Origin of the sequence: Micromonospora sp. NPDC047074, assembly GCF_040643815.1 — a bacterium.
GTDB lineage: Bacteria > Actinomycetota > Actinomycetes > Mycobacteriales > Micromonosporaceae > Micromonospora.
Map to the genome: position 1 here is coordinate 39,048 of NZ_JBEYVB010000025.1, position 49,915 is coordinate 88,962.

Here is a 49,915-nt window from a genome sequence, read left to right on the forward strand (position 1 = left end):
GCGTCATCGCCGGCCCGTTCTACGTGGCCGTCGCCCTGGCCCAGGCGCTGACCCGCGACGGCTTCGACCTGTGTACGACCCGATGGCGGGTTCGGTGCACACGGTCGCGGTCATCGGGGCCGGGAAGATCGGCGAGCTGATGCTCTCCGGCCTGCTGCGCTCGGGGTGGCCGGTGGACCGGCTGCTCGCCACCGCGCGCCGGCCCGCCCGCGCCGAGGAGTTGACCGCCCGCTACGGGATCCGGGTGGTCGACAACCTGACCGCCGTCGACGAGGCGGAGGTGCTCGCCGTCTCGGTCAAGCCGCAGGACGCGGCGGCGCTGCTGGAGGAGATCGGGCCGAAGGTGCCCGCCGACAAGCTGGTGATCTCCCTCTGTGCCGGCCTGCCGACCGGCTTCTTCAACCGTCGGCTGCCCGAGGGCACCCCCGTGGTGCGGGTCATGACCAACACCCCGGCCCTTGTCGACCAGGCGATGACCGCGATCTCCGCCGGGGCGCACGCCACCGGCACGCACCTGGCGCTGGCCGAGGAGATGTTCTCCCCGCTCGGGTCCACCATCCGGGTGCCCGAGTCGCAGCAGGACGCGGTGACCGCGCTCTCCGGCTCCGGGCCGGCGTACTTCTACCTGCTGGTCGAGGCGATGATCGACGCCGGCATCCTGCTCGGCCTGCCCCGGCAGGTGGCGCACGAGCTGATCGTGCAGACCGCCATCGGGTCGGCGGTGATGCTCCGCGACTCCGGCGAGCACCCGGTGAAGCTCCGCGAGGCGGTCACCTCACCGGCCGGCACCACCATCTCCGCCGTGCGCGAGCTGGAGAAGCACGGCGTACGCGCGGCGCTGCTCGCCGCGCTGGAAGCGGCCCGGGACCGCGCCCGCGAGCTGGCCGCCCAGGCCGACTGATCCCACGACCCGGTCTCACCGGGCCGGTGACCTGCCTTAATTCCGTTGCGGCAGGGGTGTGGGTGGAACAGTCTCGTCCCATGCGCAACGACAGCTCCTCCGCTCATCGCCGTGCCGACGCCTATCCCGATCTCGACCATGTCTACGCCCAGTGCAGCGGGCCTGGTGGGTTGCGGCTGGCCGAGCACATGGCGGACGCGATGGGGCTGCGGGCCGGTGCCACGCTTGTCGACGTCGGCGCCAACCGCGGGCTGCAGACCTGTTTCCTGGCCAAGGAGTACGGGGTCAACGCGCTCGCCCTCGACCCGTGGGACGACCGGGAGGACGGCCGCCCGATGGTCGACCACATCGTCGACAACGCCCGCGCGTGGGGCGTCTCCGACCGCGTGCTGGCCCTTCGGGCGGGTGTCCCCGACACCAGGCTCGCCACCGGCTCCTTCAGCTTCGCCTACTCCACGACCGCCCTGGAGATGATCCGCGCCATGGAGGGCGGGGCGGGCTACCAGGCCGCGCTCGGCGAGATCCACCGGATCCTCCAACCCGGCGGCGTGTTCGGCCTGGGCGAGCCCATGCACCGGGAAGTCGCCATCCCCGACGACCTGCGCCCCTACGTGACCCGGGGGGAGTTCTCCTGGGCCGAGTGCTTCAGCGACCTGACCACCACTGTCGCCCAGGTAACCGCAGCCGGGTTCGAGATCGTCCACGCTGAGTACGCCGCCGAGGCCACCGCGTGGTGGGATGAGTTCGCCCGGCACGACCCGTTCGCCAAGGCCGACCCCGACGGCGACCCCGCCACCCTGCGCGTCGACGCCGGCCGCTGGACCAGTTTCGGCATCGTCATCGCCCGCAAACCCCACGCCTCCCCGGCCTGACCCGCGTGACGGCCATGGATCGTTTCGAGGGCCGCTGCTGGCTGGACTGGTGGGCCAACTCCTCCACGCTTTTCGACAGCGTCGAGGTGGCCGCTGTGATCACTGCCAGCGCCGCCGGCTGGGAAGCCCACGGTCGCCTGGTAAGCGACGTCGATGAGGACCGTGACGGCTTCGCTTTTCTCTGCGACCTCGATCCCGTCTTCACGCTGCGCTTCGAAGACGGCAGCACCATCGACGTCACCGTGCACCCCACCGATGACCATCGCAGGTTCACCCTCACCGAGTGACCGGGCCGGTTCCTCGCGCAGTTCACGTTCAGCTCCCCGGGTGGGGTGGTTGTGCTGGCCGCTCCGCCGCCCAGGAGCTGAGCGGCGGAGCGGCCGGACGTCCCTAGTAGAGCAGGTACGGCTTCCGCTGCCGGTCGAAGGCGGCCAGCTCGTCGGCCCAGGCGCCGATCACGTCGTCGACGTCGGCGCCCGCGTCGATCATCGTGCGCAGTCGCGGCGACCCGGTCAGCTTGTCGATCCAGTACGGCCGCACGGTGTCCCAGGAGTCGCGCCGCCAGGCGAACGCCGGGTACTTGTGCGCCTCCACCAGCATCGCCACCGCCGTGCGGATCGGGTCGTACGCCGACCGGTCGACGACCTTCACCTCGACCCCGGCGCAGAGCTTGTTGAGCAGCGCCGGCTTCTGCCCGGCGGACGTCGGCGTGAAGTAGGCCTCGCGGAACTCGACGCCGGGCAGCTCGCGGGCGTTGAGCCGGTCGGACCAGTGGTAGTCGAAGTCGTCGGCCAGGCCGCCGATCAACTCGAACGGCCGGCAGGTGCCCCGGCCCTCGGTGAGGGAGGCGACGCCCTCGAACAGGCCGGTGCCGGGGTAGACCAGCGCGGTGTCCATGGTGGGCATGTTCGGGCTGGGCATCACCCAGGGCAGGTCGGTGTCGGCGGCGAGCTTGTCGCGCTTCCAGTGCCGGCACTCGATGACGTGCAGGTCGACCGGGCCTCCGGCCGCGGCGGGCAGGAACTCGGCGTTGAAGAAGCGGGCCAGCTCGCCCACGGTCATCCCGTGCTGCTGGACGATCTCCTTCAGGCCGACCCCGGAGGTGTACGCGGCGGTCATCATCGGCCCGTAGGCCCGGCCGCCGACCGGGTTCGGCCGGTCCAGCACCACGAACCGCTTGCCGACGCGGGCGGCAGCGATCATGGCCGTGTACATGGTCCAGATGTACGTGTAGAAGCGGGCGCCGACGTCCTGGATGTCGAACACGACGGTGTCGACCCTGGCCTGGGTGAACATGGTCTCCCACTTGGCCTGCGTGGCGCCGTACGCGTCGTAGACGGTGATCCCGGTGCGGGCGTCGACGCCGGTGCCCTCGCTGCCGCCGGCCTGCGCCGAGCCGCGGAACCCGTGCTCGGGGCCGAAGGCGGCGGCCAGCTGGACCGTGCCGGATGCGTGCATCAGGTCGACCAGGTGCCGGTAGGCCGAGTCCACGCCGGTGGGGTTCGAGATGACGCCCACCCGCTGCCCGGCGAGGTCCGCGAAGCCGGACCGGACGAGCACGTCGAGCCCGGTCTCCACGCGGCGGATGCCGGGGGTGGCGTGACCGGCCCCGCCGGGGACCGTCGCCGCGACCGCGCCCACGGTCGCCGCACCCGCGCCTGCCAGGAACTTTCTACGCTCCATGTCGACCCTCCCGTCGATTTGGTCGAAACTTAGCTACATGCAGATGCCTCGTCAAGGAAGGTTAGCTACAAAGCTTGGACGGGTGCGGGGCCCGTCGCGCGGCCGACGGGGCGTGCCCCGGCCGCCGCGTGCTCCATACTGGCCCGGTGTTCACCCTCGCCCAGGCCCGCCACCTCATCGCCACCCTGCGCCCGCGCGTCGCGGAGCTGATCCGGCTGCGGGCCGACCTGGCCGAGCTGCGCGCCGACCTGGCCGACCGGGGCGCCAGCCCGCTGGGCGGCCTGCCCGAGGTCAAGGGGCTGGAGGCGCGGCTGCACGCCCTCGTCGAGGAGTTGCACTCCCACGACATCCAGGTGAAGGGCATCGCGCCGGTGTTGCTCGACTTCCCCGGTGAGCGGGACGGCCGGCCGGTGCTCTGGTGTTGGCTGGAGGGGGACACCGACGTGCGCTGGTACCACCGCGTCGAGTGTGGTTTCGCCGGCCGCCGTCCGGTCTGACCGGCGGGCCCGGGCGGCGAGGGCGCGGCTGACCGGCGGGCTCAGGCCAGGGACGCGAGGGTTGCGGGGGAGACGTTCCCGCCGCTGAGGACCAGCACCGTCCGGGTGCCCGGCCCGGCGTCGACCAGGCCGGCGCGCAACGCGGCCAGGGTGACGGCGGCGGACGGCTCGACCAGGAGCTTCGTCGCGTCCAGCAGCTCCCACCAGGCGCTGCGGATCTCCTCCTCGGAGACCTCGACCATGCCGTCCACCAGGGCGCGGACGTGCGCCAGGGTGTGCCGCCCGGCGAACGGTGCCGCCAGCCCGTCCGCGATCGACGTCGGCGGTGTCGCGAGAGCCGCGCCGTCGGTGCGCAGGGCGTGGCCGACCGCGTTGGCGGTGACCGGCTCGACCCCGACGACGCGCGCGGTGGGGACGGCCGACCGGACGGCGGCCGCCACGCCGCTGATCAGCCCGCCGCCGCCCACCGGCACGACCACCAGGGCCGGCGGCGGGCCGTCGGCCAGGATCTCCCGGCCGACGGTGGCCTGACCGGCGATGACGTCCGGGTCGTCGAACGGGTGCAGCAGGTGGTAGCCGCGTTCGGCCGCGAGGGCCTGGCAGGTCCCCAGCAGGTCGTCGGTGAGGACGACCTCGCCACCGTACCGGCGGACCGCCTCGATCTTCGTCGGCACCGCGTGCGGCGGCATGCAGACGACCGTGGGCAGGCCGAAGGCGTGACCGGCGAAGGCGACCGCCGCCGCGTGGTTGCCCGCCGAGAAGGCGGTCAGCCCGGCCGGCTTCCCCTCCCGCTCGATGCGGGCGAGCAGCGCGTTGAGCACGCCGCGCACCTTGAAGCTGCCGGTGTGCTGAAGGTTCTCCGCCTTGACCGCGAGATCGAGCCCGAGCGGGTCGCCGAGCCGGGGGCAGGGCAGCAGTGGAGTGCGGACGACCTGCCCCCCGAGGCGCTGCTCCGCCGCGGCGATGTCGTCCATGCTGGTCAGCCGCACCGGCAGAGCCTAGCCCGCCCGGGCGTCAGCCGCCGACCCCCGTACGGCTCAGCGGGTGGCCTCGCCCAGCGCGGCCCGCACCGTGGCGGCGTCGGCCGGCGCCTCCCGTTCCCAGTTGCTCGGGTCGGCCGAGTAGATGCTTCCGTACGCCGGCGTGTCCGGCTGGAACCGCCAGCTCTCGGGGAGTGTCCCGGCGTCCACCGCGTCGTAGCCGATCCCGTCGAGGAAGGCGGTAGCCTCCGCCTTCGCGCCCGCGTCGTCGCCGGCGATCGGCAGCGCGCTGCGGTCGCCGGCGCCGGTGGGCCGGGCCAGTGCGAGCAGGTGCTGGAAGAAGATGTTGTTGAACACCTTGACGACCCGCGACCGCGGCAGGTGCCGCTGGAGCAGCTCGCTGCTCGTGGTGGAGCCCGAGTCCAGCTCGGGGAACTGGCCGTCGCGCTGCGGGTAGTAGTTGTTGGTGTCCAGCACGAGCTTGCCGGCCAGTGGCTCGACCGGCACGTCCCGGTACGCCTTGAGCGGGATGGTGACGACCACCAGGTCGCCGGCCTCCGCCGCCTCCGCGGGGGTGGCCGCCCGGGCGCGCGGGCCCAGCTCGTCGACGAGGTCCTTGAGCGTCTCCGGGCCACGGGAGTTGCTCAGCACCACGTCGTAGCCGGCGGCGACCGCCAACCGGGCGACCGTGCCGCCGATGTGTCCACTGCCGATCAGTCCCACAGTTGTCATGTCGGTTCCCAACTCCGTTCGCGGTGGCCGCATTCCCCACCGGCATGGTCGACAATTCTGGGCGGGTCGGCGGGGCGTCAGGCCGCCGGGGGCAGCGCCTTCTCGATCGCGGCGCGAAGGTCGACCGAGCCGGGTTCGACGGTGGGCGCGAACCGGGCCGCCACCGAGCCGTCCGGAGCGACCAGGAACTTCTCGAAGTTCCACCGCACGTCGCCGGTGTGGCCCTCGGCGTCGCCGGTCTCCACAAGTGTCGCGTAGAGCGGGTGGCGTCCGGGGCCGTTCACCTCGACCTTCTCGGTCAGTGGAAAGGTCACCCCGTAGTTGACCTGGCAGAAGTCGTTGATTTCGGCGGCGGTGCCCGGCTCCTGGCCGGCGAACTGGTTGCAGGGCACGCCGAGCACCACCAGGCCGCGGTCGGCGTACTCGTCGTGCAGCGCCTGGAGGCCGGCGTACTGCGGGGTGAGGCCGCAGCGCGAGGCGACGTTGACCACCAGGAGGGCGCGCCCGCGGTATCGCGCGAGGTCGGCCGGGTCGCCGGCCAGCGTGTTGATCGGGATGTCGAAGACGGTCATGGGCCGAGGTTACGCGCCGGTGCCGGGCCGCCGACCGGAGGCGCCGGGCGCTCCTCGGGTGCCCGGGCCGGGTCGGACGGTGCCCGGGCGCGCTCCCAGCGGAAATCGATACATGGACATCTTGACGAAGCGATGACGGCGTGAGTAGCGTCTCACCATCGATTTGGAAAGTTTCCTAACTGTTTGGGGAGACGCCGCATGAAGAGATCGTTCCGCCGGGCCCTCTGGGTCGGCGCCGTGATGGTGGTGACCGCCGCCACGGTCCCGATGGCCAGTGCGTTCGGCGCCGGCAGCGTGACCGCCGCCTTCGCCAAGGCGCAGGACTGGGGGACCGGTCACGAGGCGCGGGTGACCATCACCAACGGGTCGAGTTCCTCGCTGAGCACCTGGCGCATCGAGTTCGACCTGCCGTCGGGCACCAGCGTCAGCAGCTCCTGGGACGCCGACGTCACGCGCACCGGCGACCACTACGTCGCGGTCAAGAAGAGCTGGGCCGGCCCGATCGGGGCGGGCGCCACGTTCAGCTGGGGCTACAACGGCACCGGCGCGTACAAGGCGCCGCTGAACTGCACGATCAACGGTGCCCCGTGCGGCGGCGGCGCGCCGCCCACCACCACCGCGCCGCCCACCAGCACCCCGCCGACGTCGGCGCCGCCCACCACCCCGCCGCCGACCACCCCGCCGCCCACCACCACCCCGCCGGACCCGAGCGGCAAGAAGGTCGTCGGCTACTTCACGCAGTGGGGCGTCTACGGCCGCAACTACCACGTCAAGAACATCCACACCAGCGGCTCCGCCGCCAAGATGACCCACATCCTGTACGCCTTCGGCAACACCACCGGCGGCCGGTGCACGATCGGGGACAGCTACGCCGACTACGACAAGGCGTACACCGCGGCGGACAGCGTCGACGGCGTCGCCGACACCTGGGACCAGCCGCTGCGTGGCAACTTCAACCAGCTGCGCAAGCTCAAGAAGATGTACCCGAACCTGAAGGTGCTCTGGTCCTTCGGCGGCTGGACCTGGTCCGGCGGCTTCACCCAGGCCGCGCAGAACCCGGCCGCGTTCGCCGAGAGCTGCTACAACCTGGTCGAGGACCCGCGCTGGGCGGACGTCTTCGACGGCATCGACATCGACTGGGAGTACCCGAACGCCTGCGGTCTCACCTGCGACTCCAGCGGCCCGAACGCCTTCAAGAACGTGATCGGCGCGGTGCGTGCCAAGTTCGGCTCGTCCGCACTCGTCACCGCCGCGATCACGGCGGACGGCAGCAACGGCGGCAAGATCGACGCCACCGACTACGCCGGTGCCGCGGCGAACCTGAACTGGATCATGCCGATGACGTACGACTACTTCGGCGCCTTCAACGCGCAGGGCCCCACCGCCCCGCACTCCCCGCTCACCTCCTACACGGGCATCCCGCAGCAGGGCTTCTGGTCCGACGCGGCGATCCAGAAGCTCAAGAGCAAGGGCATCCCGTCCAACAAGCTGCTGCTCGGCATCGGCTTCTACGGCCGGGGCTGGACCGGGGTGACCCAGACCGCGCCGGGCGGCACCGCCACCGGCCCCGCCCCGGGCACCTACGAGCAGGGCATCGACGACTACAAGGTCCTCAAGAACACCTGCCCGGCCACCGGCACGATCGCGGGCACGGCGTACGCCAAGTGCGGCAGCAACTGGTGGAGCTACGACACCCCCTCCACGATCAACGGCAAGATGACGTACGCGAAGAACCAGGGCCTCGGTGGCGCCTTCTTCTGGGAGCTCTCCGGTGACACCGGAAACGGCGAACTGATCGGCGCCATCAAGGGCGGTCTCGGCTGAGCCGAGCGCCGACGCACCACCCACACGGCGGGGAGGGACTGCACCGGTCCCTCCCCGCCGGCCGCGCGCCGGCGGTCCGGGCGCGGCGGCCCCCGGGCACGCGTGTCGATGTGACAGACTCGCCGCTCGACGGGGTTCGGTGGGCACGGCGACGGAGGTGGCGATGCGCGCGACGCGCGGCAGGCTGGCGGCGGGTGCCGTGTTGCTCGGGATCCTGCCCCTCGCACTGCTCGGCTGCGGTATCGGCGGCGAGAAGGCCGACCCGGCGACCGAGCCCGGGCGGGCCCCGGCCGAGGAGGCCGCCGGGAAGTCGCGGGAGCGGGTCCAGGCGTACCTCGACGCGATGACCGCCAAGGACGTCGCGGCCGGGCGCAGCCAGCTCTGCGCCACCCTCCAGGAGGCGTTCGACGCCGCCGCGACGGGCCCCAACGGCGACTTCGCCGACCACTTCACGGTGCCCCAGGCCGAGATCGTCGACGTCCGCCCCGGCCCACGGGGTCAGGAGGTGAGCACGTCGGTCTCGGTCGCCGCCGGCTCCAGGACCATCACCCGGCCGCTGCTGTTCACGGTCACCCGCGACGGTGCCGACTGGTGCATCGCCGCCGAGGCGCCGGGCGGCAACACCCCGGCCCCGTCCGGCGCGGCGTCGCCCCCGGCCGGGTGAGCCGGCTCTCATCTGCCGGAACCCGCCCCCTCGCCGGTCGGCCGCCGCGCCGGTCGCCGTACGCTTTCTGTCATGCGCCATGAGTGGCATCAGCTGAGCCATCCCGCGGTGGGCAGCCCGGGGCTGCAGACCAGCCGTCCGACCGTCGACTCCGCCGAGGACGCGGCCCTCGGCCTCGACCGCTGGCGGGAGCTGCCGCGCACACAGGTCCCGCCGTGGTCGGATCCGGCGGAGGTCGCCGAGGTCTGCAAGGTGCTCGACACGGTGCCCTCGGTGGTGGCGCCCTACGAGGTCGACCAGCTCCGCCAGCGGCTGGCGCTGGTGTGCGAGGGCAAGGCGTTCCTGCTCCAGGGCGGCGACTGCGCGGAGACCTTCGCCGACAACACCGAGAGCCACCTGCTGGCCAACGCCCGCACCCTGCTCCAGATGGCGATCGTGCTCACCTACGGCGCCTCGCTGCCGGTGGTCAAGGTCGCCCGGGTCGCCGGGCAGTACACCAAGCCCCGGTCGTTGCCGACCGACGCGCGCGGCCTGCCCGCCTACCGGGGCGACATGATCAACTCGCTGGAGGCCACGCCGGAGGCGCGGGCCGCCGACCCGCAGCGCATGATCCGGGCGTACGCGAACTCGGCCGCCGCGATGAACATGCTCCGCGCGTACCTCGCCGGCGGGCTCGCCGACCTGCACGCCGTGCACGACTGGAACAAGGGCTTCGTCAAGAACTCGCCGGCCGGCGAGCGCTACGAGGCGATCGCCCGGGAGATCGACCGGGCGCTGGCCTTCATCCGGGCCTGCGGGATGACCGACGACGAGGCGCTGCGCACTGTCACCCTCTACTGCTCGCACGAGGCCCTGGCCCTGGAGTACGACCGGGCGCTGACCCGGGTCTCCGACCGCCGGGCGTACGGCCTGTCCGGGCACTTCCTGTGGATCGGCGAGCGCACCCGGCAGATCGACGGGGCGCACATCGACTTCATCTCCCGCATCGCCAACCCGATCGGCGTGAAGCTCGGCCCGACCACCACGCCGGACGAGGCGATCGAGCTCTGCGAGAAGCTCAACCCGGAGAACGTCCCCGGCCGGCTCACCCTGATCAGCCGGATGGGCAACCACCGGGTCCGCGACGCCCTGCCGCCGATCGTGGCGAAGGTGACCGCCGCCGGCGCCAAGGTGGTCTGGCAGTGCGACCCGATGCACGGCAACACGCACGAGTCGTCCAACGGCTACAAGACCCGGCACTTCGACCGGATCGTCGACGAGGTGCTCGGCTACTTCGAGGTGCACCGGGGCCTGGAGACCCATCCCGGCGGCCTGCACGTCGAGCTGACCGGTGAGGACGTCACCGAGTGCCTCGGCGGCGCCCAGGGCATCGAGGACCTCGACCTGCCGGGCCGCTACGAGACCGCCTGCGACCCCCGGCTCAACACCCAGCAGTCGCTCGAACTGGCCTTCCTCGTGGCGGAGATGCTCCGTGGCTGACGCGAGGAGTGAGCTTGCGAGCCCCGCAGTCGGCGGCCGGAGGAATCGTTGTGGCTGACGCGAGGAGTGAGCTTGCGAGCCCCGCAGTCGGCGGCCGGAGGAATCGTTGTGGCTGACGAACTCGTCGACCTTCGCTCGGACACCGTCACCCGGCCGACCCCGGGGATGCGCGAGGCGATGGCCACCGCCGAGGTCGGCGACGACGTCTACGGCGAGGACCCGACCGTCAACGCGCTGGAGGCCGAGGTCGCCGCGCTGTTCGGGCACGAGGCGGCGCTGTTCGCCCCGAGCGGGTCGATGGCCAACCAGATCGCCCTGCAACTGGTCGTGCCGCCCGGCAACGAGCTGCTCTGCGACGCCGACGCGCACGTGGTGACGTACGAGATCGGGGCCGCTGCCGCGTACGGTGGCATCTCCTCGCGCACCTGGCCGGCGGTCGGCGCGGACGTCGACCCCGACGCGGTCGCCGCCATGATCCGTCCGGACGGCTACTGGGCGGTGCCCACCCGGGCGATCGCCGTCGAGCAGACCCACAACCGGGGCGGCGGTGGGGTGATCCCGCTGGCGACCCTGCGTGAGCTGCGCCGGGTCGCCGGCGACGCGGGGGTCGCCCTGCACTGCGACGGCGCCCGGATCTGGCACGCGCACGTCGCCGACGGCGTGCCGCTGGTTGAGTACGGCGCCCTGTTCGACACCCTGTCGGTCTGCCTCTCCAAGGGGCTCGGCGCGCCGGTCGGCTCGCTGGTCGTCGGCAGCGCCGAGCGGATCGAGCGGGCCCGGTTCGTCCGCAAGCGGATGGGCGGCGGGATGCGGCAGGCGGGCGTCCTGGCCGCCGCCGGCCGGTACGCGCTGGCCCACCACGTCGACCGGCTCGCCGCCGACCACACCAGGGCGGCCCGGCTCGCCGAGGCGATCGCCCCGTTCGGCGTGCTGGCCGCCACGGTCCGGACCAACCTCGTGCCGCTGGACCTGACCAAGGCGTCGATGGACGCGCACGCCCTGGCCGCAGCCGCCCGTGCCGAGGGCGTCCTGGTCTCGGTGCTCGGCCCTCGTACCGCCCGTCTGGTCACCCACCTGGGCGTCGACGACGCCGGTATCGACCGGGCGATCGACGTCCTGACCCGCACCCTGCGGCGCTGACCGCCGTTTCGGCCTGACGCCGTCTGACCGCCGTCGCGGCCTGGGCGTCTCGCCTCTCGGCTTGACCGTCGTTTCGGCCTGACCGTCGTTTCGGCTTGACCGTCGTCCCGGCCGGTCCGCGTCGGGTGTCTCAGGGGTGCAGGCGGCGGAGGGTGGCGATGTCGGCGGCGTGCCCGACGTGCTTCTCGGTCGGGGTCTCCACCACGACCGGGACGCCGGCGGTGGCCGGGTGGGCCATCAGTTCGGCGAACGCCCGCTCACCGATGGTGCCGCTGCCGATGTTCTCGTGCCGGTCCCGGGTGGAGCCGCAGAGATCTTTCGAGTCGTTCGCGTGCACCAGCCGAAGCCGGCCGTCGCCGACCGTCGCCACCAGCGTGTCCAGCGTCGCCGTCATGCCGCCCTCGGCCGCCAGGTCGTGCCCCGCCGCCCAGGCGTGGCAGGTGTCGAAGCAGACCCCGAGCCAGGGGTGGCGGTCCACCGCGTCGAGGTAGGGGCCGAGGTGCTCCACCCGGGAGGCGAGCGAGCGGCCGCCGCCTGCGCTGGGCTCGACCAGCAGGCGCGGGCCGTCCGCCGCGGCCGCCTTGTCGAGCAGCGGGAGCAGCGCCTCGCGTACCTGCCGCATCGCGGCTGTGGCGTGGCTCTCGTCGACCGAGCTGCCGGCGTGGAAGACCACGCCCTCGGCACCGATGGCCCGGCCCCGGTCCAGCGCGTGGGCGAGTGTCGCCGCCGAGCGCTCGACCGTGTTCGCGGTGGGGGAGCCGAGGTTGACCAGCAACGACGCGTGGATGAAGACGGGCAGGCCCCGCTCGACGCAGCCGTCGCGGAACAGCGCGTCCTGGACCGGGTCGCCGGCCGGCAGCGCCCAGCCCCGCGAGTTCGAGACGTAGACCTGCACCACCTGCGAGCCGGCCGCGTCGGCGTACGGCAGGGCAGCCCTCGCCAGTCCGCCCGAGGTGGGCGTGTGCGAGCCGACCGGCCGGCGCGCCGTCATCCCTACATGCATCCGATGGTGACCTGGGTGCCCGGCGCCACCTGGGTGTTCTCCGGCGGGTTCTGGAACCGGACGATGCCGTTCGGGTTGAACTGGATCGCCACCGGGAAGTTCTGGCTCTCCAGCAACTGCTTGGCCTGCTGGCACGGCAGGTCGATGACCCGGGGCACGGCGACCAACGGCGGGCCCTTGCTGACCTCCAGCTTGACCTTCGCACCGCGCTCCACCCCGGAGCCGTCCGCCGGGCTCTGCCCGAGGACCTCGTCGCGGGGCTTGTCGGAGTCCTTGTAGGTGGGTGGCTCCACCAACACCAGACCCAGTTGGGCGAGGAGCGTCCGGGCCTCGCCCAGGTTCTTGCCGACCAGGTTCGGCACCGAGATGGGCGCCTTGCCCTTGCTCAGGATGACGGTGATCTTGTCGCCCGGCTTGACCTCGGTGCCCACCTTCGGGTTGGTGTCCACCACCACGCCCGTGGGCAGGTTGTCGTCGTAGCGGGCGGTACCCTTCACCACCACCAGCTTCGCGTCGAGCAGGTCCGCCTCGGCCAGCTCGAAGTCCTTGCCCACCACGTCGGGCACCGGGAACCGCTCGGGGCCGAGCGAGAGGGTCAGCGTGATCGTGCCGCCCTTGAGGATCCGGCCGGCCGTGCCCGGTTCCTGCGCCAGGACGGCGTCCTTCGGGACCTTCTCGTCGTAGCGTGGATCGGCGTAGGCGAGGGTGAAGCCGCCCCGGGCGGCCTGCGCCTCCGCCTCGGCCTTGCTCAGGCTGACCAGCGGCGGCGCCTCGGTGTAGCGGCCGGAGGTGAACCACCAGCCACCGCCGACGACCATCAGGAGCAGCACCACCGCGGCGGCGATGACGGCCATCCGGCCCCGCGGGTCGCCCATGACCCGGGTGCGCAGCTCCGCCAGCCGCGACCACAGGCTCCCGCTCTCCTCGGGCACGGCCCGGCGACGGCCCGCCCGGGTCCCGCCATCGGCGGGCAGCCGGGCCCACGAGGGCCGCTCGGCCGGCCGGACCGCCGCGACCACCATCGTCGGCTGGGCCACCGCGTCGTCGGTCACCCGGCGCAACACGGCGGTACGCGAGTTGGCGCTGCTCAGGTCGTCCCGGGCGACCTGCACCTCGGCCAGCAGGGCGCCGGCGTCGGTGGGCCGGGCGCCCGGGTCGCGTCGGGTGGCCCTGGCGACCAGGTCGTCGAGCGCCCTGGGCAGCCCGGGCACCAGCGTCGACGGTGCCGGGACGTCCCGGTCGACGTGTTGCCAGGCGATGTCGACCGGGCGGTCCCCGTCGTAGGGCACCCGGCCGGTGAGCATTTCGAACAGCACGATGCCGGCGGAGTAGACGTCGGTGCGCGGATCGGCGTGCCCGTCGGTGACCAGCTCCGGGGCCACGTACGCCACCGTGGCCATCAGCTGGTTGCCGTTCTCGTCGTCGGCGCTCGCCTCGACCGCCCTGGCCAGCCCGAAGTCGGCGACCTTGACCACGCTGTCGACCAGGTTGGCCGCGCCGCCGGTGGGGGCCTCGGCGACCAGGACGTTCTCCGGTTTCACGTCGCGGTGCACCAGCCCCGCCCGGTGCGCGGCGGCGATCGCGGCGAGCATCTGCTCGGTGATGGCCAGCGCCTCGTCGGGATTGAGCCGGCGCCGCTCGGCGAGCACGTCACGCAGCGTGCGGCCGCGGACGTACTCCATCACCAGGTAGGGCAGGCCGGCGTGGTTGCCCTGGTCGTAGACGGCGACGACGTTGGGGTGGGTCAGCCGGGCGATGGTCTTCGCCTCGTCGGTGAACCGCTCCACGAAGCCCGCCGCCCGGGCCCCCGTTTCCGGGGCCTGGGACGGATGAATGATTTTGAGCGCCACGGTGCGCTCGAGGCGCTCGTCGGTGGCGGTGTACACGGTCGCCATGCCGCCACGGGCCACGCGACCGCGGATGCGGTAGCGCCCGTCGATCAGCGAGCCCAGCAACGTGTCGGCGACCTGTGTGTCCATCGGCAGGGAGTCTATGTGTCCAGGGGGTGAAGGTTGAACAGGATGCTACAGCCGGGGTGCGACGGCAGTCTTCCCGCCGCGCTCGTCTCCGCCATCGGCCCTGTTCAGACGGGTCGTCGGGGTGCCGTTGGCCCTGGCCGGACGGGGCATGGCAGGGTGGTCCGGTGACCGACTCCGTACCCGCCGACCGGGCCGTGCCCGGCTCTGTTTCCACCGGCTCCGTTTCCGCCGGGTCCGCCGATGGGCCCGTTTCCGGCGGGCCCGCCGACTGGTTGACCCTGCCGGACGTGGCCGAGCGCCTCGACGTGTCGATCAGCAAGGTCCACCAGATGATCCGGGACCGGGAGTTGATCGCGGTGCGCCGCGACGGCGTCCGCCGGGTCCCGGCCGACCTGGTGGCCAACAAGACGGTACTGAAGCACCTGCCCGGTGTGCTCAATCTGCTGGCCGACGCGGGCTACGACGACGAGGCCACGCTGCGCTGGCTCTTCGAGCCGGATGACACCCTGCCCGGTACGACCCCCGCGAAAGCCCTGGCCAGCGACCAGGCCCGCGAGGTGAAACGCCGAGCCCAAGCCCTAGGCTTCTGACCCCCCACCCCCCGGCCCCTCCCTCCCTCCCTCCCTCCCTCCCTCCCGCCGTGCGCGATCTTGCACTTTGTGCCCGGATATCTCGGGCAAACCGGGCAAATCGTGGGCACAAACTGCAAGATCGCGGGCATGTGGGTGGGTGGGGGTGGGCGCGAGGAGGGAGGGGTGGGTGGGGGTGGGTCAGTCGGTGCGGCGGGTGGCGGCTATGGCGAGGTCGACGAGGGCCTGGCGGGCCTCGGTGTCGAGGTCGACGGTGGCCAGCGCGGCCAGCGCGGTGTCGGTCAGCATGGCGATCCGCCGTTCCGTACGTGCCAGCGCCCCGCTGCCGTCGATCAGCTCGCGTAGCCGGGCAACCCTGCTCTCGTCCAGCCCGGGGTCGCCGAGCCCGCCGAGCAGCAGTTCCCGACCTGCCCCGTCGGTGGCCTCGAGGGCCGCCGCCACCAGGTAGGTCCGCTTGCCCTCACGCAGGTCGTCCCCGGCGGGCTTGCCGGTCTGGGCGGGATCACCGAAGATCCCCAGTACGTCGTCGCGGAGCTGGAACGCCTCACCCAGCGGCAGCCCGTACGCGGAGTATGCCGCCCGCACCTGTTCCGGCGCGTCGGCCAGCGTGGCGCCGAGCAGCAGAGGCCGCTCGACCGTGTACTTCGCCGACTTGTAGCGGGCGACCTTGCTGGCCCGCTCCACCGAGGTGTCTCCGGTGGCCTGGGTCAGCACGTCGAGGTACTGGCCGACGGTCACCTCGGTGCGCATGGCGTCGAAGACCGGCCGGGCCTGGGCCACCGTACGCGGGTCCAGCCCGGCGGAGTGCAGCAGCTCGTCCGACCAGACCAGGCACAGGTCACCCAGCAGGATCGCCGCGGCGTCGCCGAAGCCGTCCGCGTCGCCGCCCCAGCCGGCCGCCCGGTGCCGGGCGGCGAACCGCCGGTGCACGGCCGGTTCGCCGCGCCGGGTGTCGGACCGGTCCATCACGTCGTCGTGGATCAGCGCGCTGGCCTGCACGAACTCCAGCGAGGCCAGGGCGGTGACCACCTGGTCGGTGTCCATCCCGCCGGCACCCCGGAACCCCCAGTACGCGAATGCCGGCCGCAGTCGCTTCCCGCCGCCCAGCACGAACGCCTCGATCGCCTCGGCGACCGGGGCCAGGGCGTCGTCGACCCCGGCCATCCAGGTGCGCTGGCTGGCCAGGAAATCGGTGAGGGCCTTGTCGATCCGTTGACGCAGCCCGGCGCGGTCGACGGGTGAAACGGGAGCAGCATGGGTCACGCCACGACGCTAGCCGGTCGGGATGGGCCCGGTCGCACCACCGGGGGCCCGACGCGCCGCAGGTCTCACCCGATCCCGCCGGCCGGCCGGACGGGGTGGCGGCCCGGAACGGGGCAGGTAGGCGGTGGCCGCCGCGGTGAGCGCCCGGTACCGCCGGACGGCCGGCTCGTCGCCGTACGCGGCCAGCCGTCGGCGTACCTCGGTCAGCTGGCCCAGCGCGCGGGGCGACCCGGCGCGGATCGCGTCGAGCAGCGCCTCGCCGGCCACCGCGCAGGCTCGCTCCACCTCGCCGAGTTGCAGGTAGCCCCGCGCCAGCCAGCCGCCGTAGATCGCGGAGGTGCGGGGGCTCCGCCGCCGGACGGCGTGCAGCGGTGTCTCGGCCGGGCGTGGCCGGCCCAGCGCGACCAACGTGCGCCCGGCCATCGCCGCCAGCTCCGGCCCGTCGAGCCAGTAGAGCCACGGCGGTTCCTGACCCGGCTCCGGGGCGCCAGTCACGCGACGGGCCGCGTCGAGCGCCTGCCGTGCCGCCCCGGCCCGATTGCCCAGCGCCGCGGCCAGCGCGACCCGGTGCAGCAGCAGGGCGCGCAGACCGGGGCTGGCCGCCCGCCGGGCACCGGCGTACGCGGTGCGGGCCAGCAGCAGCGCGCCCTCCGGGTCACCGACGCCGGCGAGCAGGTGGCTGGCCGAGCCGAGCACGTGCCCGGCGAGCGCCGGGTCACCGGCCGACGCGGCCGCACGCAACGCCAGCCGGTAGGCGTCCAGCGCACCGGCGGCGTCCCCGGCGTCGGCGGCGAGCCAGCCGGCGAACTGGGCGGACTCGGCCAGCTCGGGCAGCAGCCGACGGCGTCTGGCCGGGCCGCAGCCGGACAGCGCCCGCACCGCCCGTCCCAGCCGGTACGCCCCGAATCCGGCCAGGTCGGCCCCGCCGACGAGGTCGTCGAGCCGGCGCAGCTCCGCCAGCCGGCCCGGCCCGGCCGGGTGAGGCCCGGACGGCCACGAGTCCGACGGCTCGGGGCCCGACGGCCCCGAGTCCGGTGGCCCGGGCTTCGGCGGCCCGGAGTCTGGCACTCCGGAGGCCGGCAGCGCGGGCCCGGTCGGACTTCGCTGCCCGGGGGGCCGCGATGGGGCCGGCCGCGGCGGGTCTCCGCTCCCAGCCCAGCCCGCGCCCCCGCTTCCGTCCCGGTCGACGGGAGACGCGGGCGCGCCGGGCAGCAGTACGGCGTGCGGGTCGGCCAGCCAGCGCTGGGCCAGGGCGAGCAGCGCCGCCCGGGGGCGGGACCCGCCGAAGGCCGGTGGCGGGCTCAGGCTGCGGGTGCGGGCCGCGGCGGCGGCCAGCAGGTCGACCGGTACCGCGAGGACGACGGCGAGCCAGCCGAGCCAGAAGTCGCCGGGCAGGCGTAGCTGCCGTTCCCACCGGGAGACCTCGTGCCTGCTGAGAGTGGGCACTCCGGAAGCGGCACAGAGCTCGCCGGCGACCCGCAGCTGGCTCCAGCCACGGGCGAGCCGGAGTTGGGCGAGCAGCGGCCCGAGCAGTTGCGGGTCGGGTGGCGGGGACGGCGGCATCGGTCCTCCGGGCGGGTCGGCGCGGTGGTGGCGCAGGCCCCGGCCGGGACCGGTGCGTCACCGGTGGATGCTGACCCCCGCGCGGCCCCCGGTGGTCGACCTCCGGCCGCCCACTCCGCGCAACCACATGATTACTCCAGGGGTGCGACGTTTTCCGGCCGCACCGCCGCGCTGCCCCGCCGGCTGTCGGGCCGTACCGTCAGGTCGCCGGACCGCACGGCCACGCCGCTGGGCTGCCGATCCATGGTCGTGGCCGTGGCGGGCGCGCCGGGCCACGGGCCGTCGCCGGGGCCGGCGGTGTCCGTGCGGCGGAGTGTCCGTCAGTGTGGGAAGATGCCCGATCCGGCGGGTAGGCCCGCTAGAGTCGTGGAGTGGCGCTCGGTCTTCCCTCAGTCTTCCCCAACCCGCAGCCGGCGATCGGGGAGTTGATCCGTGAGCGCCAGCCGACCTTCTCGTTCGAGTTCTTCCCGCCCAAGACCGAGCGGGGCGAGCAACTGCTGTGGCAGGCGATCCGCGAGCTGGAGTCGCTGCGCCCGTCGTTCGTCTCGATCACCTACGGCGCGGGCGGATCGACCCGCGACACCACCGTCGCGGTCACCGAGCGGATCGCCACCGAGACCACCCTGCTGCCGATGGCCCACCTGACCGCGGTCAACCACTCCGTGGCCGAGCTGCGACACGTCATCGGCCGGCTCGCCGGGGTCGGGGTGCGCAACGTGCTCGCCGTGCGGGGCGACCCGCCGGGCGACCCGGGCGGCGACTGGGTCCGGCACCCCGAGGGCGTGCTGTACGCCGAGGACCTGGTCCGCCTGGTGCGCGACGCCGGCGACTTCAGCGTGGGGGTGGCCGCGTTCCCCTACAAGCATCCGCGCTCGCCCGACGTGGCCAACGACACGGAGCACTTCGTCCGCAAGTGCCGGGCCGGTGCGGACTTCGCGATCACCCAGATGTTCTTCGACGCCGACGACTACCTGCGGCTGCGCGACCGGGTCGCCGCCGCCGGCTGCGACACCCCGATCCTGGCCGGCGTGATGCCGGTGACCCAGATCGGCACCATCGAGCGTTCCACGCAGCTCTCGGGGGCGCCCTTCCCGCCGGCCCTGGCCGAGCAGTTCGTGAAGGTCGCCGACGACCCGGAGGCGGTGCGCCGGCTCGGCGTCGAGCAGGCCAGCGAGATGTGCCGGCGGCTGCTCGCCGAGGGCGTGCCGGGGATCCACTTCATCACCCTCAACCGCTCCACCGCCACCCGCGAGGTCTGGCAGAACCTCGAGGCGGGCGCGCGGGTGTGATCCCGGTGCCGCGACACCTGAGCGGTGGTGCGACGGTTGTTCCGTGGTGGGCACACAGCTGAACTGGGACGAGTACGCGACAGCCTGGGCACGACTGCACGGGGGCTTCGACCCCCGGGCGGCGGCCCCGGTGGTCCGCGCCTGGCTGCGGTTCGCCTACCACGTCGGGTTCGTGCTGGGCCGGCTGCGGGTCGGCCCCACCCCGGTCACCGTGGTCGGCGTGCTGCTCTGCGCCTGTGTGCCGCTGTTCGCCGTACGGCCGCAGGACGGTCCCTTCCTCGCGGCGCTGTTCGTGCTGCTCGCCGCGGTGGCGGACAGCGTCGACGGCGCGGTTGCGGTGGCCACGAACCGGACCACCCGGCTCGGCTACGTCTACGACTCGCTGGCCGACCGGCTCGGAGAGATCGCCTGGCTGGTCGCGTTCTGGCTGGTCGGCGCGCCGGGGGCGCTCGTCGTGACCGGCGGTGCGCTCTCCTGGCTGCACGAGTACGTCCGCGCCCGGGCGGTCTCCGCCGGGATGCGGGAGATCGGCGCGGTGACCGTGGGGGAGCGCCCGACGCGGGTCTCGGTGGCCCTGGCCGGGCTGCTGCTGGCGGGGCTGACCGGGCTGATCGAGCCGGACCTGGCGGCCGGCACGATCACCATGGCGACGGCCGTCTGGGTGCTGCTGGCCGGGTTCGGCCTCGGCCAACTCCTCTCCGCGGTCCGCCGCGCCCTGATCGACGCCGGCTGACCGCGCGCCCGGCCGAACGAGGTATGAGCGGGTCTCCGTGAGCTTCGCGGCCCTGCCGGACAGGGGTCCCGGAACGACACTTGTCACCTTTCACCGGTGTCAGCCGACGCCCCGCTGGGTCGGCGAGCGGCGGGCGGAGTCGTCGTCATCGAGGGAGCGATCTTGGCAGGACTGGTGCGGATCGGGTGCCGGGCTGTGCCGGCTCACGCGCTGGCGACCTTCGAGCGGGCCGGGAGGGCGAGGCAGAGGGCGGCGCTGATGACGAGTGCCGTGCTGATGCTTATGGCGCTGATGGTCAGGGCTGGGGCGTAGCCGCTGGTTGCGGCGATGCCGAGGAACATGGAGCTGAGGGAGGCGACGCCGATCGCGGCGCCGAATTGTTGGCTCGTGGTCCATATGCCGGAGGCCGATCCGGCGTAGCGAGGGGGCGTGGTGGATAGGAACAGGGTGGTCAGGGGTGGCATGACGAGGTTGATGCCCATGCCGAGGACGAACAGTCCCGGTGCCAGCAGCCAGGGGTTGACGTCGCTGGTGGCGGTCGTGGCGGCACCGAGGACGGCAGCGGTGCCGAGGGCCCCCAGGAGTGTGCCGGCCACGACGGTGTAGCGGCCGAAGCGGACGGTGAGGTGGCCAACCAGTCCCGCGGTGGCCAGGCCACCGGCGCAGAAGGCGATGGTCACGGTGCCTGCGGCCAGCGCGGTGTAGTCCTGGGCGTCTTGAAGCCAGAGGATGAACACGAGCAGGAAGCCGCTGAATGCGGCGAAGGCGATCATCTGCACGAGGAGGGCGACGGCGCTGGTGCGCTCGCGCAGGATGGCCACGGGCAGGAGGGCTCCGTCGCGGCGTGCGGGGTTGTGGTGCTCACCGAGGGCCACGGCTGCGACCGCGGCGGCCCCGGCGGCCAGGAGGAGCCAGGTCCAGGGTGCCCAGTCGTAGGTGCGTCCTTCCAGGAGAGAGAACACGATGGCGACGAGTCCCAGGGTCAGACCGATGACGGGTAGCCATTGCGGCCGTCCGGCGTCGGGTGCGCGGTTCTCCGGGATCAGCCACGTTCCCAGGCCGATCAGAATCAGGGCGATGGGAACGCTGATCCAGAACACGGTCCGCCATCCCAGGCTGGCGACGTCGGCGGCGATGAGTGCTCCGCCGAGCAGGAGACCGCCGGCCTGCGCGATGCCGGCGATGACCCCGAAGAGGCCGAGCACGGTGGCCCGTTCGCGGCCCCGGAACAGTGTGTAGAGGCTGCTCATCACCTGTGGCGCTAGAAGGCCCGCGGCCAGGCCCTGGGCGGCGCGGGCGGCGATGAGTTCGCCCGGGCCGTGTGCGAGCGCGGACCAGGCGCCGGACAGCGCGAAGGCGCCCAGGCCGATGAGGAACAGGCGCTTGCGTCCCCACAGGTCGCCCAGCCGTGCGGCGGTGATCAGGACGATCGCGAACGCCAGCAGGTAGGCGGTCGCGATCCAGCCGATCTGCGAGGGCGTGCCGCCGAGGTCGTCCTGGATCGCGGGCAGGGCGACGTTGACGATCGTGACGTTGAGCAGGTCGAGCATGAACCCCAGCACGAGCACGACCATCGCCGTCCACCGCCGCGGATATCGGGCGTCGACAGGATCGCTCAGAGAAGTAGCCGACGCCGTCATCGTGGTTCTCCTGTCGCGCCCGAGTACCATCGTCAGGGCGAGATGCTCGTTAGGACGTTTCTGTCGTCCAGCCAAGTATCTCGTCTAAGCGACAGATTATGGGAGGGGGCCGCGCCATGGCAACCGTGCCTGCCGCACAGTCCGAAACCATCGACCAGATCGGGGCCGCTGCGCAGCGGTACGCGGCGGCATCAGCGCGAATCGACCAGATTGCCGCCGACGACGTCGGCCTGACGCTGAGCACGTGTGAGGCGAACTTCATCAACCTGCTGCGCCTGCGCGGCCCGCTTACCCCCGGTCTCCTCGCAGAACTCACCAAGCTCACGTCTTCGGGCACCACGACCGGGGTGGTCGACCGGCTGGAGGCGGCCGGGTGCGTGACCCGGGAGCGTTGCACCAAGGACCGCCGCAAGGTAATCGTCTCGCTCAACGAGGAGCGATTCCGTGACCAGGACGCCGCGCGCGCTCAGCGCCTGAGCGCACTCCTGTCTGGCTACGACGACGCCCAACTCGTCACGATCGCCGGCTTCCTGACCCGCCTCGCCGACACCGAGGCCGCCGTGGCGATACCGTCATGACGCCACGTGAAGGATCATGAGCTGAACGGCGCGCCGCTGCTACCAGGCGGGGCCGATCTCGTCGGCGACGATCTGGGCGGAGAGGGCCACCATCGGCAGGCCGCCGCCCGGGTGGCTGGAGCCACCGACCAGCCACAGCCCGGCGGCCGGGCCCCGGTTGGCCGGGCGCAGCAGGCCACCGGCGGTGCCGTAGATCGACCCGCCGGGCGCGCCGGTCGCGGCGTCCAGGTCGGCCGGCGTACGCACCTCCCGGAACACCACCCGGTCCCGCACGTCGACGCCGCGGTCGGCCAGCACGTCGAGGACCCGGTCGGCGTACGCCTGCGCGAGCCCCGGCCGGCGCCAGTCGACGGCACCGGCGGCGGTGCCGTGCCGGGGGGCGTTGACCAGCACGAACCACGCCTCGTGGCCGGCCGGCCGGATCATCGGGTCGTCGGCGACGGTGACGAAGACGGTGGGATCCGCCGCCGGCCGGGCCCGTACGCCGCGCCCCGGCCGGCCGAAGACCGCGTCGAACTCGGCGTCGTAGTCGTGGGGGAAGAACACGTTGTGGTGCGCCAGCCCCGAATCCCCGGCAACGCCGAGCAGCAGCACGAAACCGGCCAGGCTGCGGTCGGTCAGCCCGGCCAGCCGGCGCGGGTCGGGCAGCAGGTCCCGGTAGAGGGTGAGCGCGTCGACGTTGGCGACCACCACGTCGGCGGGGACCGGCGCGGCGACCCCACGCAGGCGTACGCCGTGCACCCGGCCGCCCGCGGCGTCGATCCGGGTGACCGTGGCGCCGGTCCGCACGACCACGCCGAGGTCCAGGCAGCGGGTCAGCAGCGCGTCGGCGAGCGTGCCCAGCCCGCCGCGCAGGTACCAGCCGCCGAAGGCGAGTTCGGCGTAGGGCACGGCGACCAGCGCGGCCGGCGCCCGGCGCGGGTCCGCGCCGGTGTAGGTGGCGTACCTGTCCAGCAGCATCCGCAGCCGGGGGTCGGACAGGTGCCGCCGGCCCAACCCGCGCAGCGTCCGGCCGGGACCGATGGCGGCCAGGTCGCCCAGCCGCCAGGCCAGCGCGGCCAGGTCCAGCGGGGAGTCGATCGGGCGGCGCAGGATGTCCTGGTGCGACGCCTGCCACACCCGGGCGGCCCGGCGCCACAGCCGCTGCCAGTCCGCGGCGGCCCGGTCGCCGAAGGCCGCGCCGATCCGGGCGGCGAACTCGGCCGGGTCGGCGCACGAGTCGAGGGTCGGGCCGCCGCCGGGGAAGACGTGCCGCACGATCGGGTCCACCGGGGCCAGGTCGAGGTACTCGTCGAGCTTCGCGCCGGTCGCCTCGAACAGGTCGTGGAAGACGTCGGGCAGGGTGAGCAGGCTCGGCCCGGTGTCGAAGTGGAAGGAGCCGGCCGGGGTGTCGTGGACGTACCGGCCGAGCTTGCCGCCGACGGTGTCCGCGCGTTCGACCACGGTGACCTCGTGCCCGGTGGCGGCCAGCCGGGCGGCGGTGGCGAGCCCTCCCACCCCGGCGCCGACGACCACGATCCGCGCCATGCCGCGCCTCCCTAGGTGACGGGGCGACCACGCCAGGACAGGCGGCGTCGCTTCCGCAGATGGTACGACCGCAGGGTCAGCCAACCGAGGACCACGACCGACACGGGGTGTGCCAGCGCGTCGGGCCACCACCGGCCGCCGGTCGCCCGGGCACTGACCACCCGCCCGGTGACGCCCAGCAGGTAGGCGCCCAGGGCCGCGGCGGCCACCGTCGGCGCGCCGACGGCCAGCGCCGTCACCGCCAGCAGCGGGGGCGCGGTGTAGAGCAGGAGCAACGCCGTGACCACCAGGGCCGCCGCGGCCGGATGACCGAAGGTCGCCCAGAGCGACTTCGAGTAGCCGTCGCGCAACTGCGGCCAGTTCTCGTACATGCGGCAGGCGGCCAGCCGCGAGCCGTCGGCGAGGGCGATCCGGCCGCCTGCCCGCTTGACCGCGCGGGCCAGCTCGATGTCCTCCAGGATCCGGTCCGCGACCGCGGCGTGGCCGCCGGCCGCGTCGTAGCCGGCCCGGTCCACGACCAGGAACTGCCCGCCGGCGGCGGCCAGCGACGGCCGCGCCGAGCGTTCCATCGCCCGCAGCGGCAGGAAGGTCAGCCACAGCCACTGCAACAGCGGCTGGACCAGCCGGTCGGCCGCCGTCGCCACCAGGATCCGGGGGTACGGCGACAGCAGCGTCACCCGCGCGGCGCGCAGCTCGGTCACCGCCGCCGCGACCGCGTCCGGGGCGAGCAGCACGTCGGCGTCGACGAAGACCAGCGCGGTCGCGGCGGGGTCGGCCCGGGTGGCCAACTGCCAGCAGGCGTGCGGCTTGCCCAGCCAGCCCGGCGGCGGGGCGACCCCGTCGAGGAGGACGACCCGGGGGTCGTCGCCGGCCACCGCGCGGACCACGTCGGCGGTGCCGTCGGTCGACCCGTCGTCGAGCACCACGATCCGCAGCCCCGGCACGCCCCGCTGGGCGAGCAGCGCGCGCAGGCACGGGGCGACCCGTCCGGCCTCGTCGCGCAGCGGCAGCAGCACCGCCACGGGCTCGGTGACCGGCGCGGGCCGGTCGGGCGGGCGGCGCAGCCAGCGGCCGGCGTTGACCAGGGTGTGCGCGGTCAACGCGGCCACGCCGAGCAGCAGTGCGAGGACGGCGGTCATGCCGTCGCGTCGACGCCGGGGCGCTGCGGCTGGCGGGGCCGGTGCCGCTCGTCGCGACGGGAACGGACCAGCGTGACCGCCAGCGGCACGGCCGCCACCGACATGCCGGCCGCGCCCCACAGCGCCGAGGCGGGCAGGTCGAGGAAGACCGCGTGGGCCAGCACGCTGGAGAAGTACGTCCACAGCCAGAGCGCGAACATCGGGTGGTCCCGCCCGTCGGTGCCGGCCACGGCGGGCCCGGCCAGCGGGCGCAGCGCGCTCATCATCAGCACGGCGAAGAGCAGCCAGCCCAGGTAGTTGCTCACCGGGATGCCGGGCAGGCCGGGCAGCGCGGGGGTGGCGTCCCGCCAGCTCCAGTAGCCCTCGGCCACCATCTGCGGGTCGAGGAAGAGGTCCCAGGCGGCCAGCCCGACGGCGGCCAGCGCGATCCGCCGGACGGCGAACCGCCCGCCCCGACGCCCCGACCGGCCCCCGGCGTCATCCCGGCTCCCCGGCTGGTCTCCGGCGTCGCCACCGGTCAGCCGGGTGGCGGCCAGCCAGGCGGGCCAGGCCATCCAGGTCCAGGCCAGCGGGATGATCAGCGGCACCCCGGCCAGCTTCGGCCCCAGCTCGCCGGAGTAGTCGTAGCTGCCGAACGGGAAGCCGGTGGCCACGCCGAGCGCCTCGATGGCGAACCCGCCGACCGTGGCCACCGCGACCAGCGCCGCGGCCGTACGTGGGCCCCGGCTGAGCAGCGCGTGGCCGACCGAGAGCAGGTAGCCGAGCACGACGGTGGCGACGGTCAGCCGGGCCCGGGTCTGTCCGCCGGTCAGCGGGTAGCAGATCTGCGCCAGCACCAGTACGGCCAGCAGCGCCCAGGCCAGCCGCCGGGTCACGGTGCCGGCCGGCCGGGCGGGGTGGGCGCCGGGGGCTCCAGCGGCAGGTCCCGGCCGAGTACGCCGAACGGGCGCTCGTCGCCGGGGAAGCGGAAGTCGCGCAGGACGTCGACGAAGCCGAAGCGGCGGTACAGCCGCCAGGCCCGGGACCGCTGCTCGTCGGCCTCCGGGGTGGAGAGCAGCGTGGTGCTTCCCTCCGCCAGGCTGAGCAGCGCCCGCAGTTGCCCCGCGCCCAGGCCGTGCCCCTGCGCGGGCGGCCGGACGTGCAGCTCGACCACCTCGAAGCAGTGGGTCAGCCAGTGCTGCCGGGCCGGCGTGTCCAGCGCCCGCCAGACCTGGTCGTGCCACCACTGCCCGGCGGCGCCCAGGTAGCCGTAGCCGAAGCCGGCCAGGTGGCCCTCGCTGGTCAGGCTGGCGACGGCGCGGAAGCCGGGCCGGCGTACGTGGGTGGCGATGTAGCCGCGGCGGGCCTCCAGCAGCTCCGGGCGGTATCCCATCGCCTCGCCGTAGACGGCCACCACGTCGTCCAGCCGTCGGACGAGATCGTCCGGCGTCCACCGCACCAACCTCATGCCCGTGCACCCTCCGCCGCTCCCGGATCGCCGTCCGCGACCCATCCCAGCACCGCCCGGTCACCCACCACGCCGCGCACCTCGAAGCGCGCGAAGAGTTCCTCCGCGTACCACCCCTCGGTGGGGGTCCGCGTGATCGCGGCGCGGTGCTCCGGGTGACGGTACGCGAACGCCACGAGGTCCGCCGGCTCGCGCCACACGCTCACCGTGCCCTGCCAGCCCAGGGGTGCCTCGCCGACGCCGAACCGGGCCAGCAGGCCGGGCGCGGCGTGCAGCGCGGCGGCCACCGGCGGGATCGCCCGCCAGAACGTGGCCGCCCGCCGTGGCCGCAGCCGGGCCCTGGTCAGCGCCAGCACCGGCCCGGCGGTCCGGCCGCCGGAGGGCTCCCCGAACGGCCGGCGGCCGGACCACTCGCCCCGGCTGCTCAACGGGCGCAGGTCGACCCGGACGGCCGCGCGGGCGATCCGCGCCCAGGCGCGACCCACGGGCGAGTCGTCGAAGCCGGCGGCCGCGTCGGGAGAATCCCACACGGTCAGCGCCGCCCACCGGGTCAGGTCCGCGTCGCCGGGGCCGAAGCCGGTGCCGGTCCCGGTGCCGAGCAGCTTGCCGAAACGTACGCCGGCCTGCGCCCGCAGCCGGCGGCGGTCGACCGCCATCCGGGCCAGCGCCCGGGGCAGCGCGGCGCGGGAGGTGCGCCACACGTGCAGGGTGACGAGTGCCGGCTCGCTCACGGTGCTGGCCTTTCGTTCGCGACTGCGGGGCTCGCAAGCTCGCTCCTCGCGCTCACGGTGCTGGCCTTTCGTTCGCGACTGCGGGGCTCGCAAGCTCACTCCTCGCGCTCACGCCACCTCGGCCGGGGCACCGCCGGTGACCCGCAGCAGTTCCGGGTAGGTGGTGGGGAAGACCGCCTGCGGCACGCCGCCGGCCGCCCAGATCTCGTCGTACGACTCCAGGGCGGTGTCGACCAGGGTGCGCAGCGGGCGCGGGTGGCCGACGGGAGCAACCCCGCCGATGACCTGCCCGGTGTGCTCGCGGACGAACTCCGGGGTGGCCCGGCGCAGCCGGGTGACCCCGATGGCCGCGGCCAGGCCGGCGGTGTCCACCCGGTGCGCGCCGGAGGTGAGGACCAGCAGCGGGGCGCCGTCGGCGTCGAAGACGAGCGAGTTGGCGATCTGGCCGATCCCGACGCCGAGCGACTCGGCGGCGGCCGCGGCGGTGTGGACCGCGTCGGGCAGCAGGCGGACGGCGCTCGGCGCGCCGGAGCCGTCCCGGGCGCCGGCGGCGTCGAGCACGTCCTGCACCGCCCGTACGTTCGGATGTGGCTGCATGCCGCCATTCTTCCCGGTGCGCCGGCCGGCGGTTCGGCCGGCCGTGCCGCGCCACGCGGGCCCGGCCGGCGCGGCGGGGCCCGGTCGGCTCAGTGGGGGACGGTGACGGTGTCCGGCGCGGGTGGTGCGGCGGCCCGTGCCGGGGCGACCCGGGCCGATCGAGCCGAGCACCACCGTGAAGAACCCGGCCAGCCCGTACCCGATCAGCAGCGGCAGTTGGCGGGGGTGGCCCGCAGCCGGCGGGGCCCCGGGCGCAGCAGCAGGCACAGGACCAGCAGCCCGGTGGCGGCGCCGGCGGCGCGCAGCAGGGTGAGCTGCGGGGCGTCCAGGCCGGCACGGAGCACCAGCTTGGAGACCGTGCCGTTGACGGCGAAGAGCGCGGCCGAGGCGAGCACCATGGCGACCCCGGACCGGGTCGGCCGGGTCGCCGGGCGACGTCCGCGCGTCACACGTTGCGTTTTCGTCGGGGGGAGGGTGTACTGTCAGCAGCAGTTAGAACGAGTGTTCGATTGCCTCGAACGCCCGTTCCAACAACCCGGAGCGGTGTTTCGCGGCGCCGGCTCCGGGCAGGTGTGGCACCGCGGGCCGCACCCTGGTTCCGGGCAGTCGCGAGTCCGGGCCCGTCAGGCAGGAGCGTCGCCCGCCGCCCACGACCCCCGGGCGGCGGGCGACGAACCCGCCGGTTACGCCGGCCGGGTGTGGTGTGGGGAAGCATCCACACCCGGCCGGCCACCCACACCGGTGCGTCTTCCTCCGCACCACCCGACCCGGCGTCCCCGCCGGCGGCATCGCGCGCCGTTCTCGTTGGCGGCGCCTCGGCCACGTGGAGGAGACAGTCCATGCCGACCAACCCGGCTCAGGCACCGACGGTGCCGGCGCACGTGCTGCCGCACCGCACTCCCGCCCAGCTTCTCGCGGTGGCCCGGCGCGGGCTCGCGGAGGCCGCCCAGACCCGTCCCGACGGCCTTCGCTACGCGGCCGCCCACCTGGCCGCGCTCCGGGCGGCCGCGGCCGTGCTCGCCGCCCGGGCGCGTCCCGCCCCCGCCCGACGCAACCGGGTCACCAGTGTCTGGGTCCTGCTCTCCGGCATCGCCCCCGAGCTGGACGAGTGGGCCCGGTTCTTCGCTCTCGGCGCCGGCAAGCGGGCCGCCGCCGAAGCCGGCATCCCCCGCGTCGTGACCGCTCGGGAGGCCGACGACCTGCTGCGCGCCGCCGAACAGTTCGTCACGGTGGTGGAGGCCGCGCTCGGCGTGGCCCACCAACCGGCGCTCGACGGCCTCGCCGCCTGATCCGTGTTGCCCCGGCCGCCCGGCGGAAGCTCCGGGCGGCCGGGCACCGCCCGCACATCCGATCCGACAGCACGACGGGGGGTAGGTCCGATGGCGGGCCGGATGGTGGTCGGTTCCGCCGCGCTGGCCGGCCTGGTGCGCCCGGCGAGCGCTCCCGATCCGGCGGGCGGTCACCGGGTGCTTCCGGTGGCCCCGGAGCTGACCGGGCTGCTGCCCAACCGGGGGTTGCGGCGGGGCAGCACGATCGCGGTCACCGCCGGCCGCCCCCGGCGCAGCGGCGGCACCTCGCTGGTCCTGGCGTTGCTCGCCGAGGCGTCCCGCGCCGGTTCGTGGTGCGCCGTGGTCGGGGTCCCGACGTTCGGAGCGGGTGCGGCCGCCGAGCTGGGCATCGCCCTGGACCGGCTCGCGCTGGTGCCCTGTCCGGGCCCGGAGTGGGCCACCGTCGTCGCCGCGCTGATCGACGGGGTGGACGTCGTGGTGACCGCCGTGCCGGCGGAGGTTTCCGCCTCGGTCGCCAACCGGCTGGCCGCCCGGGCCCGTCAGCGGGGCAGCGTCCTCGTCCCGTACGGGCGGTGGGACGGCGCGGACGTGACCCTCCAGGTGGTCCGGGGTGCCTGGGAAGGGCTCGGGCCGGGCCGGGGCCGGTTGCGCCGCCGCGAGGTCACCGTCTCCGCGCGCGGTCGCGGGGCCGCCGCCCGCCCCAAGGAGGTCACGGTCTGGCTGCCCGGGGACGGGCTCACCCGGGTCATCCCCCGATCCGCCCCCGCGTCCACGGCCCCCGCCTCCACCCGCTCCGCGTTCACGCCCCCCGCGTCCATCGGCCCCGCGTCCATCGGCCCGTCCCGTCGTGGCCCGCTCACCCTGGTCGGTCCGAGGTGACCGGCTCGCCGGTGCGTACCCTGCTGCTCTGGTGCCCGGACTGGCCGGTGCTCGCCGCGGAGATCGTCGACGGGGTGCCCGCCACCGACCCGGTCGTCGTGCTGCACGCCAACCGGGTGGTCGCCTGTTCCGAGCGGGCCCGTGCCGAGGGGGTGCGCCGCGGGCTGCGCAAACGCGAGGCGCAGGGGCGCTGCGCGCAGCTCGTCGTCGTCGAGCACGACCCTGGGCGCGACGCCCGGGCGTTCGAACCCGTGGTCGCCGCCGTCGAGGAGCTGGTCGCCGGCGTCGAGGTGGTACGCCCCGGCGCGTGCGCGGTGGCGGCCCGGGGGCCGAGCCGCTATCTCGGGGGCGAGGAAGCGGCCGCCGAACGGATCGTCGAGCACGTCGCCCAGGCCTGCGCGGTGGAGAGCCAGGTCGGCATCGCCGACGGGGTCTTCGCCGCCGGCCTGGCCGCCCGGGACGGGCGCGTCGTCCCGCCGGACGGCACACCGGGGTTCCTCGCCGGGCTGCCCGTCGAGGCGCTCGGCCGCACTGCCCTGACCGACCTGCTGCGTCGGCTCGGCGTACGCACCCTGGGCGACTTCGCGGCGCTGCCCGCCGGTGACGTGCTGGCCCGGTTCGGCTTCGACGGCGCGCTGGCCCACCGGCTGGCGGCCGGGCGGGACCATCGTCCGCTGGCGGTCCGGCAACCGCCGGTCGACCTCGCGGTCACCGCCGACCACGACGAGCCGCTCGACCGGGTCGACGCGGCGGCCTTCGCCGCCCGGGCGTTGGCCGAACGGTTGCACGACCGGCTCGCCGCGCACGGGCTGGCGTGCACCCGACTCGGCATCGAGGCGGTCACCGCACACGGCCAGGAACTGCACCGGGTGTGGCGGCACGACGGGCTGCTCACCGCCGCGGCCATCGCCGACCGGGTGCGCTGGCAGCTCGACGGCTGGCTGTCCGGCAGCACCGGCCGGACCGGCGCGCGCCCGACCCGACCGACGGCGGGCATCATCCGGCTGCGGCTGATCCCGGACGGGGTGATCGCCCGGAGCGGCCTGCAACCCGGCCTGTGGGGGGAGACCGGCGAGGAGCGGGAGCGGGCGCACCGGGCGTTGAACCGGGTGCAGGGCATCCTCGGCCCCGAGGCGGTGGTCACCGCGGTGCTCGGCGGGGGCCGCTCCCCGGGCGACCAGGTACGCCTGGTGCCGTGGGGCGACGAACGCCTGCCGGCCCGTCCCGGTCCACCACCGTGGCCGGGCCGGTTGCCGCCGCCCGCGCCGGCCGTGGTGCTGCCCGACCCGCTCGCGGCGACCGTGCACGACGCCGCCGGTGAGCCGGTCGCGGTCAGCGCACGCCTCCAGGTCAGCGCCGCGCCGGCCCGGCTGACCGTGGGCGCCGCCCGGCCGGCCGAGATCGTCGGCTGGGCCGGTCCGTGGCCGGTGGACGAGCGCTGGTGGGCACCGGCGGAGGCCCGCCGCCGGGCCCGGTTCCAGGTCTGCCTGGCCGACGGTACGGCCCTGCTGCTCGCGGTCGAGGCCGGGCAGTGGCTGGTGGAGGCGGTCTATGACTGATCGCCGGATCACGGGTCGGCGTGGGCGGGACGGGGTGTCGTCGCTCGGCCGCCCGCCGGGTGGGCGAGCGGCGGCTGGCCAGGACGCTGTCGGCCGTGGCGGTGTTGGTTGGGGTGGTGCTCGCCGGGGCGGTGTTGGCCGGGGTGGTGCTCGCCGTGGCGGTGTTGGTCGCACGGCGCTGTCGAGCTGCCCCGTCCATAGGACCGCTGGCCGCCAATCTTTGGATCTTGGCGAGTTTCGGCCCCTCCGGGGGCCTGAACTCTCCAAGATCTGTTCGACCATCCGTTCCGAGGAGCGCGGATGAGCTTCCACAACCCGAAACTGCCCTGGTCGGAGCTGGAACGCGTGCTCTCCGGCCGGAGCCGCGGCCCGGCGCGGCCAGCCGGGACACTTCCAGGCGCAGGCGCAGGCGCAGGCGCAGGCGCGGACACGGACACGGACACGGACACGGACACGGACACGGGCGCGGGGCGGTCGGGTACTGGCGAGAAGCGGACCAGCGGGGATCGGGGCGACGCGGGACGGACCGGCGGGGATCGGGGCGACGCGGGACGGACCGGCGGGGAGCGGGCCGACGCGGGACGGAGCAGCGGGGAGCGGTCTGGCGAGAAGCGGAACGGCGGAGACCGGGCCGGTGGGGCTGGCGGGCGGGGGCGCGACGAGCGGCACCTGCATGTGGTGGACCCGCTGGCCGTGGACGCCGACGGTGGTGACTCTCCCGCCTGGAGCCGCAGGCGGGAGCGGTACCGGCCGCCCGAGGTGGCCCGCCCCGACGGCGTGGTGCCGTACGCCGAACTGCACGCGCACACCAACTTCAGCTTCCTCGACGGTGCCAGCCACCCCGAGGAACTGGCCGAGGAGGCGGCCCGCCTGGGCCTCACCGCGCTCGCCGTCACCGACCACGACGGCTTCTACGGGGTGGTGCGTTTCGCCGAGGCGGCCCGTGCGCTGCACCTGCCGACGATCTTCGGCGCCGAGCTCTCCCTGGAGCTGCCCGGGCCGCAGAACGGCGAGCCCGACCCGCTCGGGCGGCACCTGCTGCTGCTCGCCCACGGCCACGAGGGGTACGCCCGGCTCGCCACGACCATCGCCCGCGCCCAGTTGCGCGGCGGGGAGAAGGGCCGCCCGGTCTACGGCGAGCTGGAGGAGATCGCCGCGCAGCTGCGCGACCACGTGCTGGTGCTCACCGGCTGCCGCAAGGGTCACGTGCCGGCGGCACTGCTCACCGAGGGGGTGGACGCGGCGGCCCGCGAGCTGGACCGGCTGACCGCCCTGTTCGGCGCGGAGACGGTGGCGGTGGAGCTGACCGACCACGGGCACCCGGTCGACGCCGACCGCAACGACGCGCTCGCCGAGCTGGCGGCGTCCGCCGGCCTGCCCACGGTGGCGACCAACAACGTGCACTACGCCACCCCGGGCCGGCGCCGGCTGGCCACCACGGTCGCCGCCGTCCGGGCCCGGCGCAGCCTGGACGAGATCGACGGCTGGCTGCCCGCCGCCGGCACCGCCCACCTGCGCAGCGGCGCCGAGATGGCGGCCCGGTTCGCCGCGTACCCGGGTGCGGTGGCCCGGGCCGCCGAGTTCGGGGCCGAGCTGGCCTTCGACCTCCAGCTCGTCGCGCCGCGGCTGCCGGCGTACCCGGTGCCGCCCGGGCACACCGAGATGAGCTGGCTGCGCCAGCTGACCGAGCGGGGGGCGCGGGAACGCTACGGCCCCAGGGAGGCGCACCCGGGGGCGTACGCGCAGCTCGACCACGAGCTGAACATGATCGAGGAGCTGGGCTTCCCCGGCTACTTCCTGGTGGTCTACGACATCGTCACGTTCTGCCGCGAGCAGGACATCTACTGCCAGGGGCGGGGCTCGGCGGCCAACTCGGCGGTCTGCTACGCGCTGCGGATCACCAACGTGGACGCCGTCCGGCACCGGCTGCTCTTCGAGCGCTTCCTCGCCCCGGAGCGCGACGGCCCGCCGGACATCGACGTGGACATCGAGTCCGACCGCCGGGAGGAGGTGATCCAGCACGTCTACGCCCGGTACGGCCGGGAGCACGCCGCCCAGGTCGCCAACGTCATCTCCTACCGGCCCCGTTCGGCGGTGCGGGACGTGGCCAAGGCGTTCGGGTTCTCGCCCGGCCAGCAGGACGCCTGGAGCAAGCAGATCGACCGGTGGGGGCCGGTCGCCACGGTCGACGTGGCGGACATCCCCGAGCAGGTGGTCGCGTACGCCGACGAGTTGCAGACGTTCCCCCGGCACCTGGGCATCCACTCCGGCGGCATGGTGATCTGCGACCGGCCGGTGATCGAGGTCTGCCCGGTCGAGTGGGGGCGGATGCCGGGCCGCAGCGTGCTCCAGTGGGACAAGGACGACTGCGCCGCCGTCGGCCTGGTCAAGTTCGACCTGCTCGGGCTCGGCATGCTCTCCGCGTTGCACTACGGCTACGACATGATCGGGATGAGCCTGGACCTCGGCGACATGACGCTGGACGACCCCGAGGTCTACGACATGCTCTGCCGGGCCGACTCGGTCGGGGTGTTCCAGGTGGAGAGCCGCGCCCAGATGGCCACCCTGCCCCGGCTGAAGCCCCGCGAGTTCTACGACCTGGTGGTCGAGGTGGCGCTGATCCGGCCCGGCCCGATCCAGGGCGGCTCGGTGCATCCGTACATCCGGCGCAAGAACGGCCAGGAGCCGGTGACCTACCCGCACCCGCTGATGCGCAACGCGCTGGAGAAGACCCTCGGCGTGCCGCTGTTCCAGGAGCAGCTCATGCAGCTCGCGATCGACCTGGCGGGCTTCGACGCGGCCGGGGCCGACCAGCTGCGCCGGGCGATGGGCGCCAAGCGTTCCGCCGAGCGGATGGCCCGCGTCGCCGACCGGCTCTACGCGGGCATGGCGGAGCGGGGCATCACCGGCGAGCTGGCCGACGACGTCTTCCACAAGCTCTCCGCGTTCGCCAACTACGGCTTCCCGGAGAGCCACGCGATGAGCTTCGCCTACCTGGTCTACGCCAGTTCCTGGCTCAAGCGCTACCACCCGGGGCCGTTCCTGGCCGCGCTGCTCAACGCCCAGCCGATGGGCTTCTACTCGCCGCAGACGCTTGTCGACGACGCCCGCCGGCACGGGGTGGAGGTGCGCCGGCCGGACGTCAACGCCAGCGGCGCCCTGGCGGTGCTGGAGTCCACCCCGCGGACCCGGTGGGGCAGCGTGCCGGGGGAGCCGCCGCACGCCTGGGGGCTGGACGGGCCGGCCGTCCGGCTCGGCCTCTCCGGTGTGCGTACCCTCGGCACCGGGGTGGCCGAGCGGATCGAGGCGGAACGGACGGCGCGCGGGCCGTACCGCGACATGCCGGACCTGGCCCGGCGGGCCGGGCTGTCCGCCGCGCAGCTGGAGGCGCTGGCCACCGCGGACGCCTTCGCCTGTTTCGGGCTGTCCCGGCGGCAGGCCCTCTGGGCCGCGGGCGCGGCGGCCCAGGACCGGCCGGGCCGCCTGCCGGGCACGGTGACCGGCGCGGCCGCGCCCACCCTGCCCGGCATGGAGGCGGTGGACCGGCTGGTCGCCGACGTCTGGGCGACCGGGCTGTCGCCGGAGAGCCACCCGGCCCACTTCGTCCGCCCCCGGCTCGACGCCCTCGGCGCGGTGCCGATCGCCCGGCTCGGCCAGGTGGAGCCGGGTCGGCGGATCCGGGTCGGCGGGATCGTCACCCACCGGCAGCGCCCCGCGACCGCCGGCGGGGTCACCTTCCTCAACCTGGAGGACGAGACGGGGATGCTCAATGTCACTTGCTCCCCGGGGCTGTGGCAGCGCTACCGTCGAATCGCCCGCACCAGCGCGGCGCTGGTGGTGCGAGGCCGGTTGCAGCGGCACGAGGGAGTCACGAGTCTCACCGCCGACCGGCTGGACGCCATCGAGCCGCCGGTCAGCCCGCCATCGCGCGACTTCCGTTGACGGCAGTGATCCACATTACGGTTTTCCGCGTCGGATGGAGGGAGACTCCTGCTCGCGCGGGCAGAGCGGCCCGCGTGAGCACGAGGGGGATGCACCGATGATGGGCAATCGCGAACACCACGGCGGCGTGGCCAACTCCCGGCGGACCCGGCTCAGCGCCGGATGGACCCCGACCCACCACGTCGAGCCGCCCGAGTACGAGATCATCGAGGGCCCGGTGGCCAACGCCCTGCGGTCGCGGGCCGAGGACGACGGCGCCACCGGCGAGTCCTGACCGCCCGCCCCGGGGCGGTGCCGGCGGCGGGCTGGACCGGGTGACTAGGCTCGACCGGGTGGAGCAGACCCCAGGCCGGCTCGCCGGGCCGCCGCTGACCCCCCGTACCGCCGTGATCTGGTCGGTCCTGCGTGCCGAGCTGGAGCGGCGCGCCGACACCGCGCTGACCGTGCTCGACGTCGGCGGCGGCACGGGCGGCTTCGCCGTCCCGCTCGCCCAGGCCGGGCACCGGGTCACGGTCGTCGACGCCAGCCCCGACGCGCTCGCCGCGCTGACCCGCCGGGCCGCGGAGGCCGGGGTCGCCGAGCGGGTCCGTGCCGTACAGGGCGACGGCGACGCGCTCGCCGGGCTGGTCGAGCCGGGCAGCGCCGACCTGGTGCTCTGCCACGCCGTGCTGGAGGTCGTCGACGATCCGGCGGCGGTGGTGGCTGCCCTGGCCGCCGCGCTGCGCCCGGGCGGCGTCGCGAGCGTGCTGGTCGCCGGCCGGGCCGCCGCGGTGCTCGGCCGGGCGATGAACGGGCATCTGGACGTCGCCGCCGCGCTGGTCGCCGACCCGGCCGGCACCGCCGGCCCCCGGGACACGCTGCGCCGGCGCTACGACGCCGACGGCGCCGCCGCGCTGCTCGGCGCCGCCGGGCTCGTGGTCGAGGAGATCCACGGCGTACGCGTGCTCGCCGACCTCCTGCCCGCCGCCGTCGCCGACGGCCAGCCGGCCGCCCTGGTCGAGTTGGAGGCGGCGCTCGCCGCGCGGGCACCCTGGCGGGACCTGGCCGCCCAGTTGCACCTGTTCGCCAGGCTTCCGTGACCGATCCGCTGGCGGTCGTCGAGCCGCGCTACGGCGACGGCAGTCTCGCCGACATCCTGCCCAGCGCGCTGGCCGTGCTCGGTGTGCCGGGCGCCGCCGACCCGCTCGGGCTGGGCGTCGCGCTGGCGGGGGTACGCCGCGTCGCGGTGCTGCTCGTGGACGGCCTCGGCTGGCACCAGATCCCGACGGCCGCGCCGTACGCGCCGACCCTGGCCGGGCTGGCCGCCGCTGCCGGGCGGCCGTTGACCTCGGGCTTTCCGTCGACCACCCCGACCAGCCTGGTGACGCTGGGCACCGGCGCCGCGCCCGGGGCGCACGGGGTGCTCGGCTTCACCGTGCGGGTGCCGGGCACCGACCGGGTGCTCAACCACATCGAGTGGGCGGCCGACCCGCAGCCGCTGCGCTGGCAGCCGGTTCGCACCCAGCTGGAACGGGCCCGGGCCGCCGGCGTCGCGGTGACGGTGGTGAGTCGGCCGGAGTTCGGCGGCAGCGGGCTCACGGTGGCCGCGAACCGGGGCGGCGACTACCGGGGCGCGGCGGGCGTCGACGCGCTCGCCGGCCGGATGCTCGCCGCCCTGGCCGCCGGGCCGGGGCCCACCCTGGTCTCCGGCTACCACCCCGACCTGGACCGGCACGGCCATCTCTCCGGTGTCGACTCGGTGCCCTGGCGGATCGCCGCCGCCGAGCTGGACGGGCTGCTCGCCCGGCTCGTCGACGGGCTGCCGTCGGACGCCGCGCTGCTGGTCACCGCCGACCACGGTCAGCTCGACGTGCCGGCCGGGCACCGGATCGACCTGGACACCGATCCCCGGCTGCGGGCGGGGATCCAGGTGGTGGCGGGGGAGCCCCGGGTCCGCTACCTGCACGTCACTCCCGGCGCCCTGGACGATGTCGTGGCCGCCTGGTCGGCGGTGCTCGGTGACGCGGCCCGGGTACGCACCCGGGAGGAGGTGGTGGCCGCCGGCTGGTTCGGCCCGGTGGCGGAGGAGCACCTGCTCCGCGTCGGCGACGTGGTGGTCGTCTGCAACGCCACGTACGCGGTGACCGCCTCCCGGTCCGAGCCGCCGGTGGTCTCCCGGCTGGTGGCGTACCACGGGGCGGACACGGCGGCCGAGATGACCATTCCGCTGCTGGTCGTACGCGGCTGACCGCTCACCGCTCGCCGGCGGCGAGGCCCTCGATCGCCCGCACGAGATCGTCGGCGGTGGGGGCGGCCCCGGGGTCGAGCATCCACTGGAGCACGACGCCGTTGATGACGGCCAGGGCGAGGGAACCGTAGCGTCGCGCCTGCTCCGCCGAGACCTCCGCGGGTGCGACGTCCAGCACCAGCGCGGCGAGTTCCCGCCGGCTGGCGGCGTAGCTGACCACGAGCTGGTCCCGCACCTCGGGCGCGAACTCCGCCTGGGCGTACGCCTGCACGCTCGCCACCAGGATGGCCCGTTGCTCGGGCGCCAGCGCGAGTATGCCGTCGAGGAACCGGCGGAGGCGGTCCAGCGGGGCGCCTCCGGGCTCGGCCACGACGGCCGCGGCGATCGCGTCGCCCCAGGCGTCGAAGGTCTCCAGGAGGGCCGCGTTGAGCAGGGCGTCCTTGCTGCCGAAGTGGTAACCGATGGAGCCGAGGTGGGCGCCGGTCACCGCCACGATGTCCCGGGCCGTGGTGTGGGCGTAGCCCTTCTCCACCAGGCACCGTCTCGCCCCCGCCAGGAGGTCCTCCCGCTGTCCCACGCCGGCAGTGTAGTCGGCCCCTTGGACGTACGTCTTGAACAAACGTATTGCACAGACGTCTTGTACGCCCGTACATTCCTCGGGTGACCACTCCTGCACCCGCCCGTGCCCGTGGCCGGGAATGGCTCGGCCTCGTCGCGCTCGTCATTCCCGCCCTGCTCGCCTCGATGGACCTCTCCGTGCTGTTCATGGCCGCGCCCTGGATAAGCGCGGATCTCACGCCCAGCGCCGGCCAGTACCTGTGGATCATGGACATCTACGGGTTCGTGATGGCCGGGCTCCTGGTGACCATGGGCAGCCTCGGCGACCGCGTCGGCCGCCGCCGGCTCCTGCTCGTCGGGGCCGCCGCGTTCGGCGCGGCGTCGCTGCTGGCCGCGTTCGCCACCAGCCCCGAACTGCTCGTCGCCGCCCGGGCCCTGCTCGGCGTCGGCGGGGCCACCCTCGCGCCGTCGACGCTCTCCCTCATCCGGGGCATGTTCGCCGACGACGACCAGCGGCGTACCGCGGTCGGGATCTGGACGGCCGCGTTCACCGGCGGCATCGCGATCGGCCCCATCATCGGCGGCTTCCTGCTGGAGCGGTTCTGGTGGGGGTCGGTGTTCGTCATCAACGTCCCCGTCATGCTCCTGCTGCTCGTCGTCGGCCCGTTCCTGCTGCGCGAGTCGAAGGACCCGAATCCGGGCCGGTTCGACCCGGTCAGCTCCGTGCTCTCCCTGGCCGCCGTGCTGCCGGTCATCTACGCCGTCAAGCGGTTCGCCGAGGACGGGCCGAACGCCGTGTCGCTGGTGGCCCTTCCCGTCGGCCTCGCCGTCGGTGCGCTCTTCGTCCGCCGGCAGCGCCGCGGCGAGCGGCCGATGATCGACGTACGGCTCTTCACGACCAGCTCCTTCTCCGCCTCCATCGGGGCGAACACGGCGATCACGTTCGCGAGCGCGGGCATGGGCCTGCTCGCGGTCACGTACCTGCAGACGGTGCTCGGCCTCGGCCCGTTCGACGCCGCGCTCTGGATGCTCCCGACCATCGCGGGGAGCGTCGTCGGCGTCGCGCTCGCCTCCGTCCTGGCGCCGCGTACCCGGCCGGCCGTCCTCGTCGCCGCCGGGCTCGCCGTCGCCGCCGGCGGGTTCCTGCTGGTCAGCACCATGCGGCCCGACGCGCCGGTCTGGTGGCTGATCGGCAGCTACTGCCTGCTCACCGTCGGCGTCGGGATGACCGGCACGCTGGCGACCTCGCTCGTGCTCACCACGGCGCCGCCCGAGCGGGCGGGGGCCGCCTCGGCGATCTCCGAGACGAGCACCGAGTTCGGCGGCGCGCTCGGCATCGCCGTGCTGGGTAGCGTCTCGGCCGCCGCCTACCGGGCGGAGATGGCGGGCGAGGTGCCGGCCGGCCTCGACGACGAACTCGCCCACGCCGCGACCGACACCGTCGGCGGCGCCCTCACCGTGGCCGGGCAGCTCCCGGCCGAGGTGGCCGACGTCCTGCTGGCCCGGGCCTTCGCGGCCGTCACCGAGGGTTTCACGGTCACCGCCGTCATCGGCGCGGCGGTCCTGCTCCTCGGAGCGGTCGCCTGCGCCGTCGCCCTGCGGCGGGTGCCCGCGGGGACCACGCCCACCGATCCGCACTGACGCCGCGGGTCGCCCCCGACCGTCCGGGGGCATGTCGTAGGTCGGGGCTAGCCTGCGGGGATGGGTCGCAGCCAGTCGTTGCCCCGGGGCGGCGATCCCCGGTTCGGGCCGGATGCCGACGACACCGGCTGCCCGATCCTGCACGTCGACATGGACGCCTTCTTCGCCTCGGTCGAGGTCCGCCGCCGCCCGGAGCTGCGCGGCCAGCCCGTCGTGGTGGGCGGCACCGGGCCGCGCGGGGTGGTCAGCTCCGCCAGCTACGAGGCCCGGCGCTACGGCGTACGCAGCGCCATGCCCACCGCGCGGGCCCGGGCGCTCTGCCCGCACGCGGTCTACCTGCCGCCGGACTTCGCGCAGTACTCGGCGGCCTCCCGCGCGGTCATGGGGATCTTCCGGGACGTCACCCCGCTGGTCGAGCCGCTCTCCCTGGACGAGGCGTTCCTCGACGTGGCCGGCGCCCGGCGGCTGTTCGGGCCGCCGGCCGCCATCGCCCGGCGCATCCGCGAGCGGGTCGCCGCCGAGCAGGGGCTGACCTGCTCGGTCGGGGTCGCCCCGAGCAAGTTCGTGGCAAAGCTCGGCTCGACCCGCGCCAAGCCCGACGGCCTGCTCGTCGTTCCGGCGGCCCGGGTGCTCGACTTCCTGCACCCGCTGCCGTCCTCGGCGCTGTGGGGCGTGGGGGAGCGGTCCGCCGAGACGCTGCGCCGGCTGGGCCTGACCACCATCGGGGATCTCGCCGAGGCACCGGTCGGCATGCTGCGCAAGGCACTGGGCGCCGCGTCCGCCGCCCACCTGCACGAGCTGGCCTGGGGGCGGGATTCGCGCCGGGTCAGCCCCGAGCAGGTGGAGAAGTCGATCGGCGCCGAGGTGACCTTCGACGCCGACGTGGGTGATCCGCTGGAGATCCGCCGGGCGTTGCTCGCCCTCGCCGAGAAGGTCGGCGCCCGGCTGCGTGCTGCCGGGCAGGTCGGGCGGACCGTGTCGCTGAAGGTGCGGCTGGCCGACTTCCGCACCGTCAGCCGGTCCCGCACCGCGGGTGTGCCGACCGATGTCGCCAGGGAGATCTTCGACACGGTCTGGGCGCTCTACACCGCGTTCGACCCGGGTGAGCGCGTCCGGCTGGTCGGCGTACGGGTCGAGGGGCTCGCACCCGCGCGGGAGAATCCGCGCCAGCTCACCCTCGGCGCGCCCGAGCGGGGCTGGCGGGAGGCGGAAGCAGCCGCCGACGCCGCGGCTGCCCGTTTCGGGCGGTCCGTCATAGGTCCGGCCAGTCTGCTCGGGGCCCCGGACGGGCGGCGAAACGAAAATCCGCCCCGGCCGTAGGTCGTCCCGCTTTCCGACGCGCGAGGGCCCTCGTAGACTTGCGGGTAAGCAGCCGGTTGGCTGCCACGGTCTGTCGGCCCGACCGGGCCGACCAACGTGACCGGGGAGGAGTGCCGTGCCGCTCTCGGAGCACGAGCAGCGGCTGTTCGAGCAGATCGAGCGGTCGCTTGCCGAGGACCCCAAATTCGCCTCGGCCGTGCGCGCCAGCGACCCGCGTTTCCACGCGCGGCGTCGCCTGCTCGTCGCTGCCGGCGTGATGATCGCTGGCCTGGCGCTGTTGGTCTATGGCGCGGTGATCAAGACTCCGCCGCTGGCCGTGGCGGGTTTCGTCGTCATGCTGGCCTCGGCCGCGTTCGCGGTGCAGTCGCATCGTCGGGCGCAGTCACCGGACCTGCACGTCGTCGGCGGGACGACAAGTCGCCGTCGCCCGCGCGGCCGGTCGGGCCGCCGGCCCTCGATCCTGGATCGGATGGAGGACCGGTGGCGGCAGCGCCCGGAGGGGCACCGCTGACCTGACCCGCCGCTGACCCGGCCCGCCGCCGAGGCGGGCCGCGCGACGACGAGTGCCACCACCGGGCCTGCCCGGTGGTGGCAGCTGACGATTCCGCGCGCCCCGACGGCCCCTCTCCGCCGCGTCCGGGTGCCCGACACCCGACCCTCGCGGCCCTGCCGCCCCACGTCCTCGCCAACCGTCCGGCCATCCCGGGCGACCACCGCACGCGCGTACGGCGCCGGGCTGATGGCAAAAGGGCCGGCAGGGGTACGCCACCCCCACCGGCCCCTTCGCGGTGCCGTCAGCGGGCCATGCGGTTGGCCAGCAGGCGCCGCGGGCTCCAGCGCAGCAGCCGGTGGCGGGCCCGCCCGCCGGCCGCCACCAGCCGGGACGACGCCTCGGCCGCGGCCGTCCGCCAGCGCAGCAGCACCGACGGCGGCAGCATCGCGGCCACCAGGCGGGTACGCCGGTCAGCCTGTGCGGCCAGCGCCTCGCGCACCGTGCGCAGGGCCGGCAGGAGCTGCTCGCCGGTGAGCGGGTCGCGGGCGTAGCGGGCGCGTTCCTCGGCGCGGCCGAGCAGGCGTACCGCCGGGTGCGCCCCGGCGTCGGCGGCGAGGGACTCCCGGGACAGCCGGTCGGCGGTCGCCCGGGGGGTCTCCGTCCGGTCCACCCGCACCCGGTAGTCCACAAGCGTGTCGAGCAGCTCGTCCCAGGCGGCGTGCGCGTCCGCCCGGGCCCGCTCCACGTCCGCCAGCACCACCATCCGTCCCCCACCGGTGGGCGCGTCCCCGGCAGCCCCGGCAGGCGCCGCCGTCGCGGCCGACGCGGTCACCGGACCGCCGCGCCGCCGGCGCAGGGCCGCGCGGCGCAGGGCCGGCAGGGCGAGCAGGACCAGCAGGGCCAGTAGCGCGCCAGCGGCGTACCAGGGCCAGACCGGGGCCTGCTCGGTCGGGGTCTCCCCGGCGGCGGAGAAGCCGGAGTCGACGTCCTCCTCGGGACCCTCCGGCCCGGCGGGACCGGCTGACGGATCCGCGCCGCCGGGGGCGCTGGACGGGCCGGGAGCCGGTGACTCGTCCTCCGGGGCGTCGGTGTCCGGCGCCCAGGCCGACCTCGTCGAGCCCGGCACGCCGTACGCCGGGGTGGCGTCGAACGGCACCCAGCCGACCTCGTTGAAATAGACCTCCGTCCAGGCGTGCAGGTTCCGGTTGGTCAGCGTGTACGTGCCGTCGCCGGAGTTGCTGCCGTTGGCGAACCCGAACGCCACCCGGGCCGGGATACCGGCGGCCCGGACCAGCCACGCCATCGAGGCGGCGTACTGCTGGCAGAAGCCGACCTTGTTGGTCAGGAAGTCGACGATCTCCTCGCCGCTGGTGCCGCCCTTGGTGCTCAGCGAGTAGGTGAAGCCGTTGTCGGCGGAGAAGTGGTCGTAGATGGCGCGGACCTTGTCGTACTCGGTGTCCTTGCCCCGCACCAGCGTGGCGACCAGCTCCTCCACCTCGGACACCTCGGGCGGCGCGGGGTGCAGGCGGCGCACCGCGTGGTCGGCGGGCAGCGGCTGGGACCGTCGCAGGGCCGCCGGGGTGTACGTCGAGCGCACGTACTCGAACGTGTAGCGCTTGTCGCGGGAGTTCTCCCGGTTGGAGAAGATCACCTGGAGGCTCGGGTCGTACGCCCACCTGTCGTTCAGGTCCTCGGTGCGCACCGGCTCGGTGTAGACCGGCAGCAGCGGCATGTTGAGGGTCTTCGTCACCTCGACCGTGGCCCGGTACGTCTGCTGCTCGACGCCCCGCGCGGACGGTGCCGGCAGGTCGTCGACGGGGCGGCCGGTGGGGGTGCCCTCCCGGAAGCCGCTCGGCGTGAGCTTGTCGGCCACCCCGAAGCGCAGGTAGAAGGGGTTCTTCTCGTTCGTGGTGACCTTGACCAGGTCGGTGACCCTGGTTTCGTTGAGTTGCCCGCTCAGCGCCGCGAACAGGTCGATCCTGCCGGTCCCGCCCTGCCCGGGGCGCCCGTTGCCGTTGCCGTTGCCCGAACCCGTGCCCAGCGTGTCGAGCAGCCCGCCGGTCATTCCCGGCACGGCCAGCGGCAGCACCACGGCCAGCGCCACACCCACCACCGCCAGCCGCCGGCCGGCGGCGGCCAGCGGCGAGGCCTCCCAGACGTCGACGTCCCGCCCGTCACCGGTGAAGCGCCGGCCGAACCGGCGGACCCGGTCGACGTTGTCGGTCACCAGCAGCCAGAGGTAGCCGGCGGCGCCGACGACGAACGGCACCGCCGGGACGCTGTCCACGTAGACCGCGACCGGCACCGAGTAGATCGCCAGCATCGGCAGGCCGGCCAGCGCCGGCCGGCGCAGCCCGACGACCAGCACGTCGACCAGCACGGCCACCCCGCCGACCCCGAGCACGGTGACGAACAGCAGCGGGTCGGTGTCGGGCACCTTCACGCCGTAGGAGCGCATGTCCTCCAGCGAGCTGTCGAGCAGCGCGCCGAAGTGCGTGAAGGTCGACGGGGTGGGCACGATGCCCAGCAGCTCGGCGCCGCTGGGGAAAAGCCAGGTCAGGGCCACTGTCAGCCCGGCCAGCATGGCCAGTGCCTGGCCCCAGAGCGGCACCCGGGCCAGCCGGGCGAGTGCGGCCACCGCGGCGACCACGGCCACCGCGATCGTCGCCTGGATCAGCCACGTCCAGCGTTCGAAGATGGCCGACAGCGGCGCGGCGGCGAGCAGCGTCGCCGCGGCGGCCACGAACCCCAGGTTCCGCTGGGCGATCATGAGGGGACCCTTCCGTTCATCGCACGCCGCCGGCCACCGTCTCGGCCATTGCCGCCCGCAGCGCGAAGCCCTGTGAACCGCGGGCCGCCTGCGGCCACAGCGCGGGCAGCCCGGTGCCGTGCTCGACCCCGATCACCCGCCAGCCGCTCTGCAACATGGCCAGCGCCGCCGCGCCGTGCGCGTGGTCGGCCTCGGCCCGGGCCCTGGCCGGGAGGCTGAGCCAGGTGGAGCTGTCCAGCAGGAAGCCGACGCAGGTGGCGCCGTTGCCCCGCAACCCGGCCAGCAGCTCGGCCTCGGCCGTGCTCACCGACCCGAACAGGCCGATGATCAGGCCGCCGTCGGACCGCTGCCGGACCTGCTGCACGAGGGTGGTCAACTCGCCGGACTTGTCGAGCCGGACCTCGGCGAGGTGGTCGAGCAGCAGCCCGTCGCCGGTGGCCTCGGACGCGTCCACGTCGGCGCCGGAGCCGGTGACCAGGCGCAGCTTGTAGCCGGCCTGCCGCAGGTGCACCGCGATGCTCGCGGCGGCGGAGACCGCCCACTCGAAGGAGGCCGTCGGCCCGTCGCCCCGGTGGCCGTACGCGCGGGTGTCCAGCACGACCGTGGCCCGGCTCTCCCAGGGCTGCTCCTCCCGGCGCACCATCAGCTCACCCGTGCGCGCGGTGGACTTCCAGTGCACCCGGCGCAGGTCGTCGCCCACCCGGTACTCCCGGGTGGCGGCGTCGTCCTCGCCGTGCACGGCGACCGACCGGGCCCGGCTGTCGCCGCTGCCGGCGTACTCGCCGGGCAGGCGCACCGAGGGCAGCGGGGTGACCTGCGGGATGACGGTCAGGTGATCGGTGCTCGGGAAGGCACGGCTCAGCTCGCACAGCCCGAACGGGTCGGTCATCCGGACCACCAGCGGGCCCACCGCGTACCGGCCGCGCACGTCGGCCCGCACCGTGTAGGCCACCGAGCTGGCCTGGTGGGCGCCGAGCCGCTCCAGCACCACCCGGGGCCGGCTGCCCAGCGCGTACGGCAGCCGGTCCTCCAGCAGCAGGGTGCCGGTGGGCAGCCGGGACATGTTCTGCAACCGCAGCACCACCCGGGAACTCGCCCCGACGGGCACCCGGTGCGGGTCCAGCGACCGGTTGCAGGCGAGCTTGTAGCGGCTGCGCCCGACGTAGGCCGCGGCGAGCAGCGGCAGGATGGCCAGCAGCACGGCGACCCGGAGCAGGTCCTTCTCGCCGAGGATGCCGGCCGAGATGGCCGCCGCGATCGCGGCCGCGAGGAACGAACGGCCGCGGGTGGTCAGCCCTCGCAGCCCGTCGCGCACGTCACCGCCTCCGCGGCTCGTACGAGGCCCGGCCGTTGCCCTCGCCCGCGGGCCGGGTGTCGTACGGGGAGCGCCCGCGGTCGTGCGGCAGCGGAAGCCGGTGCACCAGGTCGGAGACGATCGCGTCGGTGGTGCGCCGGGCGAGCTGGGCGTCGGCGGTGGGGATGATCCGGTGCGCGAGCACCGGCACGGCCAGCGCCTGGAGGTCGTCGGGCAGCACGTAGTCGCGGCCCTCCAGGGCGGCCACCGCGCGGGCGGTGCGCAGCAACTGGAGGGTGGCCCGGGGGGAGGCACCGAGGCGCAGGTCGGAGGCCTCGCGGGTGGCGGTGACCAGGTCGATCGCGTACTGCTTGACGGCGTCGGCGACGTGCACCTGCCGGACGTGGGCGATCAGCTGGCGCACGGTGTTGGCGTCGGAGACCGGGCGCAACTCGTCCAGCGGGTCGGTGGCGCCGTGCCCGTCGAGCATCGCCAGCTCGGCGTTCGGGTCGGGGTAGCCCATCGCGATGCGGGCGGTGAACCGGTCGCGCTGCGCCTCGGGGAGGGGGTAGGTGCCCTCCATCTCGATCGGGTTCTGGGTGGCGACGACCATGAACGGCGTCTGGAGGTGGTAGGTGACACCGTCGACGGTGACCTGCCGCTCCTCCATGCACTCCAGCAACGCCGACTGCGTCTTCGGTGAGGCGCGGTTGATCTCGTCACCGACGACCAGGTTGGCGAAGACCGCGCCCGGCCGGAACTCGAAGTCGTGCGTCTCCTGGTTGTAGACGCTCACCCCCGTGACATCGCTGGGCAGCAGGTCCGGGGTGAACTGGATGCGACGCACCGAGCAGTCGATCGAGCGGGCCATGGCCTTGGCGAGCTTGGTCTTGCCGACCCCGGGCACGTCCTCGATGAGCAGGTGTCCCTCGGCGAGCAGGACGGCCAGGGCGAGCCGCACGGTGGCTGTCTTACCCTCGATGACCTGCTCGATGTTCGACACGATCGCTTCGCTGGCGGCGCGGAACTCGTCGTGCGGCAACAGGCCGCCCACCTCGTCCCTGGTCTGTTGTGTCACGGGCCTCCTCCTCGTCGCCGGACGGCAGCTCTGTATAGAGCAGCTGGACCCGCCGTAGGGTTCGCGACGTCGAGCCTCGTCTGCCGCAGGAATCTCACTGGTCTCTCAGGCTAACCATGTTTCTCGCTGTCGCCGACCCCCGCAGGTAGACGGTCGGTTACGCACCGAATATTCGCCGGGTCGGGGGAGTTTGCGGTCGCTCTCGGTGTCGATCATGCTCACGAAGGGCGTCGGCGGGACGCCTGTCGTCCGGTCCGTGGTAGCGGGCGGCGTGCGCGACCGGGCGGCGGGGTACACTCCCGGTCATGGCCGGATTCTTCCTGCTTCTTACCGGGCCGTGCTGATGCGCTGACGCGCGACAGCACGGCGGCCCCTCCTGCGCGAGGGGCTTTTTTGTGCCCTCCGCCGGGTGCCCGGCGGTCGGCACCCGGAGCCGGCCCATGGGTGACGCGGCGCCGGCGGCGAGCAGACCGAGCCATACCGACATGACCGCGCCGAGCGAGGTCAGCACCACCGCCCGGCCGTGGCGTGGCCGGCGGCGACGAGCGAAGCGAGGAGACGCCATGAGCGAGGCAGCAGCAGCGGCCGACATTCCCCCGTTCCGGTACACCGCGGCCCTGGCCGAGGAGATCGAGCACCGCTGGCAGGACGTCTGGGCGCGGGAGGGGACCTTCCACGCCCCGAACCCGACCGGCCCGCTGGCCGACCCGGGCCACCCCCGCGCCGGCGCCGAGAAGCTGTACGTGCTGGACATGTTCCCCTACCCGTCGGGCGCGGGCCTGCACGTCGGGCACCCGCTGGGCTACATCGGCACCGACTGCTTCGCCCGCTACCAGCGGATGGCGGGGCGCAACGTGCTGCACGCCATGGGTTTCGACGCGTTCGGCCTGCCGGCCGAGCAGTACGCGGTGCAGACCGGCACCCACCCCCGGACCACGACCGTGGCCAACATCGAGCGCTACAAGGCACAGCTGCGCCGGCTGGGCCTGGCCCACGACGAGCGCCGCTCGGTGGCCACCATCGACACCGACTTCTACCGCTGGACGCAGTGGATCTTCCTGCAGGTCTTCAACTCGTGGTACGACACCGAGGCGAAGCGCGCCCGCCCGATCGCCGAGCTGATCGCCGAGTTCGAGGGCGGCAACCGGCCGACCCCCGACGGCCGCCCGTGGGCGGAGCTGTCCGTCGCCGAGCGGCGGGCCGTCGTCGACGGCCACCGGCTGGCGTACGTCTCGCAGGCGCCGGTCAACTGGTGCCCGGGGCTGGGCACCGTGCTGGCCAACGAGGAGGTCACCGCCGACGGCCGCTCCGAGCGGGGCAACTTCCCGGTCTTCAAGCGCAACCTGAAGCAGTGGATGATGCGGATCACCGCGTACGGCGACCGGCTGCTGGACGACCTGGACACGCTGGACTGGCCCGAGCCGATCAAGCTGATGCAGCGCAACTGGATCGGCCGGTCCCAGGGCGCGCACATCGACTTCCCGACCGCCGCCGAGCCGATCCGGGTGTTCACGACCCGGCCCGACACGATCTTCGGCGCCACCTACGCCGTGCTGGCCCCCGAGCACGAGCTGGTCGACGCGCTGGCGCCGGACGCCTGGCCGGACGGGACGCGGGACGCGTGGACCGGCGGGCACGCCAACCCGCGCGCGGCCGTGGAGGCGTACCGCAAGGCGGCGGCGGCCAAGACCGACGTCGAGCGGCAGGCCGACACGAAGGAGAAGACCGGCGTCTTCGTCGGGGCGTACGCCACCAACCCGGTCACCGGCGGGCAGATCCCGATCTTCATCGCCGACTACGTGCTGGCCGGCTACGGCACCGGCGCGATCATGGCCGTGCCCGGCCAGGACGAGCGGGACTGGGCGTTCGCGGAGGTCTTCGACCTGCCGATCGTGCGTACCGTGCAGCCGTCGGAGGGCTTCGCCGGCAAGGCGTACACCGGGGACGGTCCGGCGATCAACAGCGCCGCGCCCGACCGCGGCCTGGACCTGGACGGCCTGGGGGTCGCCGACGCCAAGGCCCGGATCATCGAGTGGCTGGAGGCCAACGGGCACGGGGTCGGCGCGGTGACCTACCGGCTGCGCGACTGGCTGTTCTCCCGGCAGCGCTACTGGGGCGAGCCGTTCCCGATCGTCTACGACTCCACCGGTGCCGCCATCGCGCTGCCGGAGGAGATGCTGCCGGTCGAGCTGCCGGAGGTGGACGACTTCTCGCCGCGCACCTTCGACCCGGAGGACGCCGACAGCAACCCGGAGACCCCGCTGTCGCGCCGCAGCGACTGGGTCGAGGTCGAGCTGGACCTGGGCGACGGCCCGAAGCGCTACACCCGCGAGACCAACGTGATGCCGCAGTGGGCCGGCTCGTGCTGGTACGAGCTGCGCTACCTGGACCCGACCAACTCCGAGCGCTTCGTCGACGCGGAGAACGAGCGGTACTGGATGGGGCCGCGCGGCGAGGGCGACTGCGGGGGCACCGACCTGTACGTCGGCGGGGCCGAGCACGCCGTGCTGCACCTGCTGTACGCGCGGTTCTGGCACAAGGTGCTGTACGACCTGGGCCACGTCTCGTCGTTCGAGCCGTTCCGCAAGCTGTTCAACCAGGGCTACATCCAGGCGTACGCCTACACCGACGCCCGGGGCGCCTACGTGCCGGCCGAGGACGTGACCGAGCGCGACGGCGGCTTCTACCTGGGCGACACGGCGGTCAGGCGCGAGTACGGCAAGATGGGCAAGTCCCTGAAGAACGTGGTCACGCCCGACGAGATGTGCGCCGCGTACGGGGCGGACACGTTCCGGGTCTACGAGATGTCGATGGGCCCGCTGGAGGTGTCCCGGCCGTGGGAGACCCGGGCGGTCGTCGGGTCGTACCGGTTCCTGCAACGGGTCTGGCGGGCGATCGTCGACGAGCAGACCGGGGCGCTGCGGGTCACCGACGCGCCCGCCGACGAGGCGACCCGGCGGTTGCTGCACAAGACGGTCGACGGGGTCCGCGGCGACATGGAGGCGATCCGGTTCAACACCGCGATCGCCAAGCTGATCGAGCTGACCAACGGGCTGACCCGGCTGGCGGAGACCCCGCGCGAGGTGGCCGAGCCGCTGGTGCTGATGGTGGCGCCGTTCGCCCCGCACGTGGCCGAGGAACTGTGGCGCCGGCTGGGGCACGACACCTCCCTGACGTACGCGGACTTCCCGACCGCCGACCCGGCGCTGCTGGTCGCGGAGACGGTGACGTACCCGGTGCAGATCAACGGCAAGGTGCGGGGCCGGGTCGAGGTGCCCGCCGACGCGTCCGAGGAGACCGTCCGCGCGGCGGCACTGGAGGCGGTCGGGTCGGCGCTGGCCGGCAAGGAACCCCGCAAGGTCATCGTCGTCAAGGGCCGCATGGTCTCCGTCGTAGCCTGACCCCCCGCCCGCCCCCGCCCCCGCCCCCCGCCGCCCGCCCC

At 74.3% G+C, this 49,915-nt stretch carries 43 protein-coding genes; 23 read left to right on the forward strand and 20 right to left on the reverse strand.

The features are described 5' to 3' along the window. Nucleotides 1-82 precede the first annotated feature (82 nt). The 3 genes from proC to ABZ809_RS24105 all read left to right on the forward strand — a co-directional run bounded on the left by proC (nucleotide 83) and on the right by ABZ809_RS24105 (nucleotide 2,060). Nucleotides 83-901 (forward strand): pyrroline-5-carboxylate reductase, encoded by an 819-nt coding sequence (gene proC / locus ABZ809_RS24095; RefSeq protein ID WP_357564879.1) that lies wholly within the window; start codon nucleotides 83-85, stop codon nucleotides 899-901. 80 nt (nucleotides 902-981) lie between these two features. Continuing rightward, nucleotides 982-1,773, forward strand: a complete 792-nt coding sequence (locus tag ABZ809_RS24100) for a methyltransferase domain-containing protein (protein WP_357564836.1) — start codon at nucleotides 982-984, stop codon at nucleotides 1,771-1,773. Nucleotides 1,774-1,787: 14 nt separating this feature from the next. Beyond that, a complete protein-coding gene (locus ABZ809_RS24105; protein WP_357564837.1) occupies nucleotides 1,788-2,060 on the forward strand; it encodes a hypothetical protein in 273 nt (90 codons plus the stop codon). A gap of 103 nt (nucleotides 2,061-2,163) precedes the next feature. Here the strand turns inward: ABZ809_RS24105 and ABZ809_RS24110 are convergent, their stop codons facing one another. Next, complete coding sequence (locus ABZ809_RS24110; RefSeq protein ID WP_357564838.1) at nucleotides 2,164-3,456, reverse strand: DUF1343 domain-containing protein; 1,293 nt, start codon at nucleotides 3,454-3,456, stop codon at nucleotides 2,164-2,166. 146 nt (nucleotides 3,457-3,602) lie between these two features. On the opposite strand from ABZ809_RS24110, the gene ABZ809_RS24115 reads away from it, so the two are divergent. Next, the gene (locus ABZ809_RS24115) at nucleotides 3,603-3,953 is read left to right on the forward strand and encodes a DUF2203 domain-containing protein (protein ID WP_357564839.1); all 351 of its coding nucleotides are present in this window, start codon (nucleotides 3,603-3,605) and stop codon (nucleotides 3,951-3,953) included. 41 nt (nucleotides 3,954-3,994) lie between these two features. Here the strand turns inward: ABZ809_RS24115 and ABZ809_RS24120 are convergent, their stop codons facing one another. From ABZ809_RS24120 to ABZ809_RS24130, 3 genes are read right to left on the reverse strand one after another with little or no spacing between them, the layout of a single operon-like run. Then, entirely contained in the window at nucleotides 3,995-4,942 is a 948-nt protein-coding gene (locus ABZ809_RS24120; RefSeq protein ID WP_357564840.1) for a pyridoxal-phosphate dependent enzyme, read from the reverse strand. A gap of 48 nt (nucleotides 4,943-4,990) precedes the next feature. Next, entirely contained in the window at nucleotides 4,991-5,698 is a 708-nt protein-coding gene (locus ABZ809_RS24125) for an NADPH-dependent F420 reductase (protein WP_357564841.1), read from the reverse strand. 44 nt (nucleotides 5,699-5,742) lie between these two features. Continuing rightward, nucleotides 5,743-6,237: a glutathione peroxidase gene (locus tag ABZ809_RS24130; protein WP_357564842.1), complete on the reverse strand. Its 495-nt coding sequence runs from the start codon at nucleotides 6,235-6,237 to the stop codon at nucleotides 5,743-5,745. 198 nt (nucleotides 6,238-6,435) lie between these two features. On the opposite strand from ABZ809_RS24130, the gene ABZ809_RS24135 reads away from it, so the two are divergent. From ABZ809_RS24135 to ABZ809_RS24150, 4 genes are all read left to right on the forward strand, one after another. Next, nucleotides 6,436-8,061: a glycosyl hydrolase family 18 protein gene (locus ABZ809_RS24135; RefSeq protein ID WP_357564843.1), complete on the forward strand. Its 1,626-nt coding sequence runs from the start codon at nucleotides 6,436-6,438 to the stop codon at nucleotides 8,059-8,061. A gap of 163 nt (nucleotides 8,062-8,224) precedes the next feature. Next, the gene (locus ABZ809_RS24140; protein WP_357564844.1) at nucleotides 8,225-8,725 is read left to right on the forward strand and encodes a hypothetical protein; all 501 of its coding nucleotides are present in this window, start codon (nucleotides 8,225-8,227) and stop codon (nucleotides 8,723-8,725) included. A 72-nt stretch (nucleotides 8,726-8,797) separates the two neighbouring features. Continuing rightward, entirely contained in the window at nucleotides 8,798-10,204 is a 1,407-nt protein-coding gene (locus ABZ809_RS24145) for a class II 3-deoxy-7-phosphoheptulonate synthase (protein ID WP_357564845.1), read from the forward strand. A 108-nt stretch (nucleotides 10,205-10,312) separates the two neighbouring features. Further along, nucleotides 10,313-11,344, forward strand: a complete 1,032-nt coding sequence (locus ABZ809_RS24150; RefSeq protein WP_357564846.1) for a GntG family PLP-dependent aldolase — start codon at nucleotides 10,313-10,315, stop codon at nucleotides 11,342-11,344. A gap of 130 nt (nucleotides 11,345-11,474) precedes the next feature. On the opposite strand, the gene ABZ809_RS24155 is transcribed toward ABZ809_RS24150, so the two are convergent. Together ABZ809_RS24155 and pknB are read right to left on the reverse strand one after the other, a co-directional pair. Continuing rightward, entirely contained in the window at nucleotides 11,475-12,335 is an 861-nt protein-coding gene (locus ABZ809_RS24155; RefSeq protein WP_357564847.1) for a deoxyribonuclease IV, read from the reverse strand. Between the two features lie 2 nt (nucleotides 12,336-12,337). Beyond that, a complete protein-coding gene (gene pknB / locus ABZ809_RS24160) occupies nucleotides 12,338-14,326 on the reverse strand; it encodes a Stk1 family PASTA domain-containing Ser/Thr kinase (protein WP_357564848.1) in 1,989 nt (662 codons plus the stop codon). 272 nt (nucleotides 14,327-14,598) lie between these two features. Here pknB and ABZ809_RS24165 point away from each other — a divergent pair, with 272 nt between their 5' ends. Next, on the forward strand, nucleotides 14,599-14,916 hold the full coding sequence (locus ABZ809_RS24165; RefSeq protein ID WP_357564880.1) for an Rv2175c family DNA-binding protein: 318 nt from the start codon (nucleotides 14,599-14,601) through the stop codon (nucleotides 14,914-14,916). A gap of 180 nt (nucleotides 14,917-15,096) precedes the next feature. Here ABZ809_RS24165 and ABZ809_RS24170 read toward each other — a convergent pair whose 3' ends face one another. Both ABZ809_RS24170 and ABZ809_RS24175 read right to left on the reverse strand, forming a co-directional pair. Continuing rightward, nucleotides 15,097-16,179 (reverse strand): polyprenyl synthetase family protein, encoded by a 1,083-nt coding sequence (locus ABZ809_RS24170; RefSeq protein WP_357564849.1) that lies wholly within the window; start codon nucleotides 16,177-16,179, stop codon nucleotides 15,097-15,099. Nucleotides 16,180-16,188: 9 nt separating this feature from the next. After that, nucleotides 16,189-17,742 (reverse strand): transcriptional regulator, encoded by a 1,554-nt coding sequence (locus ABZ809_RS24175; RefSeq protein ID WP_357564850.1) that lies wholly within the window; start codon nucleotides 17,740-17,742, stop codon nucleotides 16,189-16,191. A 371-nt stretch (nucleotides 17,743-18,113) separates the two neighbouring features. Between ABZ809_RS24175 and metF the strand changes: the two genes are divergently transcribed. Together metF and ABZ809_RS24185 are read left to right on the forward strand one after the other, a co-directional pair. Further along, nucleotides 18,114-19,031, forward strand: a complete 918-nt coding sequence (gene metF, locus ABZ809_RS24180) for a methylenetetrahydrofolate reductase [NAD(P)H] (protein ID WP_357564851.1) — start codon at nucleotides 18,114-18,116, stop codon at nucleotides 19,029-19,031. A gap of 43 nt (nucleotides 19,032-19,074) precedes the next feature. Further along, complete coding sequence (locus ABZ809_RS24185; RefSeq protein WP_357564852.1) at nucleotides 19,075-19,764, forward strand: CDP-alcohol phosphatidyltransferase family protein; 690 nt, start codon at nucleotides 19,075-19,077, stop codon at nucleotides 19,762-19,764. A 203-nt stretch (nucleotides 19,765-19,967) separates the two neighbouring features. Here ABZ809_RS24185 and ABZ809_RS24190 read toward each other — a convergent pair whose 3' ends face one another. Next, nucleotides 19,968-21,338 (reverse strand): MFS transporter, encoded by a 1,371-nt coding sequence (locus ABZ809_RS24190; RefSeq protein ID WP_357564853.1) that lies wholly within the window; start codon nucleotides 21,336-21,338, stop codon nucleotides 19,968-19,970. Nucleotides 21,339-21,520: 182 nt separating this feature from the next. Here ABZ809_RS24190 and ABZ809_RS24195 point away from each other — a divergent pair, with 182 nt between their 5' ends. After that, nucleotides 21,521-21,982: a MarR family transcriptional regulator gene (locus tag ABZ809_RS24195; protein ID WP_357564854.1), complete on the forward strand. Its 462-nt coding sequence runs from the start codon at nucleotides 21,521-21,523 to the stop codon at nucleotides 21,980-21,982. A 39-nt stretch (nucleotides 21,983-22,021) separates the two neighbouring features. Here ABZ809_RS24195 and crtI read toward each other — a convergent pair whose 3' ends face one another. The 7 genes from crtI to ABZ809_RS24230 all read right to left on the reverse strand — a co-directional run bounded on the left by crtI (nucleotide 22,022) and on the right by ABZ809_RS24230 (nucleotide 27,872). Next, nucleotides 22,022-23,509 (reverse strand): phytoene desaturase family protein, encoded by a 1,488-nt coding sequence (crtI, locus tag ABZ809_RS24200; RefSeq protein WP_357564855.1) that lies wholly within the window; start codon nucleotides 23,507-23,509, stop codon nucleotides 22,022-22,024. An 11-nt stretch (nucleotides 23,510-23,520) separates the two neighbouring features. Beyond that, nucleotides 23,521-24,648 carry a glycosyltransferase family 2 protein gene (locus tag ABZ809_RS24205; RefSeq protein ID WP_357564856.1) on the reverse strand — a complete coding sequence of 376 codons (1,128 nt, stop codon included), beginning with the start codon at nucleotides 24,646-24,648 and terminating at the stop codon, nucleotides 23,521-23,523. Further along, the gene (locus tag ABZ809_RS24210; RefSeq protein ID WP_357564857.1) at nucleotides 24,645-25,523 is read right to left on the reverse strand and encodes a carotenoid biosynthesis protein; all 879 of its coding nucleotides are present in this window, start codon (nucleotides 25,521-25,523) and stop codon (nucleotides 24,645-24,647) included. The genes ABZ809_RS24205 and ABZ809_RS24210 overlap by 4 nt, the downstream gene beginning before the upstream one ends. Continuing rightward, on the reverse strand, nucleotides 25,520-26,095 hold the full coding sequence (locus ABZ809_RS24215; protein ID WP_357564858.1) for a GNAT family N-acetyltransferase: 576 nt from the start codon (nucleotides 26,093-26,095) through the stop codon (nucleotides 25,520-25,522). The genes ABZ809_RS24210 and ABZ809_RS24215 overlap by 4 nt, the downstream gene beginning before the upstream one ends. After that, nucleotides 26,092-26,826: a monooxygenase gene (locus ABZ809_RS24220; RefSeq protein WP_357564859.1), complete on the reverse strand. Its 735-nt coding sequence runs from the start codon at nucleotides 26,824-26,826 to the stop codon at nucleotides 26,092-26,094. Before ABZ809_RS24220 ends, ABZ809_RS24215 begins: the two co-directional genes overlap by 4 nt. A 108-nt stretch (nucleotides 26,827-26,934) precedes the next feature. Then, a complete protein-coding gene (locus ABZ809_RS24225) occupies nucleotides 26,935-27,423 on the reverse strand; it encodes a YbaK/EbsC family protein (protein ID WP_357564860.1) in 489 nt (162 codons plus the stop codon). Nucleotides 27,424-27,626: 203 nt separating this feature from the next. Beyond that, nucleotides 27,627-27,872 carry a hypothetical protein gene (locus ABZ809_RS24230; RefSeq protein ID WP_357564861.1) on the reverse strand — a complete coding sequence of 82 codons (246 nt, stop codon included), beginning with the start codon at nucleotides 27,870-27,872 and terminating at the stop codon, nucleotides 27,627-27,629. Between the two features lie 390 nt (nucleotides 27,873-28,262). Here ABZ809_RS24230 and ABZ809_RS24235 point away from each other — a divergent pair, with 390 nt between their 5' ends. From ABZ809_RS24235 to ABZ809_RS24265, 7 genes are all read left to right on the forward strand, one after another. Beyond that, nucleotides 28,263-28,712, forward strand: coding sequence for an SAV_6107 family HEPN domain-containing protein (locus ABZ809_RS24235; RefSeq protein ID WP_357564862.1), 450 nt, complete (start codon nucleotides 28,263-28,265; stop codon nucleotides 28,710-28,712). A gap of 90 nt (nucleotides 28,713-28,802) precedes the next feature. Beyond that, complete coding sequence (locus ABZ809_RS24240) at nucleotides 28,803-29,591, forward strand: hypothetical protein (RefSeq protein ID WP_357564863.1); 789 nt, start codon at nucleotides 28,803-28,805, stop codon at nucleotides 29,589-29,591. Then, a complete protein-coding gene (locus ABZ809_RS24245) occupies nucleotides 29,588-31,150 on the forward strand; it encodes a DNA polymerase Y family protein (protein WP_357564864.1) in 1,563 nt (520 codons plus the stop codon). The genes ABZ809_RS24240 and ABZ809_RS24245 overlap by 4 nt, the downstream gene beginning before the upstream one ends. Nucleotides 31,151-31,819: 669 nt before the next feature. Then, complete coding sequence (locus tag ABZ809_RS24250; protein WP_357564881.1) at nucleotides 31,820-35,092, forward strand: error-prone DNA polymerase; 3,273 nt, start codon at nucleotides 31,820-31,822, stop codon at nucleotides 35,090-35,092. Between the two features lie 97 nt (nucleotides 35,093-35,189). Beyond that, nucleotides 35,190-35,366, forward strand: a complete 177-nt coding sequence (locus ABZ809_RS24255; protein WP_357564865.1) for a hypothetical protein — start codon at nucleotides 35,190-35,192, stop codon at nucleotides 35,364-35,366. Between the two features lie 40 nt (nucleotides 35,367-35,406). Next, nucleotides 35,407-36,171: a methyltransferase domain-containing protein gene (locus tag ABZ809_RS24260; protein ID WP_357564866.1), complete on the forward strand. Its 765-nt coding sequence runs from the start codon at nucleotides 35,407-35,409 to the stop codon at nucleotides 36,169-36,171. Further along, nucleotides 36,168-37,319: a nucleotide pyrophosphatase/phosphodiesterase family protein gene (locus ABZ809_RS24265; protein WP_357564867.1), complete on the forward strand. Its 1,152-nt coding sequence runs from the start codon at nucleotides 36,168-36,170 to the stop codon at nucleotides 37,317-37,319. Before ABZ809_RS24260 ends, ABZ809_RS24265 begins: the two co-directional genes overlap by 4 nt. Before the next feature lie 4 nt (nucleotides 37,320-37,323). On the opposite strand, the gene ABZ809_RS24270 is transcribed toward ABZ809_RS24265, so the two are convergent. Further along, nucleotides 37,324-37,896, reverse strand: coding sequence for a TetR/AcrR family transcriptional regulator (locus ABZ809_RS24270; protein ID WP_357564868.1), 573 nt, complete (start codon nucleotides 37,894-37,896; stop codon nucleotides 37,324-37,326). A gap of 83 nt (nucleotides 37,897-37,979) precedes the next feature. Between ABZ809_RS24270 and ABZ809_RS24275 the strand changes: the two genes are divergently transcribed. The 3 genes from ABZ809_RS24275 to ABZ809_RS24285 all read left to right on the forward strand — a co-directional run bounded on the left by ABZ809_RS24275 (nucleotide 37,980) and on the right by ABZ809_RS24285 (nucleotide 41,349). Beyond that, on the forward strand, nucleotides 37,980-39,518 hold the full coding sequence (locus ABZ809_RS24275) for an MFS transporter (RefSeq protein ID WP_357564869.1): 1,539 nt from the start codon (nucleotides 37,980-37,982) through the stop codon (nucleotides 39,516-39,518). 60 nt (nucleotides 39,519-39,578) lie between these two features. Next, nucleotides 39,579-40,838 (forward strand): DNA polymerase IV, encoded by a 1,260-nt coding sequence (locus tag ABZ809_RS24280; protein ID WP_357564870.1) that lies wholly within the window; start codon nucleotides 39,579-39,581, stop codon nucleotides 40,836-40,838. 115 nt (nucleotides 40,839-40,953) lie between these two features. Then, nucleotides 40,954-41,349: a DUF3040 domain-containing protein gene (locus ABZ809_RS24285; RefSeq protein WP_121400531.1), complete on the forward strand. Its 396-nt coding sequence runs from the start codon at nucleotides 40,954-40,956 to the stop codon at nucleotides 41,347-41,349. Between the two features lie 283 nt (nucleotides 41,350-41,632). Here ABZ809_RS24285 and ABZ809_RS24290 read toward each other — a convergent pair whose 3' ends face one another. Genes ABZ809_RS24290 through ABZ809_RS24300 form a run of 3 tightly spaced genes read right to left on the reverse strand, consistent with a single transcriptional unit; the run spans nucleotide 41,633 to nucleotide 46,473 of the window. Then, nucleotides 41,633-44,101, reverse strand: a complete 2,469-nt coding sequence (locus ABZ809_RS24290; RefSeq protein WP_357564871.1) for a DUF3488 and transglutaminase-like domain-containing protein — start codon at nucleotides 44,099-44,101, stop codon at nucleotides 41,633-41,635. Between the two features lie 16 nt (nucleotides 44,102-44,117). Next, entirely contained in the window at nucleotides 44,118-45,416 is a 1,299-nt protein-coding gene (locus tag ABZ809_RS24295; protein ID WP_357564872.1) for a DUF58 domain-containing protein, read from the reverse strand. A gap of 1 nt (nucleotide 45,417) precedes the next feature. Continuing rightward, nucleotides 45,418-46,473, reverse strand: coding sequence for a MoxR family ATPase (locus ABZ809_RS24300; protein ID WP_357564873.1), 1,056 nt, complete (start codon nucleotides 46,471-46,473; stop codon nucleotides 45,418-45,420). A gap of 563 nt (nucleotides 46,474-47,036) precedes the next feature. Between ABZ809_RS24300 and leuS the strand changes: the two genes are divergently transcribed. Then, nucleotides 47,037-49,874, forward strand: a complete 2,838-nt coding sequence (gene leuS / locus ABZ809_RS24305) for a leucine--tRNA ligase (RefSeq protein WP_357564874.1) — start codon at nucleotides 47,037-47,039, stop codon at nucleotides 49,872-49,874. The last annotated feature ends 41 nt before the right edge of the window (nucleotides 49,875-49,915 follow it).

Bases quoted from the DNA above. Each gene is read 5' to 3' on its own strand.
- proC (WP_357564879.1), top strand. From the start codon at position 83: ATGGCGGGTTCGGTGCACACGGTCGCGGTCATCGGGGCCGGGAAGATC.
- ABZ809_RS24100 (WP_357564836.1), top strand. From the start codon at position 982: ATGCGCAACGACAGCTCCTCCGCTCATCGCCGTGCCGACGCCTATCCC.
- ABZ809_RS24105 (WP_357564837.1), top strand. From the start codon at position 1,788: ATGGATCGTTTCGAGGGCCGCTGCTGGCTGGACTGGTGGGCCAACTCC.
- ABZ809_RS24110 (WP_357564838.1), bottom strand. From the start codon at position 3,456: ATGGAGCGTAGAAAGTTCCTGGCAGGCGCGGGTGCGGCGACCGTGGGC.
- ABZ809_RS24125 (WP_357564841.1), bottom strand. From the start codon at position 5,698: ATGCGGCCACCGCGAACGGAGTTGGGAACCGACATGACAACTGTGGGA.
- ABZ809_RS24130 (WP_357564842.1), bottom strand. From the start codon at position 6,237: ATGACCGTCTTCGACATCCCGATCAACACGCTGGCCGGCGACCCGGCC.
- ABZ809_RS24135 (WP_357564843.1), top strand. From the start codon at position 6,436: ATGAAGAGATCGTTCCGCCGGGCCCTCTGGGTCGGCGCCGTGATGGTG.
- ABZ809_RS24140 (WP_357564844.1), top strand. From the start codon at position 8,225: ATGCGCGCGACGCGCGGCAGGCTGGCGGCGGGTGCCGTGTTGCTCGGG.
- ABZ809_RS24145 (WP_357564845.1), top strand. From the start codon at position 8,798: ATGCGCCATGAGTGGCATCAGCTGAGCCATCCCGCGGTGGGCAGCCCG.
- ABZ809_RS24155 (WP_357564847.1), bottom strand. From the start codon at position 12,335: ATGACGGCGCGCCGGCCGGTCGGCTCGCACACGCCCACCTCGGGCGGA.
- pknB (WP_357564848.1), bottom strand. From the start codon at position 14,326: ATGGACACACAGGTCGCCGACACGTTGCTGGGCTCGCTGATCGACGGG.
- ABZ809_RS24175 (WP_357564850.1), bottom strand. From the start codon at position 17,742: ATGCCGCCGTCCCCGCCACCCGACCCGCAACTGCTCGGGCCGCTGCTC.
- ABZ809_RS24190 (WP_357564853.1), bottom strand. From the start codon at position 21,338: ATGGTCGTGCTCGTGCTGGGGTTCATGCTCGACCTGCTCAACGTCACG.
- ABZ809_RS24195 (WP_357564854.1), top strand. From the start codon at position 21,521: ATGGCAACCGTGCCTGCCGCACAGTCCGAAACCATCGACCAGATCGGG.
- crtI (WP_357564855.1), bottom strand. From the start codon at position 23,509: ATGGCGCGGATCGTGGTCGTCGGCGCCGGGGTGGGAGGGCTCGCCACC.
- ABZ809_RS24205 (WP_357564856.1), bottom strand. From the start codon at position 24,648: ATGACCGCCGTCCTCGCACTGCTGCTCGGCGTGGCCGCGTTGACCGCG.
- ABZ809_RS24215 (WP_357564858.1), bottom strand. From the start codon at position 26,095: ATGAGGTTGGTGCGGTGGACGCCGGACGATCTCGTCCGACGGCTGGAC.
- ABZ809_RS24225 (WP_357564860.1), bottom strand. From the start codon at position 27,423: ATGCAGCCACATCCGAACGTACGGGCGGTGCAGGACGTGCTCGACGCC.
- ABZ809_RS24235 (WP_357564862.1), top strand. From the start codon at position 28,263: ATGCCGACCAACCCGGCTCAGGCACCGACGGTGCCGGCGCACGTGCTG.
- ABZ809_RS24240 (WP_357564863.1), top strand. From the start codon at position 28,803: ATGGCGGGCCGGATGGTGGTCGGTTCCGCCGCGCTGGCCGGCCTGGTG.
- ABZ809_RS24255 (WP_357564865.1), top strand. From the start codon at position 35,190: ATGATGGGCAATCGCGAACACCACGGCGGCGTGGCCAACTCCCGGCGG.
- ABZ809_RS24280 (WP_357564870.1), top strand. From the start codon at position 39,579: ATGGGTCGCAGCCAGTCGTTGCCCCGGGGCGGCGATCCCCGGTTCGGG.
- ABZ809_RS24290 (WP_357564871.1), bottom strand. From the start codon at position 44,101: ATGATCGCCCAGCGGAACCTGGGGTTCGTGGCCGCCGCGGCGACGCTG.
- leuS (WP_357564874.1), top strand. From the start codon at position 47,037: ATGAGCGAGGCAGCAGCAGCGGCCGACATTCCCCCGTTCCGGTACACC.